The sequence below is a fragment of the Streptomyces sp. NPDC056231 genome (assembly GCF_048270745.1).
Lineage (GTDB): Bacteria > Actinomycetota > Actinomycetes > Streptomycetales > Streptomycetaceae > Streptomyces.
The window spans coordinates 1-52,862 of record NZ_JBLVKW010000059.1 but is presented as its reverse complement, the minus strand read 5'-3'; the positions used below and the strand labels follow the sequence as shown (position 1 = coordinate 52,862).

The 52,862-nt window shown below is 70.4% G+C and carries 54 protein-coding genes and 2 pseudogenes; 26 read left to right on the top strand and 30 right to left on the bottom strand.

Annotation, left to right across the window (positions count from 1 at the left end):
• Window positions 1-32: 32 nt before the first annotated feature.
• From ACNPQM_RS32265 to hsaA (ACNPQM_RS32240), 6 genes are all read right to left on the bottom strand, one after another.
• Window positions 33-902, bottom strand: a complete 870-nt coding sequence (locus tag ACNPQM_RS32265) for a MaoC/PaaZ C-terminal domain-containing protein (RefSeq protein WP_418086733.1) — start codon at window positions 900-902, stop codon at window positions 33-35.
• Window positions 902-1,390, bottom strand: coding sequence for a flavin reductase family protein (locus ACNPQM_RS32260; RefSeq protein ID WP_418086732.1), 489 nt, complete (start codon window positions 1,388-1,390; stop codon window positions 902-904). The genes ACNPQM_RS32265 and ACNPQM_RS32260 overlap by 1 nt, the downstream gene beginning before the upstream one ends.
• The gene (locus ACNPQM_RS32255) at window positions 1,378-2,271 is read right to left on the bottom strand and encodes a VOC family protein (RefSeq protein ID WP_418086731.1); all 894 of its coding nucleotides are present in this window, start codon (window positions 2,269-2,271) and stop codon (window positions 1,378-1,380) included. Before ACNPQM_RS32255 ends, ACNPQM_RS32260 begins: the two co-directional genes overlap by 13 nt.
• Before the next feature lie 51 nt (window positions 2,272-2,322).
• Window positions 2,323-3,216 carry a 4,5:9,10-diseco-3-hydroxy-5,9,17-trioxoandrosta-1(10),2-diene-4-oate hydrolase gene (gene hsaD / locus ACNPQM_RS32250; RefSeq protein WP_418086730.1) on the bottom strand — a complete coding sequence of 298 codons (894 nt, stop codon included), beginning with the start codon at window positions 3,214-3,216 and terminating at the stop codon, window positions 2,323-2,325.
• 12 nt (window positions 3,217-3,228) lie between these two features.
• Window positions 3,229-4,395, bottom strand: coding sequence for a 3-hydroxy-9,10-secoandrosta-1,3,5(10)-triene-9,17-dione monooxygenase oxygenase subunit (gene hsaA, locus ACNPQM_RS32245; protein ID WP_418086729.1), 1,167 nt, complete (start codon window positions 4,393-4,395; stop codon window positions 3,229-3,231).
• Window positions 4,396-4,511: 116 nt separating this feature from the next.
• Window positions 4,512-5,681, bottom strand: coding sequence for a 3-hydroxy-9,10-secoandrosta-1,3,5(10)-triene-9,17-dione monooxygenase oxygenase subunit (hsaA, locus tag ACNPQM_RS32240; RefSeq protein ID WP_418086728.1), 1,170 nt, complete (start codon window positions 5,679-5,681; stop codon window positions 4,512-4,514).
• 182 nt (window positions 5,682-5,863) lie between these two features.
• Here hsaA (ACNPQM_RS32240) and ACNPQM_RS32235 point away from each other — a divergent pair, with 182 nt between their 5' ends.
• Entirely contained in the window at window positions 5,864-6,745 is an 882-nt protein-coding gene (locus ACNPQM_RS32235) for an IclR family transcriptional regulator (protein WP_358860456.1), read from the top strand.
• A 60-nt stretch (window positions 6,746-6,805) separates the two neighbouring features.
• Here ACNPQM_RS32235 and ACNPQM_RS32230 read toward each other — a convergent pair whose 3' ends face one another.
• The 10 genes from ACNPQM_RS32230 to ACNPQM_RS32185 all read right to left on the bottom strand — a co-directional run bounded on the left by ACNPQM_RS32230 (window position 6,806) and on the right by ACNPQM_RS32185 (window position 14,587).
• The gene (locus tag ACNPQM_RS32230; protein ID WP_418086727.1) at window positions 6,806-7,000 is read right to left on the bottom strand and encodes a hypothetical protein; all 195 of its coding nucleotides are present in this window, start codon (window positions 6,998-7,000) and stop codon (window positions 6,806-6,808) included.
• A gap of 8 nt (window positions 7,001-7,008) precedes the next feature.
• The gene (locus ACNPQM_RS32225) at window positions 7,009-7,245 is read right to left on the bottom strand and encodes an SDR family NAD(P)-dependent oxidoreductase (protein ID WP_418086726.1); all 237 of its coding nucleotides are present in this window, start codon (window positions 7,243-7,245) and stop codon (window positions 7,009-7,011) included.
• Window positions 7,246-7,255: 10 nt separating this feature from the next.
• Entirely contained in the window at window positions 7,256-8,302 is a 1,047-nt protein-coding gene (locus ACNPQM_RS32220) for a 2Fe-2S iron-sulfur cluster-binding protein (protein ID WP_418086725.1), read from the bottom strand.
• Window positions 8,295-8,642 carry a hypothetical protein gene (locus tag ACNPQM_RS32215; RefSeq protein WP_418086724.1) on the bottom strand — a complete coding sequence of 116 codons (348 nt, stop codon included), beginning with the start codon at window positions 8,640-8,642 and terminating at the stop codon, window positions 8,295-8,297. Before ACNPQM_RS32215 ends, ACNPQM_RS32220 begins: the two co-directional genes overlap by 8 nt.
• A 1-nt stretch (window position 8,643) precedes the next feature.
• A complete protein-coding gene (locus ACNPQM_RS32210) occupies window positions 8,644-9,798 on the bottom strand; it encodes a Rieske 2Fe-2S domain-containing protein (protein ID WP_418086723.1) in 1,155 nt (384 codons plus the stop codon).
• A 25-nt stretch (window positions 9,799-9,823) separates the two neighbouring features.
• Complete coding sequence (gene dmpG, locus ACNPQM_RS32205) at window positions 9,824-10,846, bottom strand: 4-hydroxy-2-oxovalerate aldolase (protein ID WP_418086722.1); 1,023 nt, start codon at window positions 10,844-10,846, stop codon at window positions 9,824-9,826.
• A 12-nt stretch (window positions 10,847-10,858) separates the two neighbouring features.
• Window positions 10,859-11,770 (bottom strand): acetaldehyde dehydrogenase (acetylating), encoded by a 912-nt coding sequence (locus ACNPQM_RS32200; RefSeq protein WP_418086721.1) that lies wholly within the window; start codon window positions 11,768-11,770, stop codon window positions 10,859-10,861.
• 7 nt (window positions 11,771-11,777) lie between these two features.
• Window positions 11,778-12,560: a 2-keto-4-pentenoate hydratase gene (locus ACNPQM_RS32195; RefSeq protein WP_418086720.1), complete on the bottom strand. Its 783-nt coding sequence runs from the start codon at window positions 12,558-12,560 to the stop codon at window positions 11,778-11,780.
• Between the two features lie 304 nt (window positions 12,561-12,864).
• Window positions 12,865-13,776, bottom strand: coding sequence for an SDR family oxidoreductase (locus ACNPQM_RS32190; protein ID WP_358860447.1), 912 nt, complete (start codon window positions 13,774-13,776; stop codon window positions 12,865-12,867).
• 34 nt (window positions 13,777-13,810) lie between these two features.
• Window positions 13,811-14,587, bottom strand: a complete 777-nt coding sequence (locus ACNPQM_RS32185) for an SDR family oxidoreductase (protein WP_358860446.1) — start codon at window positions 14,585-14,587, stop codon at window positions 13,811-13,813.
• A 78-nt stretch (window positions 14,588-14,665) separates the two neighbouring features.
• Here ACNPQM_RS32185 and ACNPQM_RS32180 point away from each other — a divergent pair, with 78 nt between their 5' ends.
• The 5 genes from ACNPQM_RS32180 to ACNPQM_RS32160 all read left to right on the top strand — a co-directional run bounded on the left by ACNPQM_RS32180 (window position 14,666) and on the right by ACNPQM_RS32160 (window position 18,875).
• Window positions 14,666-15,457, top strand: a complete 792-nt coding sequence (locus ACNPQM_RS32180; RefSeq protein WP_418086719.1) for an enoyl-CoA hydratase family protein — start codon at window positions 14,666-14,668, stop codon at window positions 15,455-15,457.
• 14 nt (window positions 15,458-15,471) lie between these two features.
• Window positions 15,472-16,320, top strand: coding sequence for a CoA transferase subunit A (locus ACNPQM_RS32175; RefSeq protein WP_418086734.1), 849 nt, complete (start codon window positions 15,472-15,474; stop codon window positions 16,318-16,320).
• Window positions 16,317-17,090 (top strand): CoA-transferase subunit beta, encoded by a 774-nt coding sequence (locus tag ACNPQM_RS32170; protein ID WP_418086718.1) that lies wholly within the window; start codon window positions 16,317-16,319, stop codon window positions 17,088-17,090. Before ACNPQM_RS32175 ends, ACNPQM_RS32170 begins: the two co-directional genes overlap by 4 nt.
• The gene (locus tag ACNPQM_RS32165) at window positions 17,087-18,151 is read left to right on the top strand and encodes an NAD(P)H-dependent flavin oxidoreductase (protein ID WP_418086717.1); all 1,065 of its coding nucleotides are present in this window, start codon (window positions 17,087-17,089) and stop codon (window positions 18,149-18,151) included. Before ACNPQM_RS32170 ends, ACNPQM_RS32165 begins: the two co-directional genes overlap by 4 nt.
• A 166-nt stretch (window positions 18,152-18,317) precedes the next feature.
• Window positions 18,318-18,875: a VOC family protein gene (locus tag ACNPQM_RS32160; protein ID WP_418086716.1), complete on the top strand. Its 558-nt coding sequence runs from the start codon at window positions 18,318-18,320 to the stop codon at window positions 18,873-18,875.
• On the opposite strand, the gene ACNPQM_RS32155 is transcribed toward ACNPQM_RS32160, so the two are convergent.
• The 4 genes from ACNPQM_RS32155 to ACNPQM_RS32140 are packed head-to-tail and all read right to left on the bottom strand — an operon-like array spanning window position 18,859 to window position 22,585.
• Complete coding sequence (locus ACNPQM_RS32155) at window positions 18,859-20,016, bottom strand: acetyl-CoA C-acetyltransferase (protein ID WP_358860441.1); 1,158 nt, start codon at window positions 20,014-20,016, stop codon at window positions 18,859-18,861. The genes ACNPQM_RS32160 and ACNPQM_RS32155 overlap by 17 nt on opposite strands.
• A gap of 33 nt (window positions 20,017-20,049) precedes the next feature.
• Window positions 20,050-20,637, bottom strand: a complete 588-nt coding sequence (locus tag ACNPQM_RS32150; protein WP_418086715.1) for a TetR/AcrR family transcriptional regulator — start codon at window positions 20,635-20,637, stop codon at window positions 20,050-20,052.
• Window positions 20,634-21,422 carry an SDR family oxidoreductase gene (locus ACNPQM_RS32145; RefSeq protein ID WP_358860439.1) on the bottom strand — a complete coding sequence of 263 codons (789 nt, stop codon included), beginning with the start codon at window positions 21,420-21,422 and terminating at the stop codon, window positions 20,634-20,636. The genes ACNPQM_RS32150 and ACNPQM_RS32145 overlap by 4 nt, the downstream gene beginning before the upstream one ends.
• Window positions 21,419-22,585, bottom strand: coding sequence for an acyl-CoA dehydrogenase family protein (locus ACNPQM_RS32140; RefSeq protein ID WP_418086714.1), 1,167 nt, complete (start codon window positions 22,583-22,585; stop codon window positions 21,419-21,421). Before ACNPQM_RS32140 ends, ACNPQM_RS32145 begins: the two co-directional genes overlap by 4 nt.
• Window positions 22,586-22,630: 45 nt before the next feature.
• On the opposite strand from ACNPQM_RS32140, the gene ACNPQM_RS32135 reads away from it, so the two are divergent.
• The 8 genes from ACNPQM_RS32135 (at window position 22,631) to ACNPQM_RS32100 (ending at window position 29,800) form a co-directional block, all read left to right on the top strand.
• Window positions 22,631-23,488, top strand: coding sequence for an enoyl-CoA hydratase (locus ACNPQM_RS32135; protein ID WP_358860437.1), 858 nt, complete (start codon window positions 22,631-22,633; stop codon window positions 23,486-23,488).
• Window positions 23,488-24,657, top strand: a complete 1,170-nt coding sequence (locus ACNPQM_RS32130) for an acyl-CoA dehydrogenase family protein (RefSeq protein WP_358860436.1) — start codon at window positions 23,488-23,490, stop codon at window positions 24,655-24,657. The genes ACNPQM_RS32135 and ACNPQM_RS32130 overlap by 1 nt, the downstream gene beginning before the upstream one ends.
• Window positions 24,657-25,643 (top strand): acyl-CoA dehydrogenase family protein, encoded by a 987-nt coding sequence (locus ACNPQM_RS32125; RefSeq protein ID WP_418086713.1) that lies wholly within the window; start codon window positions 24,657-24,659, stop codon window positions 25,641-25,643. The genes ACNPQM_RS32130 and ACNPQM_RS32125 overlap by 1 nt, the downstream gene beginning before the upstream one ends.
• Before the next feature lie 124 nt (window positions 25,644-25,767).
• A complete protein-coding gene (locus ACNPQM_RS32120) occupies window positions 25,768-27,147 on the top strand; it encodes an MFS transporter (RefSeq protein ID WP_418086712.1) in 1,380 nt (459 codons plus the stop codon).
• Window positions 27,144-28,217: an acyl-CoA dehydrogenase family protein gene (locus ACNPQM_RS32115; protein WP_418086711.1), complete on the top strand. Its 1,074-nt coding sequence runs from the start codon at window positions 27,144-27,146 to the stop codon at window positions 28,215-28,217. The genes ACNPQM_RS32120 and ACNPQM_RS32115 overlap by 4 nt, the downstream gene beginning before the upstream one ends.
• A gap of 33 nt (window positions 28,218-28,250) precedes the next feature.
• Window positions 28,251-28,526, top strand: a complete 276-nt coding sequence (locus ACNPQM_RS32110) for a hypothetical protein (protein WP_418086710.1) — start codon at window positions 28,251-28,253, stop codon at window positions 28,524-28,526.
• Window positions 28,527-28,607: 81 nt separating this feature from the next.
• Window positions 28,608-28,985: a hypothetical protein gene (locus tag ACNPQM_RS32105; RefSeq protein WP_418086709.1), complete on the top strand. Its 378-nt coding sequence runs from the start codon at window positions 28,608-28,610 to the stop codon at window positions 28,983-28,985.
• 398 nt (window positions 28,986-29,383) lie between these two features.
• Window positions 29,384-29,800 carry a hypothetical protein gene (locus ACNPQM_RS32100; RefSeq protein WP_418086708.1) on the top strand — a complete coding sequence of 139 codons (417 nt, stop codon included), beginning with the start codon at window positions 29,384-29,386 and terminating at the stop codon, window positions 29,798-29,800.
• 208 nt (window positions 29,801-30,008) lie between these two features.
• On the opposite strand, the gene ACNPQM_RS32095 is transcribed toward ACNPQM_RS32100, so the two are convergent.
• Window positions 30,009-31,148 carry a winged helix DNA-binding domain-containing protein gene (locus ACNPQM_RS32095; protein WP_418086707.1) on the bottom strand — a complete coding sequence of 380 codons (1,140 nt, stop codon included), beginning with the start codon at window positions 31,146-31,148 and terminating at the stop codon, window positions 30,009-30,011.
• 217 nt (window positions 31,149-31,365) lie between these two features.
• Window positions 31,366-31,842: pseudogene (locus ACNPQM_RS32090) on the bottom strand (protein kinase family protein); the annotation flags it as partial.
• A gap of 278 nt (window positions 31,843-32,120) precedes the next feature.
• Between ACNPQM_RS32090 and ACNPQM_RS32085 the strand changes: the two are divergent.
• Window positions 32,121-32,606: a hypothetical protein gene (locus tag ACNPQM_RS32085; RefSeq protein ID WP_418086706.1), complete on the top strand. Its 486-nt coding sequence runs from the start codon at window positions 32,121-32,123 to the stop codon at window positions 32,604-32,606.
• A 150-nt stretch (window positions 32,607-32,756) separates the two neighbouring features.
• Here the strand turns inward: ACNPQM_RS32085 and ACNPQM_RS32080 are convergent, their stop codons facing one another.
• The 3 genes from ACNPQM_RS32080 to ACNPQM_RS32070 form a co-directional block, all read right to left on the bottom strand.
• The gene (locus ACNPQM_RS32080; RefSeq protein ID WP_418086705.1) at window positions 32,757-33,497 is read right to left on the bottom strand and encodes a TniQ family protein; all 741 of its coding nucleotides are present in this window, start codon (window positions 33,495-33,497) and stop codon (window positions 32,757-32,759) included.
• A 168-nt stretch (window positions 33,498-33,665) separates the two neighbouring features.
• Window positions 33,666-34,079 carry a DUF4267 domain-containing protein gene (locus tag ACNPQM_RS32075; protein ID WP_418086704.1) on the bottom strand — a complete coding sequence of 138 codons (414 nt, stop codon included), beginning with the start codon at window positions 34,077-34,079 and terminating at the stop codon, window positions 33,666-33,668.
• Between the two features lie 326 nt (window positions 34,080-34,405).
• On the bottom strand, window positions 34,406-34,852 hold the full coding sequence (locus ACNPQM_RS32070; protein ID WP_418086703.1) for an anthrone oxygenase family protein: 447 nt from the start codon (window positions 34,850-34,852) through the stop codon (window positions 34,406-34,408).
• A 92-nt stretch (window positions 34,853-34,944) separates the two neighbouring features.
• On the opposite strand from ACNPQM_RS32070, the gene ACNPQM_RS32065 reads away from it, so the two are divergent.
• The 7 genes from ACNPQM_RS32065 to ACNPQM_RS32035 all read left to right on the top strand — a co-directional run bounded on the left by ACNPQM_RS32065 (window position 34,945) and on the right by ACNPQM_RS32035 (window position 41,020).
• The gene (locus tag ACNPQM_RS32065) at window positions 34,945-35,523 is read left to right on the top strand and encodes a TetR/AcrR family transcriptional regulator (RefSeq protein WP_418086702.1); all 579 of its coding nucleotides are present in this window, start codon (window positions 34,945-34,947) and stop codon (window positions 35,521-35,523) included.
• A gap of 472 nt (window positions 35,524-35,995) precedes the next feature.
• Window positions 35,996-36,151 carry a hypothetical protein gene (locus ACNPQM_RS32060; RefSeq protein WP_418086701.1) on the top strand — a complete coding sequence of 52 codons (156 nt, stop codon included), beginning with the start codon at window positions 35,996-35,998 and terminating at the stop codon, window positions 36,149-36,151.
• Window positions 36,152-36,221: 70 nt separating this feature from the next.
• Window positions 36,222-36,479, top strand: coding sequence for a transposase (locus ACNPQM_RS32055; protein ID WP_418086700.1), 258 nt, complete (start codon window positions 36,222-36,224; stop codon window positions 36,477-36,479).
• A gap of 37 nt (window positions 36,480-36,516) precedes the next feature.
• A complete protein-coding gene (locus ACNPQM_RS32050; protein ID WP_418086699.1) occupies window positions 36,517-37,269 on the top strand; it encodes an IS3 family transposase in 753 nt (250 codons plus the stop codon).
• A 126-nt stretch (window positions 37,270-37,395) separates the two neighbouring features.
• Window positions 37,396-38,265 (top strand): alpha/beta fold hydrolase, encoded by an 870-nt coding sequence (locus ACNPQM_RS32045; RefSeq protein ID WP_418086698.1) that lies wholly within the window; start codon window positions 37,396-37,398, stop codon window positions 38,263-38,265.
• 127 nt (window positions 38,266-38,392) lie between these two features.
• Entirely contained in the window at window positions 38,393-40,261 is a 1,869-nt protein-coding gene (locus ACNPQM_RS32040) for a hypothetical protein (RefSeq protein ID WP_418086697.1), read from the top strand.
• Between the two features lie 99 nt (window positions 40,262-40,360).
• On the top strand, window positions 40,361-41,020 hold the full coding sequence (locus tag ACNPQM_RS32035; protein ID WP_418086696.1) for a helix-turn-helix domain-containing protein: 660 nt from the start codon (window positions 40,361-40,363) through the stop codon (window positions 41,018-41,020).
• 47 nt (window positions 41,021-41,067) lie between these two features.
• Here ACNPQM_RS32035 and ACNPQM_RS32030 read toward each other — a convergent pair whose 3' ends face one another.
• Window positions 41,068-42,564 (bottom strand): amino acid permease, encoded by a 1,497-nt coding sequence (locus ACNPQM_RS32030; protein ID WP_418086695.1) that lies wholly within the window; start codon window positions 42,562-42,564, stop codon window positions 41,068-41,070.
• 143 nt (window positions 42,565-42,707) lie between these two features.
• On the opposite strand from ACNPQM_RS32030, the gene ACNPQM_RS32025 reads away from it, so the two are divergent.
• The gene (locus ACNPQM_RS32025; protein WP_418086694.1) at window positions 42,708-43,565 is read left to right on the top strand and encodes an IclR family transcriptional regulator; all 858 of its coding nucleotides are present in this window, start codon (window positions 42,708-42,710) and stop codon (window positions 43,563-43,565) included.
• Window positions 43,566-43,568: 3 nt separating this feature from the next.
• Here ACNPQM_RS32025 and hutC read toward each other — a convergent pair whose 3' ends face one another.
• Window positions 43,569-44,318 carry a histidine utilization repressor gene (hutC, locus tag ACNPQM_RS32020; protein ID WP_418086693.1) on the bottom strand — a complete coding sequence of 250 codons (750 nt, stop codon included), beginning with the start codon at window positions 44,316-44,318 and terminating at the stop codon, window positions 43,569-43,571.
• Between the two features lie 216 nt (window positions 44,319-44,534).
• Here hutC and hutU point away from each other — a divergent pair, with 216 nt between their 5' ends.
• The 3 genes from hutU (at window position 44,535) to ACNPQM_RS32005 (ending at window position 49,169) form a co-directional block, all read left to right on the top strand.
• Window positions 44,535-46,220 (top strand): urocanate hydratase, encoded by a 1,686-nt coding sequence (hutU, locus tag ACNPQM_RS32015; RefSeq protein ID WP_418086692.1) that lies wholly within the window; start codon window positions 44,535-44,537, stop codon window positions 46,218-46,220.
• Window positions 46,217-47,206 (top strand): formimidoylglutamase, encoded by a 990-nt coding sequence (hutG, locus tag ACNPQM_RS32010; protein WP_418086691.1) that lies wholly within the window; start codon window positions 46,217-46,219, stop codon window positions 47,204-47,206. The genes hutU and hutG overlap by 4 nt, the downstream gene beginning before the upstream one ends.
• Before the next feature lie 334 nt (window positions 47,207-47,540).
• Window positions 47,541-49,169: an IS200/IS605 family accessory protein TnpB-related protein gene (locus ACNPQM_RS32005; protein ID WP_418086690.1), complete on the top strand. Its 1,629-nt coding sequence runs from the start codon at window positions 47,541-47,543 to the stop codon at window positions 49,167-49,169.
• Here the strand turns inward: ACNPQM_RS32005 and ACNPQM_RS32000 are convergent.
• From ACNPQM_RS32000 to ACNPQM_RS31990, 3 genes and pseudogenes are all read right to left on the bottom strand, one after another.
• Entirely contained in the window at window positions 49,153-49,383 is a 231-nt protein-coding gene (locus ACNPQM_RS32000) for a HutD family protein (RefSeq protein ID WP_418086689.1), read from the bottom strand. The two genes, ACNPQM_RS32005 and ACNPQM_RS32000, sit on opposite strands and share 17 nt — an antisense overlap.
• Window positions 49,384-49,529: 146 nt before the next feature.
• Window positions 49,530-52,289: an aminotransferase class I/II-fold pyridoxal phosphate-dependent enzyme gene (locus ACNPQM_RS31995; RefSeq protein ID WP_418086688.1), complete on the bottom strand. Its 2,760-nt coding sequence runs from the start codon at window positions 52,287-52,289 to the stop codon at window positions 49,530-49,532.
• A gap of 67 nt (window positions 52,290-52,356) precedes the next feature.
• Window positions 52,357-52,728: pseudogene (locus tag ACNPQM_RS31990) on the bottom strand (amidohydrolase family protein); the annotation flags it as partial.
• Window positions 52,729-52,862: the final 134 nt, after the last annotated feature.

The window sequence follows — 52,862 nt, the reverse complement described above, 5'->3', positions numbered from 1 at the left end:
GGGGCGGGCCGTCCTCCGCCCCGGCCGCCGGGTCATCGCGCGGTGATCCGCGCGTCGGTGAGGACCGGCGCGTCCTCGCGGTCCGCGGCCGTGGCCGTCAGCCGGTAGCCGTCGGAGGCCTCCCAGACGCGCAGCCGCAGGGTCTCGCCGGGGAAGAAGACCCCGGCGAAGCGGGTACGGCAGCCGGCGATCGCGCTTGCGTCGCCTCCGAGCAGCCGGTCGGTGACCGCCTTGACCGCCATTCCGAAGGAGCAGAGCCCGTGCAGGATGGGGCGGTCGTGGCCCGCGCGGCGGGCGGTGACGGGGTCGGCGTGCAGCGGGTTCCAGTCCCCGGTGAGCCGGTAGAGCAGGGCCTGCTGACGGAGCGTCGGGATCTCGGTCACCAGATCGGGCTCCCGGTCGGGCGCGGGGAGGCGCTCGGAGGGGCCGCGGTCGCCGCCGAAGCCGCCCTCCCCGTGGACGAAGATCTGGTTGCGCTGGGTGATCAGCGATTCGCCTTCCTCGCCGAGGAGGGTGGACTCCTGGACGATGACGGCGGCCTTGCCCTTGTCGTACACGGCCGTGGACCGGGTGACCGCGGTCGCGCGGGCGGCGGCGGGCAGCGGGCGGTGCACCGTGATCTCCTGGCCGCCGTGCAGCACCTTCGCCAGGTCGATGTCGACGCCCGGCAGGTCGAAGACCTGGAAGCCGACACCGCCACTACCGCCCGCGACCACCCCGAAGGTGGGCAGGACCTGGAGGCCCCGCTCGTGCCCCTCGTAGACGTACCGCAGTTCGCGCGGGTCGGTCTCGGGGACGCCCGCGCCGAGCGCCAGGTGGTAGAGCCGTACATCGCGCTCGTCCCACCTGACCTCGGTGCGTACCGGCGGCGCGGAGACCGCCTTCTCGACGTCGAGGGGCATCAGAACGCGCCCACGGCGTAACGGCTGCGGAAGAACAGCAGCGGCCGGCCGTCCTCCCCCGCGTCGAGCGCCACCACCTGCGCGGTGACCAGATGGTGGTCCCCGGTCTCGTACACGGCGTGCAGCTCGCACTCCACATGGGCCAGGGCTCCGTCGATGCGCACGGTGCCCTGTTCGCCGACGCTCCAGGGCACCCCGGCGAACTTGTCGGGGCCGCTGCGGCCCAGCGCGGCGCAGGTGGCCTGCTGATCCTCGGCGAGGATGTTGACGCAGAAGCGGCCCGACCGCTCAATCCTCGGCCAGCTGGTGGAGTTCTTGCCCACGGCCAGCATGACCAGCGGAGGGTCGAGGGAGAGCGAGGCGAAGGACTGGCAGGCGAACCCGACGGGCTCCAGGGCGTCGGTGTCGAGCGTCGCCACCACCGTGATGCCGCTGGCGAAGCGGCCGAGCACGTCCCGGAACTCGGAGGGGGCGATCAGCCGTTCCACCGGTGGCCCCAGAAGCTGTCGGCGGTGATCTCCTTCGCGACCCAGCTGGCGGGGTCGACGACGAGGCCGTCCCAGCCGTACTCGACCTGGAAGCCGCCGGGGGCCTGGGCGTAGAAGGACACCATGCGGTCGTTGGTGTGGCGGCCGAGGCTGGACGCGATGGGGATGCCGGCAGCCTGCATGCGGTCGAGGCCGCGGCCCACGTCGTCGAGGGTCTCCAGCTCCACCATGAAGTGCACGATGCCGGGGGGCAGGGCGCCGGGGTAGAGGCCGAGGCTGTGATGGCGGCGGTTGGGGCTCAGGAAGTGCATCCAGTGGAAGTCCCGCTGCTCGGTGGCGGTCGGGACGGCCTGCGGTGGCAGCTTCATCGAGTCGCGCAGCTGGAAGCCGAGCAGGTTCTCGTAGAAGTCGAGCGCGGCCTCGATGTCCGGCACCGGGAGCACGACGTGGCCGAGGCCCAGGTCTCCGGTGACGAAGCGGTTGCCGTACGGGGTGCCGAGCGCGGTGTGGTCCTGGGCCTGGCCCCAGTAGATCTCCAGCGGGTTGCCGCACGGATCCGTGACGTGGATCAGGCCCTGGACGCGGCGCTCGGCGAGTTCGGCGGGGTCGGCTGCCTTGACGGCGATGCCGGCCGCCTCCAGCTCCTCGGCGGCGCGGGCGAGTGAGGCGGCGTTCGCCACCTCCCAGCCGGCCGCGAGGAGCCGGTCGCTCTCGCCGGCCTGGATGACGATGCGGTACGCGCGGTCGTCCAGGCGGAGGCAGAGGGTGTCCTCGGTGGTGCCGGTTGCCTCCACCATGCCGAGGACGTCGAGCGCGTAGCGGCGCCACTCGTCCAGCGTGGTGGTCTCCAGGCGCAGGTAGCCGAGAGCACGGATGTCCATGGTGTGCACCTCTTGTGTCGTGACGAAGGGTGAGAAACCGCCGGGGCGGGTTCAGTGGGAGAAGAAGTCGACCGCGAGGCGGTTGAACTCGTCGGCCTGCTCGGTCTGGGCCCAGTGGCCGCAGTGCGGGAAGACGTGCAGACGCGCGTCGGGGATGGTCTTGAGGGCGACCAGCGCACCGTCGAGGGGGTTGACGCGGTCCTCGCGGCCCCAGGTCAGCAGCACCGGCTGGGTGATCCGGTGGGCCTCGCGCCAGAGCATCACGTCCTCGGCCCAGGCGGGGTTGGCGAACGAGGCGCCCATCCGGGCGCTGCCGAGCCGGGTGTCGGGGTCGGTGGCCGAGGCCCAGCGTTCCTCGACGAGTTCGTCGGTGACGATCGACTGGTCGTAGGCCATGACACCGAGGAAGGCGCGCAGTTGCTCCTTGGTGGGCTCGGGTGAGGCGTTGAACTCGAAGAGCCGCTTGATGCCCTCGGTCGGGTCGGGGGCGAAGAGGTTGACGGAGACCCCGCCGGGACCCATCAGAAGGAGCTTGCCGACCTTGCCCGGGTGGTTGAGGGCCATCCGGACAGCGGTGCCGCCCCCGAGGGAGTTGCCGATGAAGTGCGCCCGGTCGATGCCCAGTTCGTCCATGAGGGCCGCGACGGCGTCCGCGCTGAAGCTGAAGTAGTCCTTGTCGAGTTCCGGCTTGTCCGAGCGGCCGAAGCAGGGCTGGTCGACGAGGAGCGTACGGAAGTGCTCGGCGAGGACGGGGAGGTTGCGGCCGAAGTTGCTCCAGCCGGAGGCTCCGGGGCCGCCGCCGTGGAGCATGATCACGACGGGGCCCGCGGCGCCAGCCGCTGATGTCTCCGTGGCCGGCCCGGCGGGTGCGGCCTCGTGGTAGTGGAGGGTGAGCGCGGCCGCCTTGGCGGTGCGGGAGGTCGACTCGTACGTGAGCTCTGCCATCGTCTCCGCCTCTCAGGCCATGGTGTCTTGGATGTCGATGCCGAGCGCGCTCTGCCCGTACATGACCAGGGCCCGCTCGGGGTCGTTGGCGGCGTGGCCGCGCCCGGTGTGGGCGTCGCGCCAGGCGCGCTGGACGAGGCCGGGACCGGTGCGCATGGCGCTGCCGCCGGAGCTCTCCATCAGCAGGTCGACGGCCGCGACCGAGCGTTCGGTGGCGAGCACCTGGTCGCGGCGGGTGCGGGTGCGCAGCTCCATCGGGATCTCCTCGCCGCGCTCGGCGAGGGCGTACATCTCGCCCATGTTGCGGGTCAGTTGCAGCCAGCTCGCGTCGATGTCGCTGGCGGCGCGGGCGATGCGGACCTGCGCGAAGGGGTCCTCGGCGACCTTCTGCCCGTACGAGACGCGGAACCGCTGCCGGGTGGCCTCGGCGTAGGACTCGAAGGCGCCCTCGGCGATGCCGACGATCGGGGTGGAGATGGTGGTGGTGAACACCCCGGCGTACGGCAGCCGGTACAGCGGCTCGGGGTTGACCTCGTGGCCGGGCACGTTCAGGGCGGTGACCGGGCCGAAGCTCAGGGCGCGGTGCTCGGGGACGAAGACGTCCTCGACGACGACGTCGTTGCTGCCGGTGCCGCGCAGGCCGACGGTGTCCCAGACGTCGTCGACGCGGTAGTCGGACTTGGGGATCAGGAAGGTGCGCATGTCGACCGGGTTGCCCTCGCCGTCGGTGACGAGACAGCCGAGGAGCGCCCACCGGGCGTGGTCGCAGCCGGAGGAGAAGTGCCACCGGCCGGAGAGCCGGAAGCCGCCGACGGCGGCGGTGGCCTTGCCGGTGGGGGCGTACGAGGAGGCGATACGGGTCTTGGGGTCCTGGCCCCACACCTCCTGCTGGGCGCGGGGGTCGAAGAGGGCGACGTGCCAGGGGTGGACGCCGACCACGGAGGCGACCCAGCCGGTCGATCCGCACGCCTTGGCGATCTCCTTGACCGCCGAGTAGAAGACCACCGGGTCGGCCGCATGGCCGCCGAAGGCCTTGGGCTGGAGCAGCTGGAAGAAGCCGGTGTCCTCCAGTTCCTTGACGGAGGTGTCGGGCACCCGGCGCAGCGTCTCGGCCTCGGCCGCGCGGTCGCGCAGGGCGGGGGCGAGGTCACGGATCGCTGCCAGGACGTCATCGGCCATGGGGCATCCCCTTTCGGGTCGTGGTGGGGGAATGCCAGGACCGTACGGCGTGCCATGCGGCAGCGAAATGCGCTGCTCCCACTGAGCGGGAACCCCCGCCCGGGAAGGGCCCCGGGTCAGAGCATGGGGTCGTGGACGTCCATGCCGAGGGCGTCCTGGGCGTAGAGGAGCAGCGCCCGCTCCACGTCGTTGGCGGCCTGGCCGCGGCCGGTGTGCAGGTCGCGCCAGGCCCGCTGGAGGACGTCGTCGCCCACGTGGAGCGGCCCGCGGCCGGCGTTCTCCATGAGCAGGTCCACGGCGGTGATGGCGCGTTCGGTGGCGAGCGCCTGGTCCCGGCGGGTGCGGGCGCGCAGCTCCATCGGGATCTGGGCGCCGCCGCGTGCGAGCGTGTACAGGTCGGCCATGTTGCGGGCGAGCTGGAGCCGGGCGGCGTCGATCTCGCCGGCGGCGCGGGCGATGCGTACCTGGGAGAAGGGGTCCTCGGCGGCCCGCCGGCCGTCCGAGGCCTTCAGGCGCCCGCGGGCCGCGCCGACCTGGTCCTCGTGGGCGCCTTCGGCGATGCCGACCATCGAGGTGGAGATGGCGGTGGTGAAGACGGCCGCGTACGGCAGCCGGTACAGCGGTTCGGGGTGGACGTCGTGCCCGGGGCAGCGCAGCACGGTCACCGGGCCGTAGCCGAGCGTCCGGTGGGCGGGGACGAAGGCGTCCTCGACGACGATGTCGTTGCTGCCGCTGCCGCGCAGGCCGACCGTGTCCCACACGTCGTCGACGCGGTAGTCGGCGCGCGGCACCAGGAAGGTCAGCATGTCGACCGGGCGGCCCTCGCGGTCGTTGACGACGCCGCCGAGGAGCGCCCAGCGGGCGTGGTCGCTGCCGGCGGAGAAGTGCCACCGGCCGGAGAGCCGGTATCCGCCGTCGACGGAGGCGACCTCCCCGGTGGGGGCGTGGGAGGAGCAGATCTGGGTGGATCCGTCCGCGCCCCAGACCTCATCCTGGGCGCGTGGGTCGAACTGGGCCACGTACCAGGGGTGGACGCCGAGGACCGACGCCGCCCAGCCGGTCGAGCCGCACGCCTTGGCGATCTCGTGCACGGCGGCGTAGAAGACAGCCGGGTCGGTGGCGAGTCCGCCGTACGCCCGGGGCCGGAGCAGTCGGAAGAAGCCGGCGTCCTCCAGCTCCTCGACGGACGCGTCGGGCACCCGGCGCAGCGCCTCCGCCTCGGCCGCGCGCTCGCGCAGGGCGGGGGCGAGGGCGCGGACCGCCGTGAGAACGTCGTCGTCGCGCATGGGGTCCCTCTCGGATTTCCGGTCTCGTCGTGCCGTGACGACAGGGAACCTACGCGTTACTGTTCCGAGACGGAACTCCCTCTTCCCAGTGCCCGTCATCCTCTGGCAATCTCCACGCAATACCGGAGATTGCGGACCCAGCCAGGGGTCGATTGGCTGTGCTGTCCGTGTGGGAGGTGCCGATGACGACCAGTGCTGTCGAGGCTGTCGAGGCCGGGATGACGCCGCTGTCCCTGCTGGAGAAGGCGGCGAAGGTGCTGAGCGCCTTCGAGAGCGCGGGGCCCCGGCTCACACTCACCGAGGTCGTGCAGCGCTCGGGAATCCGCCGGTCCTCCGCGCACCGCATTCTCGATCAGCTGGTTCAGCTGCGCTGGCTGGAGCGCGAGGGCCGCGACTACCGGCTGGGCATGGGCATGCTGGAGCTCGGCGCCATGGCCTCGCACCACAACCGGCTCCGCCGAGCGGCGCTGCCCCATCTGCACGCGCTGCACGAGTCCACCGGCCATCTGGTGCACCTCACCGTGCTGGACGGCTCCGAGGTGGTCTATCTGGAGCGAATCGGTGGCTCGGACGACTCCGTCGTGCCCTCACGCATGGGCGGGCGGCAGCCGGCGTACTGCACGGCCTCGGGCAAGGCGATCCTCGCCTTCGGCGACAGCGCGCCGGTGGACCAGGTGATACGGGACGGGCTGCGGCCGCGTACCCCGCGCACGATCACCCGCCCCGAGTCCCTCCGCCGTGAGCTGGCGATGACGCGCGAGCGCGGCGTGGCCTTCGACCACGAGGAGGGATACCGGGGGGTGTTCTGCGTGGCCGCACCGCTGCGCGGCGCGGGCCGGGCCATCGCCGCGATCTCGGTGAGCGGCCACGGCGTCCACCGGGAGATGGAACGGCTCGCCCCGGCCGTGCGCGGCTGCGCGCGGTCGGTGTGGCAGTCGATGTTCGGGCCGGGCCGTCAATCGGAGAAGCGGACTCAACCGGCCGGTGCAGGGCCGGCCGCGGGGATCGCGCAGCCCTCGATGGACAACATGATGGCCTGGCTGCGCTTCAGCGACTGGATGTGACGCCTCCGTCCCCGGCAGACCCGTGAGGGTGCCGGTGACGGAGGTACGTCCTTCGGGTGGTCACCAGGTGCGGTCGCCGCGCAGGACCGCGTCGGCGCCGCCGTCGGCGAAGACGACCTGTCCGGTCACGAGGACGTTCTCGGGCGAGGCCAGCCACGCGATCAGCGGGGCATGCTGCTCGGGACGGGCGTGGCCGTGCAGCGGCATCGGCACGCTCCGCTCGACGAGCCCCCGCATCTCCGGGTCGTCGAGCAACGGCCGGGTCAGGGGTCGAAGTGGGCGATGCCCGCGCGGGAGACGACAGCGTCGAGACGTCCGCCGGTCAGCTCGCCGGCCCGGGTTACGAGTGCGGCCCGGCCTTCGGCCGTGGACAGGTCGGCGCGGATGTCGCCGTCGGCGAGGTCGGCAGCGATCACGGTGTGGCCCTGCGCCCGCAGCCGGGCCACGGTGGCCTTGCCGATGCCGGAGGCCGCTCCGGTGACCAGGCAGGTTCGGGACATGGCGGTCTTCTCAGGAGTAGGTGATCTCGACCCGGTCGGTGAGGGGCAGGGCCTGGCAGGCAAGGACGTACCCCTCGGCGATGTCCTGGTCGTCCAGCGCGTCGTTGCGGAGCATCTTGACCTCGCCCGCCACGACACGGCAGGTGCAGGCGCTGCAGGCGCCCTCCCGGCAGGAGTACGGGGCGTCCACGCCCGCGGCCAGGAGCACGTCGAGCAGCGGTGCCGTCGACGGCCAGGCGACCGTGTGGGTCTCGCCGTCGAGCTCGACCTCGGCCGTGCCGCCGCCCCCGCCCGACGTGTCTTGCGGCACCGTTGGAGCGTCGAAGACGTCTGCGCCGAGGGAGAAGAACCGTTCCCGGTGGATGCGGTCGCCGGGCGCGCCGAGCGCCCGCAGGGTCTGCTCGACGGCGTCCATGAGCGGCTGCGGGCCGCAGACGAAGGCCTCGCGGTCGGCGTACGGCGCGAGCGCGGCGGCCAGCCGGTCCACGGAGGGCAGGCCCTGGAGCGACTCCAGCCAGTGGACTACCAGCAGCCGATGCGGGTGGTCCTGGGTCAGCGCCCGCAGTTCGTCGCGGAAGACGACCGAGGACTCGTCGCGGTTGGCGTACAGCAGCACCACCCGGCCCCGGCCCTCGGCCAGGGCCGATTTGGCGATCGACAGGACCGGGGTGATGCCACTCCCTCCGGCAACCAGCAGCAGGTCGCCGTCGAGGGAGTCCGGGGTGAAGGTGCCGGCCGGGGGCAGCACCTCAAGGTCGTCCCCCGCCGCGAGCCGGTCGCAGACCCAGTTGGAGCCGTACCCGCCGGCGACCCGCTTGACGGTGATCTTCAGGGGCTCGCCGGTGTGGGGCGAGCTGGCGAGGGAGTAGCAGCGGGCGGCCGGCCTCCCGTCCGCTCCGGGCAGCTTCAGGGTGAGGAACTGCCCGGGGCGGTACGTGAAGCGGTCCGCGCTCTCCGGTGGTGCCTGGAGCACCAGGGAGTGCGCGTCGGCCGTCTCGGCGATGACCTCGACGACACGCAGCCGGTGGGTGCGGGCCCCGGTCGTGGGCTCAGACATCGACGGCCTCCGGGGTTCCGGTGCTGGGGCGGCCGCTGCTCCGGGATCCGGTGCTCTGGTAGCCGGTGCTGTGGGTACCGGACCCCCAGGAGCCGGACTCCAAGGCGCCGGACTCCAAGGTGCTGACCGTCAACGTCCCGTTCTCGACCGCGCGGTCGATGCTCGCCCGCAGGGCCCGGCAGGTCTGCATCCGGGCGGTGGTCCCGCCCGGGCTCACCCGGTCGCGGAACTCCGCGCAGGCGACGGCCGCGTCGGCCGTCCACTGCACGGAGGTGTGGGCGACGCTGAACTTCTCGCACAGGACCTGGTTGCCGCAGGCCACGCACTCCACGGCTCGCATGTCAGGCTCCGGTTTCCGTCTCCGCAGCGCGGCGCGCGAGGTTCTCCTCGACCTCGGCGCGCCATGCCGTGTTGGCGCGCTGGGTGTCGATCTCGAACTCGAAGCGGCGGGTCATCTCGTCCTTGACGTCGGCGACGTCGACGTAGAACTGCTCGTACCACCGGCGCAGTTGGTAGACGGGACCGTCCTCCTCGGTGAGCAGGGGGTTGTCGATCCGGGTCTTGTTCTGCCAGATCTCCACGTCCTGCTCGAAGCCGACGGTGGCTCCCTCGGCGGTGAGTCGTGCGGCCTCGGCGGCCTGCTCGTCCGTCATCCCGGGCAGCCGCCGCACGATCGCCCCGTACTGGAGCAGGAAGCTGTCGGCGTCGATCGGGTAGTGACAGTTGATCAGGACGATCTCCATCTCCGCGCCGCCGCCGACGTCGCTGTAGAGGTGGTCGATCATGTAGGAGGGGCCGAAGTAGGAGGCGTCGGAGCGCAGGCGGCCGGAGCTGAGGGTGCCCAGTTCCATGTCCCCGCGGGGGCTGCTCTCCATGTACTGCGTGGCGACGTGGCCGTCGAAGACGTTCTTGAAGTACTCGGGGAAGGCGTAATGGACGTAGTAGAAGTGCGCCATGTCCACGACGTTGTCGACGATCTCGCGGCAGTTGGCGCCCTCGACGCGGAGGGTCTTCCAGGTCCAGTCGCTCCACTGGTCGGCGTCCGGGCCGTGGATGCCCGCTATCTCGGGGACCGTCACCTCGGGGGACGGCGGGTTGCCCTCGGGGTCGTTCCAGACGAAGAGCTGCTTGTTCCGCTCCAGGGCGATCCAGGCGCGGGTCCTGGCGCGGGGCGGGACCCGGCGGGCGTACGGGATGCCGGCGCAGCGGCCGTCGCCCGACCAGCGCCAGTCGTGGAAGGGGCAGGCGACGGCGTCGCCCTTGACGCTGCCCTGGGAGAGGTTGCCGCCCATGTGCGGACAGTAGGCGTTCAGGACGTGCAGCTGCCCGTCGTCCTGTCCCTGGAAGACCACCAGCTTGGTGCCGAAGGCCTCGATCTCGTGCGGCTTTCCGTCCTTGAAGCCGTCGGCGAGGCCGAGGCAGTGCCAGCCGCGGGCGAAGCGCGTGGGCGGCCTGCCCGTCTCGATGACCCTGACCTCGTCGTTGAGAGCAGTCATCTCGTCCCTCCTGGTTTCTGTGGGTTCAGTTCTGTGCGGCGAGTTCGACGGCGATGTCGATGAGTTGGTCCTCCTGGCCGCCGACCAGCCGGCGTTCGCCCGCGCGCAGGAGGATCTCGGCGCCGGAGACGCCGTAGCGCTCGGCCTGGCGGTAGGCGTGCTTGAGGAAGCTGGAGTAGACGCCGGCGTGGCCCATGAGCAGGGCGAGCCGGTCGAGCCGGCACTCCTCGTCCATGACCGGTCGGACGACGTCCTCGGCCGCGTCGATGATCTTCAGGACGTCGATGCCGGTACGGATGCCCATCTTGGCGCAGACGGCGACGAGGGCCTCGACGGCGGTGTTGCCCGCGCCGGCGCCGAGCCGGCGGGTGGAGCCGTCGATCTGGAGGGCTCCGGCCTTGATGGCGGCGATGGAGTTGCCGGTGCCGAGGGCCAGGTTCTCGTGCCCGTGGAAGCCGACCTGGGCGTCGTCGCCGAGCTCGGCCACCAGGGCCTCGACCCTCGCGGTGACGTCGTCCATGACCATGGCGCCGGCCGAGTCGACCACGTACACGCACTGGCAGCCGGCGTCGGCCATGATGCGGCCCTGCCGGACCAACTTCTCGGGCGTCGTGGAGTGGGCCATCATCAGGAAGCCGACGGTCTCCAGGCCCATCTCGCGGGCGAGTCCGAAGTGCTGGTCCGCGATGTCGGCCTCGGTGCAGTGGGTGGCGATGCGGCAGATGCTCGCGCCGTTGCCATGGGCGGCCCGGATGTCGTCCTTGACGCCGAGTCCGGGAAGCATCAGGAAGGCGATCCTCGCCCGCCGCGCGGTGTCCACGGCGGCCTTGATCAGTTCCTGCTCGGGGGTCTTGGAGAACCCGTAGTTGAACGAGGATCCGCCGAGGCCATCGCCATGCGTCACCTCGATCACCGGGACGCCGGCGTCGTCGAGGGCGGCGACGACGGACCGTACGTCGTCGGCGGTAAACTGGTGGCGCTTGGCATGCGAGCCGTCGCGCAGCGAGGAGTCCGTGATCCGGATGTCGAGGGTGTCCGAGTAGGGCATGCGAAGTGCTCCTTACGCGCCCGGGGCGAGGATCGCCTTGGCGAACTCCTCGCCGACCTTGGTGGCGGCGGCGGTCATGATGTCGAGGTTTCCGGCGTAGGGCGGCAGGTAGTCGCCCGCGCCCTCCACTTCCAGGAAGATCGCGACGCGCGCCATCCCCCCGTTCTCGGTGCTCGGGTCGTCGAACTGCGGTTCGGCGCGCAGCCGGTAGCCGGGGACGTACGCGGCGACCTGGTCCGCGATCTCCTTGACGGAGACGGCGATGGCGGACCGGTCGGCGTCCTGGGGGATGGCGCAGAAGACGGTGTCGCGCATGATGACGGGCGGCTCGGCCGGGTTGAGGATGATGATGGCCTTGCCGTGCGCGGCACCGCCGATGGTCTCGATGCCGCGCGAGGTGGTGCGGGTGAACTCGTCGATGTTCGCCCGGGTTCCGGGGCCGGCCGAGACGGAGGCCACGGAGGCCACGATCTCCGCATACGAGACGGGGACGACGCGCGAGACCGCGTACACCATGGGAATGGTGGCCTGTCCGCCGCAGGTGATCATGTTGACGTTGGGCTGGTCGAGGTGCTCGTGGAGATTCGCGGGCGGGACGACGGCGGGGCCGACGGCGGCCGGCGTCAGGTCGACCGCCTTGATGCCGAGTTCGGCGTAGCGGGAGGCGTTGGCCCGGTGGACGTAGGCACTGGTGGCCTCGAAGACGATGTCGGGCTTCTCGTCCTGGGCGAGCAGCCAGTCGACGCCTTCGTGGCTGGCCTCCAGGCCGGCGCGGGCGGCGCGGGCGAGGCCCTCGCTGTCGGGGTCGACACCGATCATCCAGCGGGGTTCGACGTGCTCGGAGCGCAGCAGCTTGTACAGCAGGTCGGTGCCGATGTTGCCGGATCCAACGATGGCGGCGGTCGCCTTGGTCTTGATGGTCATGATCACCTCAGATGAACGAGAGGGAGACCGAGCCCAGCCCGGTGAACTCGGCGGTGAAGGTCGCCCCGGCCGCCACGTCGACGGCCCGGGTGCACGAGCCGGGCAGCACCACGTGCCCCTTCTTCAGGGGCACGCCGAAGCGGGCGACGGTACGGGCCAGCCAGGCGACGGAGACCGTCGGGTCGCCGAGCACGGCGTCGCTGCGGCCCTCGGCGAGGAGTTCGCCGCTGCTGGTCAGCCGGGCGTCGATCCCCTTGAGGTCGAGCTCACGGGGGTCCCTGCCCTCGCCGATGACGTATCCGGCGGAGGAGGCGTTGTCCGCGATGGTGTCGGCGATGGTGATCCGCCAGTCGCGGATCCTGCTGTCGATCAGCTCCACGGCGGGCACGACGCGTTCGGTGGCGGCGAGGACGTCCGCCGGGGTGCAGGTCTCGCCCGGCAGGTCGTCGCCGAGGACGAAGCCGACCTCGACCTCGACGCGCGGGTGGCAGTACCGGGCGGCGGTGACGGGAACCTCGGGCCGCAGCTCCATGTCGTGGAGCAGATGGCCGTAGTCCGGTTCGTCGACGCCCATCATCCGCTGCATGACCGGGGAGGACAGGCCGACCTTGTGACCGCGCACCTCCGCCCCCGCCGCGAGGCGGTGCCGGATGTTGACGAGCTGGATCTCGTACGCGTCTTCGGTACCGATGCCGGGGAACGCCTCGGTCAGCGGGGCGATCGGCGTGACACGGTGTTCGGCGGAGCGGAGCAGCTCGGCCGCCTCGTGTCTCTGGCGGTCCGTGAGCATGGCGGGTTCCTCCTGCGGGCGGTTGGGGCTGTCCGGCGAGGCTAGGCCGGTGCCGCCGACGCCGGGGAGCGCCCGTTCCCGGTGAGCGGGAAAGGGGGGCGGGGCACCTGCGCCGGGCTGCCGGAGGGAGCGGGTCCGGACGTGCGGCGTGCCCGGCAGGACCAGTCAGACCGGACCTGCCGCGGGTCCGGCGCCACAAGCAGGTCCGGACGTGTGCCGGCCCCGGCACGACGAGGCGGACCGGACATGCCGTGGGCCCGGCACGACGTTGCGTGCCGGGCCCAGGGGAGGGACGGTCGGGTAATCAGCGGCTTCCGTACACCGGCTGCGGCGGCTCGGACTCCGCGAGGAGCTTCAGGGCCGTCTCGCCGGCCTCCGCCGGGGTCCAGCGGGCGCCCTTGTCGGCCGTCGGGCCGGGGCGCCAGCCCTCCATGACGGTGATCCGGCCGGCCTCGGCCTCGAAGACGCGGCCGGTGACCCCGGCCGAGGCGGCGGAGCCGAGCCAGACGACGAGCGGGGAGACGTTCTCCGGGGCCATGGCGTCGAAGGCGGCTCCCTCAGGGGCGGCCATCGTCTCGGCGAAGGTCTGCTCGGTCATCCGGGTGCGGGCAGCGGGGGCGATCGCGTTGACCTGGACGCCGTAATGGGCGGACTCGGCGGCGGCGACGAGCGTGAGGCCGACGATCCCGGCCTTGGCGGCCGCGTAGTTGCCTTGACCGACGCTGCCGCGCAGACCCGCGCCGGAGCTGGTGTTGACCACCCGCGCGACGGGATCGCGTCCGGCCTTGGCCTCCGCCCGCCAGTGCGCGGTGGCGTGCTTGAGCGGCAGGAAATGGCCCTTGAGGTGGACGCGCATGACGGCGTCCCAGTCATCCTCGTCGAGGTTGACGAGCATGCGGTCGCGCAGGAAGCCGGCGTTGTTGACGAGGGTGTCGAGGCGGCCGAACGTGTCCAGGGCGGTGGCGACGAGCGAGGCCGCGCCGTCGGCGGTGGCGATGTCGCCGCCGTGGGCGACCGCTTCGCCACCCGACGCCGTGATCTCGTCGACGACCTCCTGGGCGGGCCCGGCGCCGCCGCCGGTGCCGTCGAGGCCGACGCCGAGGTCGTTGACGACGACCTTGGCGCCCTCGGCGGCGAAGGCGAGCGCGTGCGCACGGCCGAGCCCGCGGCCGGCCCCGGTGACGATGACGACGCGTCCGTTGCACAGTCCTGTCATGGCGAGTGCCTTTCGATGAGTGGTGAAGGGGGCTTCAGTGGTTGACGGTTGCCGCGTCCAGGAAGGCCGGGCGTTCCCCGCCCCCGTGGACGAGCAGGCTGGCGCCGGTGATGTACGCGGCCCGGTCGGAGGCGAGGAAGACGCAGGCGTCGCCGATGTCGGCGGGCTCGGCGAGCCGGCCGAGCGGCACGGTGCGGCCGACGGAGGCGATGCCGTCCTCGTCCCCGTAGTGCAGGTGGGACAGTTCGGTGCGCACCATGCCGGGGACGAGTGTGTTGACCCGCACCAGCGGTGCCCATTCGACCGCCATGGACCGGGCGAGGTTGTCCAGGCCCGCCTTGGCGGCTCCGTAGGCCGCGCTGCCCGGTGAGGGGCGGGTGCCGCTGACGCTGCCGATCATGATGATGGACCCTCCCCCGCGCTGCCGGCGCATGACCTCGTACGCGGCGAGGGAGGCGGTCAGGGGAGCGACCAGGTTCAGCTCGACGACCCGGGCCTGTTGCTCGGCTCCCCCGTCGCCGAGCATCCGGAACGGTGTTCCCCCGGCGTTGTTGACCAGGACGTCCAGCCTTCCGTGCTCGCCGCGCACCCAGTCGAAGAAATCCGCGACGGCGGCCGGGTCGCGCAGGTCGACGGGGAGGAAGCGGGCCGTGCGCCCTGCCGCCTCGACGGGCTTGTCGGGGGCCCGTCGCGCGCAGGTCACGACCTCCGCGCCGGCTTCGAGCAGGGCTCTGGCGATCCCGGCGCCGACGCCCCGTGTGCCGCCGGTGACGACGGCGACGGATCCCGACAGATCGACGGTAACTGCCAATGGACACCTCCCGCAGCGGGCGAACCGCTGCTATCTTCTGCCTAACAAACGTTTGGTGGAAAGGTAGCTGATCTGCCCATGGGTGTCTCCACCTCCGCCCCGGACAAGGGCATCGCCGTCGTCACCGTCGACTTCCCCCCGGTCAACGCCCTCCCCGTACAGGGCTGGTACGACCTCGCCGCCGCGGTCCGCGCCGCCGGAGCCGATCCCGAGGTGCGCTGCGTCGTGCTCACGGCGGACGGCCGCGGCTTCAACGCCGGCGTCGACATCAAGGAGATCCAGCGCACGGCCGGGCACGGCGCCCTCCTGGGCGCCAACCGCGGCTGTTACGAGGCCTTCGCCGCCATCTACGACTGCGAGGTGCCGGTGGTCGCCGCCGTGCACGGTTTCTGCCTCGGCGGCGGCATCGGCCTGGTCGGCAACGCCGACGCGATCGTCGCCTCCGAGGACGCGACCTTCGGCCTTCCCGAGCTGGACCGGGGCGCGCTCGGCGCGGCCACCCACCTGGCCCGGCTCGTCCCGCAGCAGCTGATGCGGGCCCTCTACTACACCTCGCGCACGGTCACCGCCGAGGAGCTGCACCGGCACGGCTCGGTCTGGCGGGTCGTCCCGCGCGATCGGCTGCTCGACGCGGCGCTCGAACTCGCGCGGGAGATCGCCGCCAAGGACGGACAGCTGATCCGGCTCGCCAAAGCCGCGATCAACGGCATCGACCCGGTGGACGTCCACCGCAGCTACCGCTTCGAGCAGGGCTTCACCTTCGAGGCCAACCTCAGCGGCGTCGCCGACCGGGTCCGCGACACGTTCGGCAAGGCAGACACAGTCGGCAAGGACGACGCCATCGACACGGACAAGGAGCAGCAGTCGTGAGCAGGGACAAGACGATGACCGCCGAGGAGGTCGTGAGCCGGCTCCGGAGCGGAATGACGATCGGCATCGGCGGCTGGGGCTCCCGGCGCAAGCCGATGGCGCTGGTACGGGCGCTGCTGCGGTCCGACCTCACCGACCTGACCCTGGTCTCGTACGGCGGCCCGGACGTCGGCCTCCTCGCCGCGGCCGGGAAGATCCGCAAGCTGGTCGCGGCCTTCGCCACGCTCGACTCCATACCGCTGGAACCGCACTTCGGCGCGGCCCGGCAGCGCGGTGACTTCGAACTGGTGGAGCTGGACGAGGCCATGGTCATGTGGGGCCTGACCGCCGCCGTGCACCGGCTGCCGTTCATGCCCATCCGGGCCGGGCTCGCCTCGGACGTGATGACCGTCAACCCGTCGCTGCGGACCGTCACGTCCCCGTACGGCGACCGCGAGGAGCTCGTCGCCGTGCCCGCGCTGCGCCTGGACGCCGCGCTCGTCCACCTCAACCGCGCCGACGCGCACGGCAGCGGCCAGTACCTGGGACCCGACCCGTACTTCGACGACCTGTTCTGCGAGGCCGCGGACGCCGCATACGTCTCCTGCGAGCGGATCGTGGACACCTCGGAGCTCCTCAAGGACGCGGGACCGCAGTCGCTGCTGCTCAAGCGGGCGTTCGTCGACGGTGTCGTCGAGACCCCGAACGGCGCGCACTTCACCTCCTGCGCCCCCGACTACGACCGGGACGATGCCTTCCAGCGCGCCTACGTCAAGGCGGCCCGGGACCCGGAGGCCTGGCGGGAGTTCACCGCCCGGTTCCTGTCCGGCGACGAGGACGCCTACCAGGCCGCGGTCGCGGCATTCCACGAGGAGGAAGCATGAGCGGCACCAGCCCGAGCACGACGGCCACGCGGGCCGAGTACTGCGTCGTCGCCTGCGCCGAGGCGTGGCGCGACGCGGGCGAGGTCCTGGCCAGCCCGATGGGCACCGTGCCGATGATCGGCGCCCGCCTCGCGAAGCTCACCTTCTCCCCCGACCTGCTGCTGACCGACGGGGAGGCGCTGCTCATCGCAGACGTGCCGGCGGTCGGCGCCGCGCCCCGGGTGGTGGAGGGCTGGCTGCCGTACCGTCAGCACCTGGCCATGGTCACCACCGGGCGGCGGCACGTAATGATGGGCGCGAGCCAGCTCGACCGCTACGGCAACCAGAACATCAGCTGCATCGGCGACTGGGCGCAGCCGAAGCGCCAGCTCCTCGGCGTGCGCGGCGCACCGGTCAACACCCTGAACAACCCGACCAGTTACTGGGTCCCCAAGCACTCGACACGCGTCTTCGTCGAGCGAGTCGACATGGTCTCCGGCGTCGGCTACGACCGGGCCGCCGCGGCCGGCCCCTCCGCGACCCGCTACCACCGCCTCCCGGACGTCATCAGCGACCTGGGCGTCTTCGACTTCGAGACCCCGGACCGCACCATGCGGCTGCGTTCGCTGCACCCCGGCGTCACGGTCGAGGAGGTCGTGGCGGCCACCGGCTTCGCGCTGACGATCCCCGACGAGGTGCCGTACACTCGCGAGCCGACCGCTGAGGAACTGCGGGTGATCCGCGACGAGATCGACCCGAAGGAGCTGCGCGACCGGGAGGTCCCCTCATGAGCGACGTCACCATCGCGACGCCGCTCACCGAACTCGTCGGGGTGCGGCACCCCGTCGTGCAGACCGGCATGGGGTGGGTGGCCGGTCCCCGCCTGGTCTCGGCCACCGCCAACGCCGGGGCGCTCGGCATCCTGGCCTCGGCGACGATGACCGTCGACCAGCTCCGCTCCGCGGTGCGCGAGGTGAAGTCCCGTACGGACGCGCCGTTCGGCGTGAATCTGCGCGCGGACGCCGGGGACGCGGCCGAGCGCGTACGGATCATCATCGACGAGGGCGTGAAGGTCGCCTCCTTCGCGCTCGCTCCGTCCCGCGAGCTGATCGCGCGGCTCAACGACGCTGGGGTCGTCGTCATCCCCTCCATCGGGGCCAGGCGGCACGCCGAGAAGGTCGCGGCGTGGGGCGCCGACGCGGTGATCGTGCAGGGCGGGGAGGGCGGCGGCCACACCGGCAGCGTCGCCACCACCGTCCTGCTCCCCCAGGTCGTGGACGCCGTGAACATCCCGGTCGTCGCGGCCGGCGGCTTCCACGACGGGCGCGGCCTGGTCGCGGCCCTGGCCTACGGCGCCGCCGGGATCGCCATGGGCACGCGCTTCCTGCTCACCTCCGACAGCACCGTCCCCGACGCGGTGAAGGCCCGCTACCTCGCCGCGGCGGTCTCGGACGTCACCGTCACCACGAAGGTGGACGGCCTGCCGCACCGGATGCTGCGCACGGAGCTGGTCGACGCGCTGGAGCGCTCGGGCCGGGCCGACTCGCTGCTGCGGGCGGTCCGGCACGCCGCGGCCTTCCGGCGCGAGTCCGGCATGAGCTGGCCGCAGATGGTCCGGGACGGCCTGGCGATGAAGCACGGCAAGGACCTGACGTGGAGCCAGATCCTGCTGGCCGCCAACACCCCGATGCTGCTCAAGGCGTCCATGGTCGACGGCCGTACCGATCTGGGCGTGATGGCCTCCGGTCAGGTCGCGGGGCTGATCGACGACCTGCCGTCCTGCGCCGAGCTCCTCGACCGCCTCATGGCCGAGGCGCGGGCCGCACTCAGCGCCCTGCCCGCCACGGGCTGACCCACCCTCGGCCGGCCCCCACGGGCCGGCCACCTCAGGGCAGCCCGCCACAGGGCCGGCCAGCACAGGGCAGCCCGTCACGCACATGGTCCGCCGGGTACCTTCACCCCGGCGGACCATGTGGCTCCACCCGATCTCCACTGCACCTACCCCGAACGGAACCGACATGCCCATCCAGCGGCTGAACCACGCCGTCCTCTTCGTCTCCGACCTGGAGCGCAGCATCGCCTTCTACCGCGATGTCCTCGAATTCCGGCCGCTGCCGCAGGCGTTCCCCGGAGCGGCCTTCCTCCAGGCGGCGGGCTCCGCCAACGACCACGACCTGGGCTTGTTCCAGTCTCCCGAGCGCGGCTCCGGGCACGCCACCGGGCGGATCGGCCTGTACCACCTGGCCTGGGAGGTGGACACGCTGACCGAGCTGGGCCGGATGCGGACCCGGCTGGCCGAGGCGGGGGCCCTGACCGGGGCGAGCAACCATGCCTCCACCAAGGCCCTCTACGCCCGGGACCCGGACGGCATCGAGTTCGAGGTGTGCTGGCTGGTCCCCGACCACGCGGTGGCCAAGGAGCTGACGGCGATGACCTCCCCCACCCTCCCCCTGGACATCGAGGCGGAGATCGAGGAGTACGGTGCGGAGACCCCGGGAGGCCCCCGCACCGATCACGCGGTCTGGCAGCAACTCTTCGGCCCCCGGGACGGGAGCGGCGTCACAGACGCTCGATGATCGTCACGTTCGCCTGACCGCCGCCCTCGCACATGGTCTGGAGGCCGTAGCGGCCCCCGGTGCGCTCCAGTTCGTGCAGCAGGGTGGTGGTCAGCTTGGTGCCGGTCGCGCCGAGCGGGTGGCCGAGGGCGATGGCGCCGCCGTTGACGTTGACCTTCTCCGGGTCGGCGCCGGTCTCCTTCAGCCAGGCGAGGACGACCGAGGCGAAGGCCTCGTTGATCTCCACCAGGGCGATGTCGTCGAGCGTCATCCCGGCCTTCTTCAGCGCGTACGCCGTCGCCGGGATCGGGGCGGACAGCATACGGATCGGGTCCTCGCCCCGCACGGACAGGTGGTGGACCCGGGCGCGCGGCGTCAGTCCGTGTTCCCGTACGGCGCGTTCCGAGGCGATCAGCATCGCCGAGGCCCCGTCGGAGACCTGCGAGGAGACCGCGGCGGTCAGCCGGCCGCCCTCGACCAGCGGCTTCAGTCCGGCCATCTTCTCCAGGGTCGTGTCGCGGCGCGGGCCCTCGTCGGTGGTGACGTCCCCGAAGGCGACGATCTCGCGGTCGAAGCGGCCCTCGTCGATGGCGCGAGCGGCCCGCTGGTGCGAGCGCAGGGCGAACTCCTCCATGTCCTGGCGGGAGATGTCCCACTTGGCGGCGATGAGCTCGGCGCCGTGGAACTGGTTGACCGGCTGGTCGCCGTAGCGGGCGCGCCAGCCCACGGAGCCGGCGTACGGACCCTCGGTCAGGCCGAGCGGGTCGGCGGCCTGGCGGCTGGCGAAGGCGATGGGGATCATCGACATGTTCTGCACGCCGCCGGCGACCACCAGGTCCTGGGTGCCGGACAGGACGCCCTGTGCGGCGAAGTGCAGGGCCTGCTGCGAGGAGCCGCACTGCCGGTCCACGGTCGTGCCGGGCACCTCCTCGGGGAGTCCGGCGGCCAGCCAGCAGGTACGGGCTATGTCGCCGGCCTGCGGGCCCACGGTGTCCAGGCAGCCGAAGACGACGTCCTCGACGGCGGCCGGGTCGGCACCCGAGCGCTCCATCAGCGCCTTCAGCACGTGCGCTCCGAGGTCGGCCGGGTGGACGGCGGAGAGTCCGCCGTTCCGCCGGCCGACCGGGGTGCGTACCGCTTCGACGATGTATGCCTCGGCCATTGCCACTCCTTCTTCGATGTCCACGACGTCATGTCATATACGGGAGGCGATGCCCTCAAGGACCATGGACAGGTACTGGCGGGCGATCTCCTCCGGGCTGTGCTGTCCGCCCGGCCGGTACCAGGACGCGGCGACCCAGACGGTGTCGCGCACGAAGCGGTAGGTGAGGCGGACGTCGAGGTCGGCGCGGAAGACCCCGGCAGCGACGCCGCGCTCCAGGGTCCCGAGCCAGGCCTTCTCGAATCGGTGCTGCGCGTCGGCGAGGTAGCCGAAGCGCGGCTGGTTCTGGAGGTGTCGGGACTCCTTCTGGAAGATGGCGACGGCGGCGCGGTGCCGGTCGATCTCCCGGAAGGACTCGGTGACGAGGCCCTCGATGGTCTCCCTGGGGCCGAGGCCGGTGGCGAGCACGGTGTCGTATCTGCCCCACAGCTCGCGCAGGAAGGACGAGAGGATCTCGTCGAGCATCGACTCCTTGGAGTCGAAGTGGTAGTAGAGGCTGCCGGCGAGCAGGCCGGCCGCGTCGGCGATGCGGCGGACGGTGGTGGCGTCGTACCCCTGGGCGGCGAACACCTCGGCCGCCGTGCCGAGGATCTCGCGGCGCCGCTCCGGTGACGGTCTCACGGGTGCTGGCTGCTGACGGAGAGGACCTCCCCCGTCAGGTACGAGGAGTAGCCGCTGGTCAGGAAGACGATCACGTTGGCCACCTCCCACGGCTCCGCGTAGCGGCCGAAGGCCTCACGGGAGGTCAGTTCCTGGAGGAGTTCGGGGGTGGTGACCTTCACCAGGTGCGGGTGCATGGCCAGGCTCGGGGAGACGGCGTTGACCCTTACCCCGTACTCGGCGGCCTCCAGGGCGGCGCAGCGGGTGAGCGCCATCACGCCGGCCTTGGCGGCGGCGTAGTGGGCCTGTCCTTTCTGGGCGCGCCAGCCGATCACCGAGGCGTTGTTGACGACGACGCCGCCGGCGCCCGCGGCCTTCATCCGGCGCAGTGCGGCGCGGGTGCAGCGGAAGGTGCCGTTCAGGGTGACGTCGAGGACCTTGTCCCACTGTTCGTCGGCCATGTCGACGAGGTCGGCGGTGCCGCCGAGGCCTGCGTTGTTGACGACGATGTCGAGGCGTCCGTGGCGCTCCACGGCGAAGTCGAACAGCGCGGCGACCTGGGTCTCGTCGGTGACGTCACAGGGCAGAGCGGCGACGCGGTCCGCGCCGAACTCGGCGGCCAGTTCGGCCTCGGACTCCTTCAGTCTGCGGGCGTGGGCGTCCGAGAGGACGACCCGCGCGCCTTCCTCCAGGAGCCGCCTGGCGGTGGCGCCGCCGATGCCGGCGCCCGCGGCGGCAGTGACGACGGCGCCGCGGCCGGCGAGCAGACCGTGGCCCGGCACGTAGGGGGGTGGGGTGCCGGTCATGGGCGGACCTCCTTGGGCAGGCCGAGGACGCGCTCGGCAATGATGTTTCGCTGGATCTCGTTGGAGCCGGCGTAGATGGTGTCGGAGCGGGAGAAGAGGTACAGCCGCTGCCAGTCGGTGAGGTCGTACGGCTCGCCGTCGGCCAGCATCCCCTCGGCGCCGCAGACGTCCATGGCGAGTTCGCCGAGCTCCCGGTGCCAGGTGGCCCAGAAGATCTTCCCGATGGAGGACTCGGGGCCCGGGGCTCCGGCCGCGGCGCCGTCGAGCATGCGCAGGGCGTTGAACCGGATGGTCTCCAGGCCGATCCAGGCGCGGGCGATGCGGTCGCGGATCAGCGGGTCGGCGGCGGCGCCGTTGCGCTTGGCCAGTTCGATGACGGCTTCCAGCTCGCGGCGGAAGCCGACCTGCTGGCCGAGGGTGGACACGCCCCGCTCGAAGCCGAGGGTGGCCATGGCCACCTTCCAGCCGTCGCCGGGGGCGCCGACGACATGGGAGGCGTCGGTGCGGGCCCCGTCGAAGAAGACCTCGTTGAATTCCGAGGTCCCGGTCAGCTGGATGATCGGCCTGATCTCGACTCCGGGCTGGTCCAGGGGGACGAGCAGGTAGGACAGGCCGTGGTGGCGGGTCGATCCGGGCTCGGTGCGGGCGACGACGAAGCACCAGTCGGCCTCGTGGGCGAGTGACGTCCACACCTTCTGCCCGGTGACGACCCACTGGTCGCCATCGCGCTCCGCGCGGGTCCGTACGTTCGCCAGGTCCGAGCCGGCGTCCGGCTCGGAGTAGCCCTGGCACCACTGCTCCTCGACGGTGACGATCCTCGGGAGGAACCGCTCGCGCTGTACGGGTGTGCCGAAGGCGATGAGGGTGGGCCCCAGGAGCTGTTCGCCGATGTGGCTGACACGGGCGGGGGCGTCGGCGAGGGCGTACTCCTCGTGGAAGGCGACCTGCTGTTCGAGCGTCGCGCCCCGTCCGCCGTACTCCTTGGGCCAGCCGACGCAGGTCCATCCCGCGGCGGCCATGTGCCGCTCCCAGGCGAGGCGTTCGGCGTGCGCCTCGTGTTCCCGTCCGGGGCCGCCGCGCCCGCGCAGGGCGGCGAACTCGCCCGTGAGGTTGGCGCGCAGCCAGCCGCGGACCTCTCTGCGGAACTCCTCGACGTTGCTCATGGCCGTACGTTAACCTACCAAACACTTGTTAGGGAAGGAGGGCGGATGTCCGCTGCCCGCACCGCATCCACAGCACCGGTCCGCTACGAACGCCTCGGCCCGGTGGCCGTGGTCACGATGGACAGGCCCGATTACCGCAACGCCCAGAACTCCGCGATGACGTACGCCCTCGACCGCGCCTTCTACCGCGCGGCCGAAGACGACGAGGTCAAGGTCGTCGTGCTCGCCGGAGCGGGGAAGCACTTCTCCGCCGGCCACGACATCGGCACCCCCGAGCGGGACGCCCACCTGCCGTTCGACCGGCGCGCCGGACTCTGGTGGGACCACTCGGACAAGCGGGGCGCGGAGAGCCGCTTCGCCCGCGAGTCCGAGGTCTACCTGGGCATGTGCCGACGCTGGCGCGAACTGCCCAAGCCCATGATCGCGTCGGTGCAGGGCGCCTGCGTCGCGGGCGGCCTGATGCTCGCCTGGGTGTGCGACCTCATCGTCGCCTCCGAGGACGCGTTCTTCGCCGACCCCGTGGTCCGCATGGGCATCCCCGGCGTCGAGTACTTCGCCCACCCGTGGGTGATGCCGCCGCGCATCGCCAAGGAGTTCCTCTACACCGGCGACCGGATGGACGCCCGGCGCGCCTACGAGGTCGGCATGGTCAACCGGGTCGTCCCACCGGGGGAACTCACCGAGCGGACCATGGAACTGGCCTCCAGGATCGCCGAGATGCCCCGCATGGGCCTGGCCCTCACCAAGCGCGCCGTCAACCAGGCCGAGGACCTCCAGGGCCTACACACCGGCATGGACTCGGTCTTCGGGCTGCACCACCTCGCGCACGCGCACAACGCCGAGACCGCCCCCGACGCGCTGGGCGGCATGGACATACGCTCGATGAAGGCGGCGGGAGCCTGATGGACCTCGACTTCACCACGGCGGAGGACGCCTTCCGGGCCGAGGCCCGCGCCTGGCTCACCGCCCATGTGCCCGACACCCCCCTGCCCTCCCTGGAGACGGAGGAGGGCTTCGCCGCCCACCGGACGTGGGAGCGGACCCTGTTCGCGGACCGCTGGTCGGTGGTCTCCTGGCCCAAGGAGTACGGCGGCCGGGGCGCCTCGATCCTCAAGTGGCTGATCTTCGAGGAGGAGTACTTCGCGGCCGGCGCCCCCGGCCGGGTCAGCCAGAACGGCATCAACCTCCTCGCCCCCACCCTCTTCGAGCACGGCACCGACGAGCAGCGCGCCCGCATCATGCCCTCCATGGCGAGCGGCGAGGTCATCTGGGCGCAGGCCTGGTCCGAGCCCGAGTCCGGCTCCGACCTCGCCTCGCTGCGCTCCACGGCCGAACGGACCGACGGCGGCTGGCTCTTGCGCGGCCAGAAGACCTGGTCGTCCCGGGCGGCCTTCGCCGACCGCGCCTTCGGCCTGTTCCGCAGCGACCCCGACGCCGGAAAGCCGCACCAGGGCCTGACGTACCTGATGTTCCCGCTGGACGCCGACGGGGTGACCGTACGGCCCATCGGGCGTCTCGACGGCAAGCCCGCCTTCGCCGAGCTCTTCCTCGACGACGTGTTCGTGCCCGACGAGGACGTGATCGGCGCACCGGGGCAGGGATGGCGGGTCGCGATGAGCACCGCGGGCAACGAGCGGGGTCTCACCCTGCGCAGTCCGGGCCGGTTCACGGCCGCCGCCGAACGCCTTACGGGGCTGTGGCGAGAAACCGCCGACCTCTCCGACACCGCCCTGCGCGACCGGGTCGCCGACGCGGTCATCGGCGCCCGTGCCTACCGGCTGTTCGCCTACGCGGGCGCCTCGCGCATCGCCGCTGGAGGCTCGATCGGGGTCGAGTCCAGCCTCAACAAGGTCTTCTGGTCCGAGCTCGACATCGCGCTCCACGAGACCGCCCTCGATCTGCTCGGACCGTACGGCGAACTGGCCGACGGGGCCGCGGACGCGCCCGCGCACGGCGGCTGGGCCGAGGGCCACACCTTCTCCCTCGCCGGACCCATCTACGCCGGCACCAACGAGATCCAGCGCGACATCATCGCCGAGCGGCTGCTCGGCCTCCCGAAGGGACGCCGGTGATGCGGTTCCTCCTCGACGACGAGCAGCGGGAGTTCGCCCGCTCCCTCGACGGCATGCTCACGGCCGCCGACACTCCTGGGGCCGTACGTGCCTGGGCGGCCGGGGACACTGCGCCCGGCCGGGCGCTCTGGTCCCGGCTCGCGGAGGCGGGTGTCTTCGCCCTCGCCGTACCGGAGAGCCACGACGGGCTCGGCCCGCTGCCCGTCGAACTGACCGTCGCCTTCACCGAACTGGGCCGCCACGCCGTGCCCGGCCCGCTGGTGGAGACGGTCGCCGCGGCGGCGCTCCTCGACCGGCTCGGAGACGCCGCGGCCGCCGCCTGGCTACCGCAGATCGCGTCGGGGAAGGCGGTCGTCTCCCTGTGCATGCCGGGAGCCGGCAGCCCCTACGCCCTGGACCCCGACGCCGCCGACGCCGTGCTCGTCGTCGAGGGCGACACCGTACGCCTGACGGAGACGGCCGGCCCGGTCCAGCCCTCGGCCGACCCCGCGCGCCGGCTCGCCTGCCCGCTCGGCGGAACCGTCCTGGCGCAGGGACCGGCGGTGGTTGCCGCCGCCGCGCACGCCGCCGAGGTCGCCGCCCTGGCCACCGCCGCCCAGTCGCTCGGCCTCGGCCGCGCCCTCCTCGACCGGACCGTCGCATACGTGAAGCAGCGCACCCAGTTCGAGGTCGCCATCGGCTCCTTCCAGGCGGTGAAGCACCGCCTCGCCGACACGCTCATCGCCCTGGAGTTCGCCCAGCCCCTGCTTCACTCGGCCGCCCTGGCCCTGACGGAAGGGGCGGACCACGCCTCGGCCGACGTCGCCGCGGCGAAGATCACGGCGGGCGACGCCGCGTACGCCGCCGCCCGCACCGCCCTCCAGCTCCACGGGGCCGTCGGCTACACGGAGGAGCTGGATCTCGCCCTGTGGATCCGCAAGGCCCGTCCGCTCCGCGACGCCTGGGGCACCCCCGCGGCCTGCCGCGCCCGGGTCCTCGCCCCCTGAACGGCGCCCGCCGGTCGGGCCGGTAGCAGGCCCCCACCCCGCGATCCGGTCCGGCAGCAGGCTCCCCATCAGGCCCACCACCGCTCATCAGTCCCCAGCATCCCTACCGCACCTGGGAGTCAGCGTGTCCCCCGCACCGTCCCCGCACGTCCCCGAGAGACCCTCGAACCCCGCCCTGCTGCGCAGGGTGGCGCTGTCGAGTCTGCTCGGCACCGTCATCGAGTACTACGACTTCCTGCTCTACGGCACGATGGCCGCGCTCGTCTTCGGCGAGCTGTTCTTCCCCGAGTCCGATCCCACGGTCGGCACGATCGCCGCCTTCGGGACCCTCGCCGCCGGCTATGTGGCGCGCCCACTCGGCGGCGCCGTCTTCGGCCACTTCGGCGACCGGCTCGGCCGCAAGTCCATGCTCGTCCTCACCATGGCCCTCATGGGCGTGGCGAGCTTCCTGATCGGCGTCCTCCCCACGTACGGGACGATCGGCGTCGCCGCTCCCGTCCTCCTGGTGCTGTTCCGTGTCGTCCAGGGCGTCGCGATCGGCGGGGAATGGGCCGGTGCGACGCTCATGGTCGTCGAGCACGCCGACCCCCGGCGCCGCGGCCTGTGGAGCGGCGTGATGCAGATGGGGTCGCCGATCGGATTCCTGCTCTCCACGGTCGCCGTCACGCTCGCCTCGCTGCTTCCCCGCGAGTCCTTCCTGGCCTGGGGCTGGCGCGTCCCGTTCCTGTTCAGCGCGGTACTCCTCGGCATCGGGCTGTACGTGCGCATGACCATCACTGAGAGCCCGCTGTTCCGGCAGGCGGTGCAGACGCGGGGCGCCGGTGAGGCTCCCGGCGTACCGCTGGCGCAGGTGCTGCGCAGGCCCCGCAACCTCGTCCTCGCGTGTGCCGTGGGCATCGGCCCGTTCGCCCTGACGGCGCTGATCAGCACGTTCATGCTCACCTACGCCACGGCGATCGGGTACGCCACCTCCGAGGTGATGACCGGGCTGCTCCTCACCTCGGTCACGGGCCTCGTGTCCATCCCGCTCTTCTCCGCGCTCTCCGACCGCGTCGGCCGCCGGGCCGTCGTGATGGGCGGCGCGTTCGGCGTCGTGCTGCTCGCCTTCCCGGTGTACGCCCTGGTCGACGCGCGCTCCCCCGCGCTGCTGATCCTCGGCATGGTCCTCGGCCAGGTGGTGCAGTCCGCGATGTACGCGCCGCTGGGGCCGCTGCTTTCGGAGATGTTCGGCACCCGGGTCCGCTACACGGGCGCCTCGCTCGGCTATCAGCTGGCCGCACTGATCGGCGGCGGCTTCACCCCGATGTTCGCCGGCAGCCTGCTCTCCGCCGGGGACGCCCGGAGCGCGCCCCTCGCTGTGCTCGCCGTCGTCTGCGGGCTCGTGACCGCGCTCGCCGTCTGGCGGACGGCCGAGACGCGGGGCCGGGACCTGTCGGCGGAGGACCCCGAGGCGCCGGCCAAGCAGCCCCGTACCCGTCCGACATCGACAGGAGCAGAGGCGTGAGGCTGACGGAGGAACAGGAAGAACTGAGGTCCGCTGTACGGGCCGTGCTCGGGCGCCATGCTGGGGACGCGGCCTGGCGGCCGCTGACCGAGCAGATCGGCGTCGCGGGGCTCGCCGTTCCGGAGGAGTACGGCGGCGCCGGGTACGGGGCCGGGGAGTTCCACGTGGTGATGGAGGAGCTGGGACGGGAGCTGAGCCCCGTCCCGTACCTCGGCTCCGCGGTGCTCGCGGTGCAGGCACTGCTCGCCTCGGGCGACGAGGAGGCGTGCGCGCGGCTGCTGCCGGGGCTGGCCTCGGGCGCCGTGCTGGGGGCCCTGGCGTGGGCCGAGCACGGCTCCTGGGACCCCTCGGCGGTACGGGCCGAGGCCGCCCCCGGGCCCGGCGGCAAGTGGCGGATCACCGGGACCAAGGAGCACGTCCTCGACGGTGCGGGAGCCGAGGTCCTGCTCGTGGCGGCCCGTTCCGGAGTGGGGGTCTCGCTCTTCGAGGTGCCCGCAGACGGCGCGGGCGTGGACCGTGAGGCAACCGTGACGATGGACTCCACCAGGACGCAGGCACGGGTGGTGCTCACGGAGGCAGAGGGCCGGCTCGTCGGAGCGGAGGGTGCCGGCGACCGGGTCCTTGCGCACGTACTGGACCTGGCCTGCACGGCGCTCGCCGCCGAACAGGTCGGCGCCGCCTCGCGCTGCCTCGAACTCACGCTGGCCTACGCCCAGGAGCGGGTCCAGTTCGGCCGGCCCATCGGCTCCTTCCAGGCGGTCAAGCACCGCCTCGCGGACGCGTACGTCCTGGTGGAGTCGGCGCGTTCGGCCGCGCTCGGCGCCTCCTTCGCCGCCGCCGCGGGCGACCCGGAGCTGACCCGCCACGCGGCCGCCGCCAAGTCCGCCTGCTCGGAGGCGTTCTCGGCGGTGGCGGGCGAGATGATCCAACTGCACGGCGGCATCGGCATCACCTGGGAGCACGACGCCCACCGCTACTTCAAGCGGGCCCACGGCTCGGCCCAGCTCTTCGGCCCACCGTCCTGGCACCGCGCCCGCCTGGCAGCCGACTTGGGCCTGCCCGCGGCGTGACCGACCGGGGGCTTCGCTTTCTCGCCGCTCTCCGTGAGCGGGCGGAATCCGTTCACCGGCTTTCGTCTCGTCGGAGGCGAATTCCGTGATCAGCTGTACACGCTGGAGCGGAACTCAGAAACGGCGATCGAGAGTTCTGGAACGTCCGAATTCCTCGCGGAGCGCGCGGCGGAGTGGTTCACCCGCATGCTCGAACTTCCCGTCCTGCGAAACGAGTTCGAGGTCGGTGGCCGGGTCGTGAACCGGCAGTGGGTGCTGGCCGGCACTGGTCGGGAACTGACCCCCCAGTTCCCGCGTGCAGCCGGGTGACCCGCTGGCCCGTACGGTCCCGGTCCGGGGCGGCCGTCTCGGGGCTATACGACCACCTTGGGCCAGAGTTAGCCTCTGTGTATGTCCGGGAGTCGGCTCGGTCTGTTGAGCCTCCGCGTTGATGCACTCTATTGCCTGCTCGTCGGGCTACTGATCGCTTCGACTGCGCCCCTGACGGCGACTACGGTCCAGTTGTCGGCACTCGTCGTCGTCAGTATCGGTGGGGCTGTCGTGCTGTGGGCCGGCGTCGTGTGGTGGCTCAGTCTTCGCCCTCTGGCGGGGAGCTTGCGTCTCGTACTTGTAGCGAATGCACTCGCGGCATGTGTGCTGGCGGCGGTGTCTGTGGCTGCAGCAAGTATGCTCGTCCTGCTCACCTTTGTGGCGGTCGCGATTGATGTCGCTGCTTTCGCGGGCAGTCAGATCCTTGCGCTCAGACGACTGGCCCTCGAACTGATTTGACGAGTCGACAAGAAAGCCACAGTCACGACCTGGCCGATCGGCCCCCTTTGCTCTCCCTGCTACTCCAGGCGCCGACGCAACCCAGAGCCCTGCTCCCTCAGCGGCGTCACCCGCGTACTGGTCGGCCGCAGCTGATGACGCTTCCTGAAATTGGCCGCCTGCTGCTTTTGGGTTGGCCAAACTTGCTCTGTTGATCTCCCCACCCGTTGATCTTGGTCGGCGTGTCGTGGTGGGTGGAGTCTGATCGCCAACCGTTGAGGGGAAACACGGCCGCGACCCGGCACACCGCGGCAAGACTTCAGCCGTTCGCAATCCCACCGCTCGCTGTCCGCCATCCAGGCAGCGGGCCGAGCTCGTACCCTTCCACAGTTCGAATCGACCAACATCCTGGAGGGGACATGCGAGACCGCGTACGGATCGTCTGCCGCGCGGCGGCGGTGGCCATCGCGCTGGCGGCGGCAGGGGGAGCGACCACCGTCCCGGCGGTGGCAGCGCCCACCGGTATCACCCAAACCGCGCCGGCACCGGCGCCGACCGGCCTGACGTACAGCTATGACGCGGCCACCGAGCAGGTGACGGTCAGCTGGTACCCGAAGGACCCGGCCGACACAGTGACGACCGGCTATCGCGAGGGGTCCTGCAGCGCGCCCTCGACCGCCGACGGGCCGTGCTTCGCCCGGGTGTCGGGGCCGCTGCTGACCGGCAGCTCGTTCACGTTCCACCAGGCTGCGGGCCGGACGCGGTACTTCCGCCTGTACGCCGAAAACGCGGCGCACCAGCTCACCGGCTCGGCGATCCTCACCATCACCACCTGAGACAGCCAGGCCTACGACTGGCCCCGAAGTCGACCCGTGACGACGTAGTCGACGCGCTGCATTGGCCAGACTCGGGGCCTTGTCGCCGGACCAGCTGCACGGCGGCAGCCAGCATTTTCTGCAGCCCACCCACATCGCCGTTCTTCAGCTGGGCCGGCTACCTGGCGGCTCTCAAAGCCACCGAATAGGCCGTGCTCGCCGGGCGCGGTCAGCCCTTGACGATCATCCTCTCGACGTCGGGAAACCCCTTGTCCCACCAGTGTCCGTAGCGCCGGTAGACAGCTGGATCGCGGTCGGCGAGCAGCACTGACAGTTTTTCCGCCTCCTCGGTCAGACCTTGCCAAGCAATCTTGCCGAGCTTACGGAAGGCGGTCAGTTCCAGCCCGCTGTCGGCTGCGCGCCATACTCCGACGACCTGCCCGTCGACGAGCAGGCAGGGCAGCACGTCGCCGTTACGCCGGACGACCAGGGGCCGGTACTCCGGGGGCATGACCCGCCCGGGTACGGTGTGAGCCAGCAGCGTGCTGTCCCACATCGGCAGCAGTCTCGGTGGCGCCGGGGTGTCATCGGCGGGCACGGTAGCGCCGGCCAGGTCGAATAGGGCGGCGCGGCCGGGGCCTGCCACCCGTACCACTTGGTCGCCGAGCTCATGCAGCGCTTTGGTTATGGCGGTGCGAGTCAGCAGGGTGAACCGGGCGAAGTCCTGGGCCGACGCGGGCCCGAACGCGCGAAGGTAGGCGAGCAGCAGGCGCTGGACCCCAGCGTCGGCTTCCTGTGGCGCGGCCGCAGGGGCCGCCGGGGAGGCGCGGTAGGTGTTCGGCTGCGTGAACGACCACTGGCCGCCGGTCGGCGCATGATGCACTGGCGCGAACGTGCGTAGCGCCCACCACACGCGGTGCGCGTGCTCACCGTGCCTTCCTGTGACCTCATCCTCTACCTGGGCGCCGGTGCGGGGCCGCTTCAGGAACCCGGCGAGCTCTGGGAGCAGCGCGTCGGCGTCGTCGGGGGTCAGCCCGGTTGCGGTGAAACGGCGGTCGTACAGCCGTGACGCCCGCAGAGTGCTCAGCATGGCAGCGCGGTAGGGCTCGTAGTCCTCGGCATGGACGACGTGCAGCGTGATCCGCATGAGGGTTGCCTTCACGATCCGACCCTGCGCGAACGCTGCGTCGAGATTCTCGGGCGCGAAGTCCTGCACACGGTTCCATAGCGCCAGGTACGGCGACGCTGGTGCCTGCGCCTGCAGAGCGCAGACCCGACGAACCGCCTCTGCCACATCGACGCGCTGGCGCTCGAGCAAGAGCTGACGGTCCAAGGTGGCCAGAGCGAGCTGTCGCGCGGTGAGGTTCATGACCGGATCATGCCACCTCAGCTCCCGCGCGAAGCAATCGCCGATACAGGGCTGTCAGTTGAGGCACATGCTTGTCGGTTTGAGCGTTCGTCGCCGTGAGGGCGAGTCGGTCAAGTAGCGACGACCTTGGCGCTCGAATTGCCCTCGGTGACCCCCCACTACGACCAGCTGCTGAACCGGCGCGGCCACACGGCCGGAGACAAGGAAGGATCACGATGCGCAAGCAAGGACTGACCGAGGAAGCCGCCACTGCCTCCATCGACCAGGCATAAGCGGCAATACAGCCCTCGGGAGGGGAGTCGGGCAGCACACGCCAGTGGTACATCAGCGGAAAACCCGCGTACTCCCTGCCCAGGACCCAGTCGGTGGTCATGGTGTGTACGGCCAGTTCCCGCCAAGCGCCGAAGCCGGCCGAGCCCACTCCGTACTGGTAGAACATCGGCAGACCGAAGAGGTTCGCCGTTGACCGCAGGTTCTCCGGCCGGGTCTCGGCGTCCGTCAACGGCACCCTCTTGACGAAGACCCGCGTCCCGTCGATGTCCAGCTCCGCGGACCTGCCGCCGATGCCGGCCTCGACCGCAGAAGCGGACTCCACGACCTCGCCGAGCCGCCTGTCGCTCACCAGGGACAGGCGGGTGGCCACGCTCCCGTAGGCGGCAAGCCGCGCGGCGTACGTGGAGTCAGGGTGGCGCATCAACAGCTCCTCCGTGCCCGAACCGGGGCGTCAGTAATCATACTGTCCCGTCTCATTAGATCTTGCTTTCGTGGGGCCTGCTGACCAGCGATGATGCTCTTTGGTCTGAGAGGGGACCACGCCCGTGTCTCATCTCATCGTGCCCGCGCTGAGCAGACGCCGACGGCTGTCTCACTTCATCGTGTCTGCTGGCTTGGGAGGACAGCCGTGGCGGGTCGGCGCTCTGACTGCTGATCGGCGATCTTCCTGGCCGTTGGGCCAGCCGACAGGTTCGTCCCATGAGATCACCACAGGCGGACGTGCATCATTCGGCGTCGTCCTGGCGGCAGCCCTGCCCTCCGGCGGCCTCCGTCGAGCGCAGCATGCTGGTCGAAAAAATCGCCAAGCGCATCCTGGCTCTCGGGCAGGGTCGTCTGCTCGTGGGGATCGACGGTTTCACCGCTGCTGGGAAGACGAGCTTCGGACATGAACTGGCTGAGTGGATCAGTGCTGCGCGGCGGCCAGTGCTCCGGGCGACTCTTGACGATTTCAAGAAGCCGTGGAGGGACCGGCATCTGTACGACCGGGAGTCTGGTGAGGGGTACTACCGCAACGCGTATGACTATGAGGCGGTCAAGCGCCTGCTGCTGGATCCCTGCCGGTCATCGGAAGCGATCTCCTCCGTGCTGTGCAGCATCGACCCGCTGACCCAGCGAGATCACTCATCGGAAGCGAAAAGCGGACGCCGTGCTGATCGTGGATGGTGTCTTCGCGTTCCGGCCTGAGATCAATGAGTACTGGGACTTCCGGATCCGGTTGCAGGTAGATGCGGAGCTGTCCGTTCGGCGAGGTGCCGAGCGTGACCAGAACTGGGGCGGGTCTGAAGCCGAGTCGATCCACCGCAACAGGTATCTGGTGGCCGAGGGCATCTATCTTCAGGAAGTCGACCCGCTGCCGATGGTGGATGTTGTCATCGACAACTCGGCATTCGCGCGTCCGCAGATCGTGACACCGTGACGTCGGCATGGTGCTGGTGGATGGTCGATCGAGCGAAGGCCACGGAGCATGTTGGCTGCCCTGCGGCCGTCAGTTCCCTGCTTGGGTGTGATGTAGCGGTAGATCGTGGCGGGTGCCGCCTGGGCGATCTTCGGGACTGGGGTGCCGGAGTCGTAGAGCTGCTGAGCCTGTTCGGCCTGCTCAGGGGTGAGCCGTGGGCGTCGGATGACCTCTGGGACGGTGTGCAGTTCGAGCTGGTGTCCGTATCGGCCGATCCAGCGGCCGTGACGCAGGCAGATGTTGGTGCTGACCGGGACGTGGTGTGAGGCGTGGGTGGTGACGCCCAGGCCGGCCAGGCAGCGGGTGCAGACAGGCTGGGTCGTCCAGCCTTTGTCGGGCAGCAGCTTGAGGGGCTGTGCGGTGAAGCGGGCATTCAGTTCCGCGGTCCGCAGGTCGGGCAGGGCCTGCGGGAGCCGGTCGACAGGATGTCCGGACAGGCAGTGGATCGCATGCAGGGTAGTGAGCTTGCCGGGGTGGATGCGGTCGGGGTCCTGGATGTGTGCGGAAAGTTCCTGGTGGGAGATGCGGTTGGCGGCGGCGAGGCGTCCCAGGTAGGAGCCAAAGGTCTCGCGGTGGAGCGGTTCGATCGTGCGGGGCAGCTGCCGCAGCCGCGGGCCCAAGGTCGACTCGGCTCTCGTAAACGACCGTTCATGAGAATCGAGGCAGGGGGCCGCGCTGCGCCATCCCGGAGAAACGGGACCAGGCCGCCGCCCACTGGAAGAAAATCGTGCGCCTCGCCTTTCCCGGCGGGCGCTGACAGGCGAATACCGAAACGCGCCAAGGTGGCGTTAGGCGGGCGTTGCCGGAGCGGCCGCGACCTTGCGGGGGTCGCACATTATCAGCAGCCCGTTGACCCCCATCAGTGTTGCGGTCAGGCAGTGGACGCCGAGCGCGGTGGCGACGGAGCCGTGGTGGGCCAGCACGGTGGCCATGTCGCCGTACGCGGCGAGGGCCTCCACCAGCAGCACCCAGCCCAGCGCCCGGCGGTGGCCCGTCACCAGCAGGATGCCCAGGACCAGGGCCAAGACGACGTCGCGGATTCCCTTGATGATCAGGAAGCCGTCGCCGTCGCCGGACGGCCAGCTCGGCAGGCCAAAGCCCGGCGCCGTCGTCTCCGGGCTCAGGATGAACTCCATCCCGAACCAGAGGATGAAGAGGATGAAGGCGGCGGCCACGGCGGTGTTGACCTTCTTCAGCGACATTGTTCTTCTCCTTGCGAGTCTTCGCCAACTTGGTGAGCTTCGTGGAGCTTGCTGAGTCGTGTGTGGCCTGATCAGGCCGCGCGGGCGCGGCCTGATCGAGGGGCGTAGCTTGCCGGGATCGCAGTTGTGGGATCTGAGCGACAGCTGCATTCCCGAATGCCGGGATTTCGGTGGCCACCTGCTGCCCGGGGAGTGGGGATTGTGCGCCACCGGCGCGGCGTCGGCCCACCGGGTCAGAAATTCGAAGCCCTGTCGGGCTCACCCCGACGGAGCGAAGGCTGTCGACATACAGGGGCGAACCAGTGCATGTCGGGGCGGCTTTGGTATCAGGCGAGGGCGGCGACGAGCAGAGTGAAGGCGGCGATGATGACGGCGACGCGGACGTAGTGGTAGCGGTCCCAGCGGTTCATCTGCTCCTTCCAGTCGGCGGGCCGGTTGTCAGGGGTCCACGTCTTGCCCCGGTTGTTGATCGGGACGAGCAGCAGGATCGACATGATCACGCTGACGATCAGCAGTGCGGCGGCGGTGATGACGAGGCCGGTGCCGTGGTGGTGCCATCCCGCGACAGCCCAGACCGCGGCGAGGACGAGTGAGCCGATGTACCAGAACGGCATTACGGCGCCGAGCATTCGGCCCCCGTGGGAGTGGGCCTGCTGGTTACTGTCCTCTGGGAGGGCGTTGAAGATCGGGTTCATGACGAAGGCGACGGAGAACTCCACTCCCACCATCAGGCCGACGACCACGGTGGTGATGACCTCGAGTGCGTTGAGCATGTTGCCCCTCCCGGGATCTAGCGTTGCTAGCTGATGCGAGCAACGCTAGTACTACTGCCGCTTGACTGTCTAGCGGTGCTAGGATTCAAGTTATGTCGGTACAGGAACGCAAGGCACGCGAACGGGCGGGCCGCGAGCGCCTCATCGTGGCGACGGCCCGCGAACTCGCCGAGCAGCAGGGCTGGGACGCGGTCACCACGCGCCGGCTCGCCGAGCGCATCGAGTACAGCCAGCCCGTCCTCTACAGCCACTTCCGCGGCAAGCGGGAGATCATCGGCGCCGTCGCCCTGGAGGGCGCCGCCGAGATGGCCGCGGCGGTGCGGGCCGCGACCTCCGTCGCGGAAGGCCCGCGCGCCCGGGTCGTCGCCCTCGCGCGCGCCTATCTCGACTTCGCCGCGCGCAACTCGGCGGTCTACGACGCCTTGTTCCAGCTTGACGGCGGCCTGGCGTACGCGCAGGAGGACACCCCGGAGCCGCTGAAGGACGCCTTCGCCGCGCTAATGGAGAGCCTCGGCGAGCTCGCCGGGGACGGCATCGACCCGGGGCTGTTCACCGAGGTGTTCTGGGCGTGCTTGCACGGCATCGCGACCCTGACCCGGGCGGGACGGCTGCCGCCGGAGTACGCCGAGCAGAGGGTGGAACTCCTGGTGGACCGACTCGCTGTGCTCTGACACACCTTCCCAGCGGGCACGCGGCCGGGGTCCTCGGACCCCGCCGCTGCTCAACCGAGCTTTGCCGAACCTCGGCAGAGCCGTTGGACGCTGTGCTAGACGGCAAGATCAGCCCTTAGCGCCAACCGCTGTTCCTACCGACGCCAATTGCATCGGATGCGAATAAGCGACACTCGCCCTGGAAGGTAGCCGGAGACTGCACAAAAGCGGTCCCAGCAGGGCCGTTGGCGGGGCAAAGCTTGCCGGGAGGGGCGCTAGCTCAGACACCAGCCGCAAGGTAGGTCGCGGGTAGCCGGACACGCCCCGTTTCCCGTTCCTGGGCACCGTCGTTGATCTGATCGAGTGATCGAGGCCAAAGGGGCGGGCGTGCGACAAGAATGGTCGCCAGAAGAGTTGTTGGCGAACTGGACCCTGGTAGACGGCGAGTGGGACCTGGTGGCGAACAAGAGCGGGGCGACTCGAGATAGGGCTGATGCGGCAGGGGCGCTGGCGGCCCTGGTCGATGGCCGGGTACGGCGCAGCGCAGGCGATCGCCTCGGATCTTCAGGTGGAAGTGCTCACCCCCGAGGTGACGGTGCGGGTGCTGGCCGCCGGGTACGTACCTGTCCTGCACCCGTCCGCTGGATGAACGCGAAGCTTCCCCTTGATCGTGGACACCTGGAGACTGGGACCTGAGGTTCCAGAGGAAGTAGCACCAGGTGGGAAGCAAGTACACGAAGCGGTACACCGAGGAGTTCAAGCGGGACGCGATCGCGCTCGTCGACTCCTCGGGCAAGACGGTCACCGCCGTGGCCCGGGAACTCGGCATCAGCTCCGAGTCCCTGCGCGGCTGGTGCCGCAAGGCCAAGACGGACCGGGGCGAGGGCGAGTCCGGTGAGTTGACCAGTGCCGAGCGCGAGAGCTCAAGCGGCTACGCAAGGAGAACCGTGAACAGCAGCAGACGATCGAGATCCTGAAAAAAGCGACCGCCTTCTTCGTGAAGGAGAACGACCGGTGAGCGAGTTGTACCGGTCTGTCCACGCGGAGAAGGCGAACTATCCGATCGCTCTGCTGTGCCGGGTCCTGCACGTGGCCCGCTCCTCCTACTACGCCTGGCGCGAGAGCGAGGCCGCCCGCCGTGCTCGCCAGGCTGCCGACGACTCGCTCGCGTACGAGATCACCGTGCTGCACCTCGCCTCCCGGAAGACCTATGGTGTTCCGCGCATCCATGCCGAACTGCGGCGTCTGGGAAGACAGGTGAACCGAAAGCGCGTCGCCCACGTCATGCGCGAGCGCGACATCCGGGGCGTCACCCGGCGGAAGCACCGCTTGCTGACCCGGCCGGACAAGAAGGCGAAGCCGGCCCCGGACCTGATGGGCCGCGATTTTCACGCCGAGCGTCCCGGGATCAAGCTGGTCGGGGCTGCGGTTGATCAGCAGGGCCTGGGCCGGCACCCCGGGCAGCCGGCAGCGGCCGTCCTCACGGCTCTGGCTGCGGTAGCCCCAGCGGTCCGAGACCATCGCGACTTCGGCCATCGCCGTCTCCAGCGTCTCCGGCCCGAACAGCAGCCCGGCCAGGTAGAACCGGTTGAAGTAGCCCAGATGGTGGTAATCGGTGAAGCTGGGTGGTTCGGTGATGTTGCCGATGCGCAGGGTAAGTTCGCCGAGGTGGTAGAAGATCATGCGGCCGGTCGGGCGGACCCGACGGTTGCCGGCCCGCCTGCACCCTGGAGCCACCCCGAGCCGACAGCAGGCGTCCTGCCGTGACGCGGCAACGCCCACCAGGAAACCCATTCCGAACCAACCAGCAAGCACCAATTTGGCAGGTGGGACAAAGCAGGGCGTAGTCGACCGGCTGTACAACCACTCAAACTCGACAGAACGGTTAGATATATGACCTCCGCAGTCCATCACCGCACCGCCACCGTCAACGGCCTCGAAGTCTTCTACCGGGAGGCAGGCAACTCCGGTGCGCCCGCCGTGGTACTGCTCCACGGCTTTCCGACCAGCTCGCACATGTTCCGCCACCTGATTCCGGCGCTCGCCGAGCGGTACCACGTAATCGCCCCCGACCACATCGGGTTCGGCCAGTCGGCAATGCCCTCCCTGCAGGAATTCCCCTACACGTTCGAGGCCCTCACCCAGGTCACCTCCGGCCTGCTGCAGCATCTGGGTGTCGACCGGTTCGCGATGTACGTGCAGGACTACGGCGCCCCTATCGGCTGGCGGCTCGCGCTCGCGGCTCCAAACCGCATCACCGCGATCATCACCCAGAACGGCAACGCCTACTCCGAAGGTTTCGTCGAGCCCTTCTGGGACGGCGTGTTCGCCTACGCCCAGGCTCCGGGACCGGACACCGAAGCCCCCGTACGCGGCGCTCTCACTCCCGAGGTGACCCGCTGGCAGTACGTGAACGGAGTCGCCGACCCAAGCCTGGTCAGCCCCGACAACTGGGTCCACGATCAGGCACTGCTGGACCGTCCCGGCAACGACGAGATCCAGCTCAAGCTCTTCCGCGACTACCCCACCAACGTGGATCTCTACCCGCAGGTCCACGGATACTTCCGCAACTCCCAGGTCCCACTGCTGGCGGTCTGGGGCGCCAACGACGAGATCTTCGGCCCGGCGGGTGCGCAGGCCTTCGTCCAGGACCTGCCCCATGCCGAGATCCACCTGCTCGAGTCCGGGCACTTCGCCCTGGAGAGCCATCTCGAGACCATCACCCAGTACATCCACGACTTCCTCGGCCGCGTCCTCGTCTGACGCGGCGCCAAAGGGCTGTCCCGTGATCCCTGATGGATCGGCGCGCGGCGTCAGAGATCAGGGGAGCCCGGTCCTGCTGGTGAGGGCCGGTGGGCACAGGTGCGATGGCCTACCGCATAATCCTCGGGTGTCCGAGAGCCCGGTTCCGATACCGTCGGGGTCCGTCCCCGCAGACATTCCCAACTGGCAGTCCGTCGACGCCGCGGCGTGGCGGAAGGCCGGCCTGGCGCCGTGGACGAGGCCGTTGTGGTCCGTCCTGGCACTGCTCGTCCCACTGGTCGTGGCAATCGGCGCGGATCCGGAACCGGTGTGCAGCGATGCGATTCCGTGCGGTCCCGACTGGGTCGGCATGGTGCAGGCGGGCCTGGCCGTGGGCCTGCTGTACTGGCTCGCCCGACTTCCCGAACTCACCCTCGTCACCGCGCCGGTCCTGGCGGTCCTCGTGGCGTGGGAGCAGTTCCCCGCCCCCGGAGAGGTGTCCCGAGCCGCGAACATGGCGGTGATCGCGGTCCTCGCGCTCGGCTGGGCCGCGGCCTGGGCGCGGTCGGCCGCCCGGCGTGAGCAGCGGCGACTCGTGGAGCGGGCCGCCGCCGGGATACGGCACAGGTTGCCCGAGCCCGCCGGCCCGCTGTGGCGGGGGACGATCCCCCTCGCAGCCGGTGCCATGCTGTGCGTCGTGGCCGCCGGCGCGATCTGCCTGGGCCTGAGCGGTGTGCGCGAGGACGAGCGCCATGCCACTGGGGCGGAGCGCATCGCGGCCGAGGTGATCAGCCGGAACGACGTGTCGGTCCGTGTCCGCACCAACGACGCGCGGCGCATCACTGTCGACGCGGCGTTCCCCGAGGACTACGCCGTCGGGACCAGGGTGACGGTGCTGGAGGACGGACGGTGGCGGCGCCTGGCCGCCGAGCCGTACGACGCTGTCGGCTGGCAACTGCTGGCGCTGGCCGCCGGGCTGCCGGGCATCTCGCTGCTCACGACGGGCGTCCTGGCACGCCGCCGCAGTGCGGCGCTGCGCTGGGGACCGGTGCCGGCTCTGCGGGTGCTGGGGCGCGTCGATCTCAACGGACGGGCTTGGGTCTACGCCGCCGACGACGCCTCTGACAGCACCCCCCTCTTCAGCTGTCTCCTCGTGCAGGTGCTGCCCGACGAGGACCAGCCCGATGAGGGGGAGTACGACGAGGAGGACTGGGAGGGCGAGGACGCCCCGGTCTTCGACACGCGGCTGCACGAGGCGGTCATGTTCGGCGCCCCGTGCGAAGGCGGCGAGCTGGTCTTCCTCACGGCCGACGGAGAGGGGACCCCGGTGGTGACGCGCACCAGGGGGCCGGTCCGGTTGCCCAGGAGGGGCCCTGGCCCCCTGGCACACGCCCCGAACCTCCACGCGATCGAGGAATCCGCCGGCGCCAAGCCGCTGCCGGACAACCGTGTGGCAGAGGTGGCCGCGACCCTGACACCCACCGGCCGGCCGATGCGCTGGGGACCTGGCAAGGCGGCCAGGGCCGGCGGGCTGGCCTTCACGGCTTGCGCAGTGGTGGGGACCGAGTTCGTCACCGACACGCTGCTGGCGGACGGGTTCGGCTGGCACGTCCTCGGCTTCTTCGGACCGTTCATGCTGCTCAACCTGGCGGCCACCCTGCTCAACTGGCGGGTCACCGCGGACAGCGCGGGGCTGTGGCTGACCGGAGTCTGGAAGGTGCGGCATGTACCGTGGGAACGGCTGCGGGGGGCCGCCTACACCCGTGAGGGCACGGTCGAGATCCGAGTGCGCGACCAGGACACCTGGGAGCTGCCCGGCATCGGCTGGCCCTGGGCGGAACGCCGACTGGGACTGCGCCCGCCGTACAACCGGATGACCGACGAGATCAACGCGCTGCACACCCGTCCGGAGCTGCGCCCCATCGAGCAGAGTCCACCGCGCAACCACGGCCTGCCACTGGGTCCCGTCCTCGCTGTGCTGTTGGCTCTGACCGTACTGCTGCCGTTCCTCGGGTGAGTGCCGCCCGGGCGCGGCGGCTGCACCAGGTGGAAGTGGTCCACGACCAGGGTGGCCTGCGGCAGGACCCGGCGGATCGGCGACTTGAAGATCATGCACATGTCGATCGTGCGGCACGTCAGCGCGGCCGGACTGGTCATGGCGTTCAATCCGGACGAGCCGCACGACGGACAGTCGGCCGTGCATCAGGGTTACCGCTACCGGATGCTGCACCTCGGCGAGGATCTCGTCCGGAAAGTTCTCGCCGACGCGGCGCCCGGCACAGCCGGGCTGCCGCTCTTCGGCACCCCTGTCGTGGACAACCCAGCCCTGGCCCGCCTCCACACCGCGGTCGCCAAGAACGCACCCCGCTTGGTCGTCGAGGAACGCCTCACCGCCGCCGTGCTGGCCCTGAGCCGTCACGCCTCGACGAGGCCCGCGCCTCTGCCGGACCGGCAGGGCCGCATGGACCTGGAGGCGATGGCGCGGGCCCGCAACCTGCTGCGGCAGCGGTTCGTCGACAACATCTCCGCCGACGAGCTGACGCGGACGGCCGGCTGCAGCCGCTTCACGCCGTACCGCGGCTTCCGCGCGGCGTACGGCTTCGCGCCCAGCGAGTACCAGCGGGATCTGAGGTTGCGCCGAGCCCGCGCACTCCTGGCCGAGGGCATGGCGCCGTCGCTGGCGGCCGCCGAGGCCGGTTTCGCGAACCAGGCCCATCTCACCCGGTGGTTCACCCGCACCTACGGCGTCACCCCCGCCGCATACCGCACGGCGTGACGCACCTTCAACAGCGACACGGCCCTCTGCGGCCCGGATCCCGGGGCTCAGCGCCGACGGCCTCCGTCCGCGACGTTCGCCGGGGGCTGCCATCGCGGCGCGCCGGCCGGTCCCTCCGGATTCGCCAGGTCTCCTTCCGGCGTCTTGTCCACCATCTTCTCCATGACGGCCGAGGGCTGCGTTACGGGACGCTGCGGACGGACCCACAGGACATGGACGCCCGCGAGGAGGGCCAGCCACGCTGCCCCGACGACCAGGGCGATGCGTGTGCTCTCGTCGAAGGCGAGCAAGACCATGACCGCGGCCATGAAGACGATGGCGGCGATCTGACCATAGGGCCAGAAGGGTGCAGGGAACTTCAGTGACGCCGCCTCGTCGGCGGACATCGCCCGCCGTGCCTTGACCTGGGTGAGCAGGATCATCAGCCACACCCAGACGGTGGCGAATGTGGCGATCGAGGAGATGATCAGGAAGATCTTGCCGGGCATGAGGACGTTCATCAGCACGCCGAACAGCAGGGCCCCGATCATGACGAGGGTGGTTACCCACGGCACGCCGTTGCGGGTGACCCGCAGCATGACCGCGGGTCCCTGCCGACGCTGCGCCAGGCCGTACATTGTGCGGCCCGCGGCGAAGATGTCGCTGTTGATCGCTGACAGGGCAGCGGTGAGGACAACGAGGTTCAGCACGGCGGCTGCGGACTTGAGCCCGACGCCGGCGAAGATCTCGACGAAGGGGCTGCCCGAGGCGTCGATGTTCTGCCAGGGGGTGATCGACATGATCACGGCGAGTGTCAGGACGTAGAAGAGGATGATCCGCAGCGGGATGGAGTTGACCGCACTCGGGATGGTCTTCTCCGGGTGTTCTGCCTCGCCTGCTGTGACGCCGATGATCTCCGTGCCGCCGAAGGCGAACATGACCACGGCGAAGGAGATGATGAACCCGTCGGCGCCGCCTGCGAAGAAGCCCCCGTTGCTCCAGAGGTTTGACAGACCCATGTGGCCGTCGCTGCTGCCGAGACCGAAGGCGATGACGGCGATGCCGACGAGAATCATTGCGACGATCGCGACGATCTTCACCAGGGAGAGCCAGAACTCCAGCTCCCCGAAGACCTTGACGCTGACGAGGTTGAGCGCGCCGATAAGAAGGACGGCGGCAAGCACCCAGATCCACCGTGGCACGTCGGGGAACCAGAAGCCCATGTAGACGCCGACTGCGGTGATGTCCGCTATGCAGACGATGACCATCTCGAAGGCGTAGGTCCAGCCCGTGGTGAAGCCGGCGAGCGGACCGAGGTGCTTGGTCGCGTACTCGCCGAAGGAGCCGGCGCTCGGGGATGCCACGGCCATCTCGCCGAGGGAACGCAGCACAAGGAAGACGGCCGCTCCGCCGATCAGATAAGCCAGAAGAACTGCGGGCCCGCCGGCCTGGATGGACTCGGAGGAGCCGTAGAAGAGGCCCGTGCCGATCGCGGAGCCGAGGGCGATGAAGCGGATGTGCCGGGAACGGAGCCCTCTCCTCAGACCGGCGGTGTCAGTACGCAAAGGAGTGTCTCCCTCTTGGGGTGTGCGCCGGAAGGCATGACGGAGCGACGTATGTCCCGACCGCGCCGGTGTCGTCCGAGCTCCCGGCTACGGATGGCAGCCTGTATATTCCTGCCTATACAGGAACGTCAAGAGGTGGTCCGATGAGTGAACGCGAGTCGACGCCGGGTCCGTCGCCGTCACCGAACGCGTCGTCGAGCGCGTCACCGGCCGTCGGCCGAGCCCTGGACATGCTGGTGTATCTCGCCGGGCGCCCCGGCCTGGTGCCGGCCGCGACGCTCGCCCGTGATCTGGGCATCCCCCGCTCGTCCGCGTACCACATCCTCACCGTTTTGGCCGACCGCGGTTTCGTCACTTACGTGGCGACGGAGCAGGCGTACGGGCTGGGCGTCACCTCGTTCGAGGTGGGCTCCGCCTATCTGCGGCACGAGCCCCTGGAGCGGCTTGCCCGGCCCATTCTGCGTACCCTCGCGAGGCGCCTGGGCCAGACGGCGCACCTGGGGATTCTGCACGGTGCGGAGACGGTCTACCTGCTCAAGGAAAGGCCGCCCGCAGGCCGGTCCGGTGACATCGACATTGCCCTCGTCACCGACATCGGCGTCCGCCTGCCGGCCCACCTCACGGCCAACGGGCGCGCCATCCTCGCCCATACATCCGAGGCACAACTCCGGGCGCTCTTTCCCCGGCCGGGCGACTTGACCACCCGAACAGGCAAAGGCCCCCGGACGCTGCCGGGACTAGCCGGCGAGCTGGCCCGGGAGCGGGAGCGCGGCTGGTCTCAGGAAGTCGAACTGGTCACCCCGGGGTTCTGTTCGATGGGTGTGGCGGCGTTCGACCACAACGGGCGGCCTGTCGCGGCGATCAGCAGCACCTGGCGCCGCCACCACTGCCGGCACGACGTGGACCAGGTGCGGGATGTCCTGCGGCAGGGCGCCGCACGGCTCACCGCGGCTGTCTCGGGTCATGCGCCGACGACAGAGGCGGGGGCGGCCGCCGCGTGAGCGTCAGTGCGGGGCAAATGCGCCCTCGAGGCGGTAGCGAGAGCCGGGGTGCAGCAGCCGCGCGATGCTGACGAGCGCGTCCCGTGACCACGTGCGGCGGTGGATCAGCAGGCACGGCTCGGATGACCCGATGCCGAGGATCGCGCACTCCTCCGGTGACGCCAGCACCGCCTCCACGATGTGCTCGCCCTTGCCCAGTGGCGCGACCTTGGAGAGGAACGTGAACGGCGTCTGCGCGGTGAAGTCCTGCTCCATATAACCGGGTGCGAAGGCCGGATTGACGTAGCGGTCCTCCAGCTGGAGCGCCACCCCGTCCTCGTAGTGCACCACCCGCGAGTGGAAGACCGGCTGTCCCTGGCGGAGGCCGAGGTGCGCGGCGGTCTTCTCGTCGGCCTGCTCCTCGCGTACGGACAGCACCCGGGCCTCGTAACGGTGGCCGCGGTGGTGCACCTCGTCGGCGATGTTGTGCACCTCAAGCAGTGCGGAGCTGGCCTTTTTCGGGGCGACGAAGCTGCCTACTCCCATGACCCGCCGGATGACGCCCTCGGCGGCCAGCTCGCGCAGGGCGCGGTTGATCGTCATACGGGACAGGCCGAGTGCCTCGACGAACTGACTTTCCGACGGCAGGGCGTCGTCCTCACGCCAGTGGCCGTCCGAGATCTGCTGGGCGACGAGGTCCTTGACGCGGTGGTACGCGGGAGCGGAACCGGCCGTGTGCCGCTCGTACAACCGGCCGAGCTCCGCTGGATCCACGACCAAGCCACCCATCGTCCTCGTCATCCGCTCCGTTGCCGCCGTCTCGTACCCGACTCGAATCTTAAGGGACAGGCCCGCCTCACGAAGAGGCTGATGTCACGGGGGCAAGGAAGGGTCTCGGATCCGAGAAACTCTGAGGGCGCCGCTGGGTCCGCGTCCACCGCTCCCGTGTCATGGCAGGGCAACGGCTCGAACCCTCTGTGAGGAGTACACATGACCAGCCCTTCCCCCAAAACCCCGGGCGTCGTCCGCGCCCCGCGCGGCACCGAACTGAACTGCCTCGGCTGGCAGCAGGAAGGCGCCCTGCGAATGCTCATGAACAACCTCGACCCCGAAGTCGCCGAGCACCCGGAGGACCTGGTCGTCTACGGCGGCACCGGAAAGGCTGCCCGCAACCGGGAGGCGTACGACGCCATCGTCCGTACGCTGAAGACGCTCAAGGACGACGAGACGCTCCTGGTGCAGTCCGGCAAGCCCGTCGGCGTGATGCGCACCAGCGAGTGGGCGCCGCGCGTGCTGCTGGCCAACTCCAACCTGGTCGGCGACTGGGCCAACTGGGAGGAGTTCCGGTCGCTGGAGGCCCGCGGGCTCATGATGTACGGCCAGATGACGGCCGGTTCGTGGATCTACATCGGCAGCCAGGGCATCCTGCAGGGCACGTACGAGACCTTCGGCGCGGTCGCCCGCAAGAAGTTCGGCGGCAGCCTGGCGGGCACCATCACACTCACCGCTGGCCTCGGTGGGATGGGCGGCGCCCAGCCACTCGCCGTCACCATGAACGACGGCGTGGCCATCTGCGTCGACTGCGACCCGACCCGCATCGAGCGCCGCATCGCCCACCGCTACCTCGACATCGCTGCCGACGACCTGGACCACGCCCTTCGCCTCGCCGTCGAGGCCCGCGACAACCGCAGGCCGCTCTCCATCGGCCTGGCCGGGAACGCCGCCGAGGTCTTCCCCGAACTGCTTCAGCGGGGCGCGCCCATCGACATCGTCACCGACCAGACCAGCGCCCACGACCCGCTGTCCTACCTCCCCATCGGCGTGAGCGTGGAGGAGTGGCACGAGCAGGCCCGCAAGGACCCCGCCAGCTTCACCGAGCATTCTCGCACGTCGATGGCCAAGCATGTCGAGGCGATGGTCGGCTTCCTCGACGCCGGCGCCGAGGTCTTCGACTACGGCAACTCCATCCGCGACGAGGCCCGCAAGGCCGGCTACCAGCGGGCGTTCGCCTTCCCCGGCTTCGTGCCGGCCTACATCCGGCCGCTGTTCGAGGAGGGCCTCGGCCCGTTCCGCTGGGCCGCGCTGTCCGGCGACCCGAAGGACATCGAGGCCACCGACCGGGCGATCATGGAGCTGTTCCCGGAGAACGAGCACCTGCACCGCTGGCTGAAGATGGCCGGCGAGCGCGTCGCGTTCGAGGGCCTGCCGGCCCGCATCTGCTGGCTCGGCTACGGCGAACGGCACCGCGCCGGGCTCAAGTTCAACGAGATGGTCGCCTCCGGCGAGCTGTCCGCGCCGATCGCCATCGGCCGTGACCACCTGGACTCCGGCTCCGTGGCATCCCCGTACCGCGAGACCGAGGCGATGCTCGACGGCTCCGACGCCATCGCCGACTGGCCGCTGCTCAACGCCCTGGTGAACACCTCCTCCGGCGCCTCCTGGGTCTCCATCCACCACGGCGGAGGCGTCGGCATGGGCCGCTCCATCCACGCCGGCCAGGTCTGCATCGCCGACGGCACCGAGCTCGCCGCCCAGAAGCTCGCCCGTGTGCTCACCAATGACCCGGGCATGGGCGTCATCCGGCACGCCGACGCCGGGTACGAGCACGCCACCTCGGTGGCCAAGGAGCGCGGCGTACGCATCCCGATGACGGAGACCGAGGGCGGCGCAGCGTGAGTGGCAGGCATACGCGTCAGGAAGCCCATCACGTTCACACGGACGTCCCGGCCGCCTCGTGGACCGGACGGGACGACGGCCCCGGCACCGAGAACCTGCGCTGGCACAAGGCCGTGCACCTCGACCCGGAGCAGGCTGCACCGGGGGAGGTCGCTTTCGTCGGCTTCCGCAGCGACGAGGGCATACGCCGCAACAAGGGTCGGCAGGGCGCCGCGAACGGCCCGGACGCCATGCGCCGCGCCCTCGCGTCGATGGCGCTGCCGAAGCCTCTGCGAGCGCTCGACGTCGGCGACATCGAGGTCGCTGGGGACGGTGAGGGCGTCCTGGAAGCAGGACAACAGCGCCTTGGCGATGCCGTCGCCGCGCTCGCCGATCGCGGCCACCTGGTGATGGTGCTGGGCGGCGGCCACGAGGTCGCCTACGGCAGCTACAGCGGGCTGGAACAGACACGGGCGCTGCGCGAGGGCGGCCGGCTGGGGGTGCTGAACCTCGACGCGCACTTCGACCTGCGTGACGACATCCGGCCCAGCTCCGGCACGCCCTTCCTGCAGATGGCGCAGAGCGAGAGGCGGCACGGCCGGGAGCTCAACTACTGGGTGCTGGGCGTCAGCCAGCCGAGCAACACGGAGCGGCTGTTCCACACCGCAGACACGCTCGGCGTGCGCTATCTGCTGGACACCGAGTGCGGTCTGCTCGACCTGGCGCGCACTGAGAGGTTCGTCGAGGAATTCCTCGCGAGCTGCGACGTCGTGCACCTGAGCATCGACCTGGACGTGCTCCCCGCCGCGGTAGCGCCGGGCGTCAGCGCCCCCGCTGCCTACGGGGTGCCGATGGACGTCATCGAGCGCGTCTGCCACCGGATAGCAGTAAGCGGAAAGCTCGCCGTCTGCGACATCGCCGAGCTGAACCCGGACTTCGACGTGGACCAGCGCACGGCCCGCGCCGGCGCCCGCCTGATCCATCGCATAGTGACCGCCCGAACATAACACCCCCGCGGGCGGTCACCCGTCCCGCCTTGAACAGGTCGCCAGGCCGTGAGAAGCGACGAAAGCCGCGGCCTGGCGACCGCGGCTTTCATGACGAGGCTGGGCCCCGGCCCAGCCTGACAAGTCAGCGGCCGGGTAGGTCGGAGCGCCCGGCAAGGGTTGTGAGCTGTTGCCGGTTTGCTGCGCTGAAGTGAGTTGTGGTGAGCGGGAGTGAGTCCTGTTCGCGGGTTCGTGGGGTGGGAACGGGGGTTCTGGGTCCGAAAGGGTGACCTTGACGGCTGCTGCTCGTTGGACTGGATGGCAGGTGCCCGGCCTGGTGGGAGGGGGTGACGCGGTGGGTGGTGTGCGAAAGTTGGCCGGATCCTTCGTGGTGCCCGGGCCTTGCGGGGTGGCGATCCGAGACCGTCTCAAGCACCTCACGCCCCAGGACGAGAAAGTCCTGCGCGCGGTCGGTGAGCATCAGGGTGCGCTCGCTTCCCGCGATCTCAAGGCTCGCTGCGCGGACGGTCTGAAGCACAGCGCGGACACCTGGGCGTCGCGCAAGCGGGACCTGACGAAGGAGTCGTCGTCGCGGATCGCCGGTGCGATCACCAAGGCCACGCACGATCAATGGGCGCTCGCGCGCCGTTGCCAGGCAACGCACATCGAGACACTGGAAACCGGGATCAGAACGCTGCGGCACCGTCTGTCCCTCCCGGTCGGTGAACCCGGAACGAAACGGGCCGCAGGAGGCTACCGCTCCAAGGGCGAGTGGTTTTACAAGTCCCGCCGCCTTGCCGCGCTGGAGGCACGGCACGCCGCCGTTGTCGCCGACCGGCAGGCCGGACGGGTGAGGGTGGTGCGGGGCGGCAAGCGTCTCCTCAACACTCGCCACCACCTCACCCGGGCCCGGCTCACCGAGGACCAGTGGCGGCAACGCTGGGATGCGGAACGCTGGTTCATCGCCGCTGACGGCGAGTCGGGGAAGCGGTTCGGGAACGAGACCATCCGCGTCACCTCGGACGGCGAAGTGTCCATCAAGCTGCCCGTCACGCTCGCCCACCTGGCCAATGCCAGGCACGGCCGGTACATCCTCACCGTCCGTATCGGCTTCGCGCACCGGGGTGCGGAGTGGACCGACCGCATCGGAGCAAACCGGGCCGTCGCCTACCGCATCCACCTCGACGTGGACCGCGGCCGCTGGTACCTCACCGCATCCTGGCAACGCCCCGTCGTCCGGACCATCCCGTTGGAGACCGCCCGCGCCCGGGGCATGATCGGTGTCGACACCAACGCCGATCACTTCGCCGCCTACCGGCTCGACCGGCACGGCAACCCCATCGGAGACCCGCACCGCTTCCCCTACGACCTATCCGGTTCGGCCGGTCACCGCGACGCGCAGCTCCGCCACGCCCTGACCCGCCTGATCAACTGGGCCAAGCAGGCCGGTGTCGCCGCGATCGGCATCGAAGACCTCGACTTCACCACCGAGAAGACCCGCGAGAAACACGGCCGCCGCAAGCGGTTCCGGCAGCTGATCTCCGGCATCCCGACCGGCAGGCTCAAGGCCCGCCTCGTCTCCATGGCCGCCGAACAGGGCCTCGCGATCGTCGCGGTCGACCCCGCCTACACCTCCCAGTGGGGTGCCCAGCACTGGCAGAAACCGCTGGTCACCCCACGCCGAAAGATGTCCCGTCACGATGCCGCCGGCATCGCGATCGGACGACGCGCCCTCGGACACCCGGTCCGGCGACGGACGGCACCGCCCCCACACGACCGGAGCGATCGTGCGGGGCATCGGACCGCCCAGGCCGGACCAGGCACCCGAGGACGTGAGGGAACCCGCCCACCCACAACGGACCGGCCCCCTGGAGAGCCGTCACCGAACGGGACGCGAAAACGGGAACCCAGCGCATCCAACACCGTTCGGGATGCGCCCAGTACACAGCAGTGGGTCCAGGACTCACTCATGCGCACTGGATAGGAACGGTAACGACGGGCTCGTGCGGAGCGTCCATCACGTGTGAGACCTCGTCAACCGTCAGGGCCATACCCGGTTCGCCGACAACGGTGATGATCCGCTCGACGCCCTCGAATGCGGAGAACGGTCCGCCGTGAGCGACATCGGCGACACTGACCCGCCATACGAAATCGTGCAGCCCCGCCCCCTCCGGGCAGGCGTCAACCTCCGAGGTCACACCACCATGTTCTTCCACGGTGCGGGCGTTCTCTCCTCAGCAGGCAGAATCTGCGGAGCCATGCAATTCCTTGCTGGTCTGATGCCACAGCCCCGTCTCCTGGACCGCCAAGGCCCAGGGGACGGACCGCTGCTCCCGTTACACGCCTAACGCGCACCGGCGAGGCGTGCCTCCAGCGCGGCGGGGGTGAAGACCCGGTATCCGTTCTCCGGGGCGTACCCGTGGATCTCGCGGGTGTCCAGAGCCGCCATGTAGGCCAGGATGTCCTTGCTGACCACCTGGCCCGGAACAAGTACCGGAAACCCAGGAGGATAGGGGGTGACGAACGTGGCGGATACGACCGGCCGGCCCCCGGCCGCCGCATCGGTGATCTCCTGAGCGGAGAGGTACTCGCACTCGGTGTCGTCGTAGGCGAGGAAGAACGCTGCGCGCATGTCCCCCTCAGGCGTACGGGCACTCGGGCGAAAGGCCGGATGGAATTCGCTGAAGTCCGGCAAGGCGGCGGATCCGATGCCCAGACCGTTCACCATCCGGTCGTGCGCGGCGCGTTCGCGGGGGCTCATCTCCTCGACGCGCTCCTCCAGATCCTCGGTGATCTTGACGAGCACCTCGATGAGATAGGCAACCGCGCTGCGCGTCGTACCGATATTGGTCATGAACAGCAGCGTGTTGCGGGTGGTCTTGTTGACCTGAACGCCGTACCGGTCCATCAGGAGGTCGTGCTTGAAGGTGTCTCCATCGACACCGGTGAGCCCGATGTGCATCGTCGCGCGGGTGGGGTCGAGGACGAACTCGTCCCTCTCCCATGCCTGAGCCATCCGAGCCAGGCCCGTACGCAGCGGCTGCTCGATCCCGGAGGAGCGGAAGCGCCGCGGGATGAGCTCCGGAGTGGTGAGGAAACGCAGGTACTTGCTGAGCAGCGGGTGCTGCTCGATGGCGTCCCTCAGCACGCCCGCCTGTTCGAGCTGCTTCTGCACCAGCTCGAAGCCCTCAAGCACCGCCTGCCGACGGCCGAGGTCCATGGAGGCGAGGATCTGGTAATTGGGCGACGTCGACGTGTGCGTCATGTACGCCTCGTGGAAGGTTTCCGCCACCTTGCGGCGGAAGTCCTGGTCGAAGACGTGCACCATGGAACCCTGACGCAGGGACGTCAGCGTCTTGTGCGTCGACTGGGTGGCGTACACCCTCACCCGGACCTGCTCCGGGTCGGGCATCAGCTGGCGGGCGAGGAGCGTCTCATCGTCCGGGTCGTCGCCGAGCTGCTCCCGGTGGGCGGCGTATTCCTCGGCGTACCGGGCGTCGCGGTAGCGGTCGGTCAGTTCCCGGGCCGCGGCCATCGCGGTGCGGCGCCGGTAGACGGGGTGGAAGCGGGCGAAGGCGAACCACGCCTCGTCCCACAGGAACGCCAGGTCCGGCTTGAGGGCCAGGCACTCCTCCATCATTCGGGAGGGGTTGTAGACGATCCCGTCGAACGTGCAGTTGGTGAGCATGAGCAGCTTGACGCGGTGGAGGACGCCCTCCTTCTTCAGCATCAGCAGCTTGCGCTTTATCTCCTCTATCGGCACGGCTCCGTACATGCCGTACTCGTCGAGGGGATAGGCGTCGAGGTAGACGACGTGGGCGCCGGCCAGCACCAGTCCGTAGTGGTGGGACTTGTGGCAGTTGCGGTCCACGAGCACGATGTCGCCGGGCCGCACCATGGCCTGCACGACGATCTTGTTGGCGGTGGACGTGCCGTTGGTGACGAAGTACGTCTGCCGGGCGCCGAACGCCTCGGCCGCCAGGTCCTGTGCCTCCCGCAGCGGACCGACGGGCGCGAGCAGGGAGTCCAGGCCGCCGGAGGTGGCGGAGGTCTCGGCGAGGAGGACGTTCATCCCGTAGAAGCGGGCCATCTCCGGTATCCAGCGGGAGTTGACCACCGAGGTGCCCCGGGAGATGGGCAGCGCGTGGAATACGCCGGTCGGCCGCCGGCTGTAGGCGCGCAGTGCGGTGAAGAACGGTGCGCGGAAGCGTTCGGCGATGCCGTGCAGGATGGTCAGGTGCAGTTCGAGGAGCCCTTCACGGGCGTGGAACACTCGCTGGAAGCACCGGCTGAGACGGCCGGCGGTCGTCTCCACGGACGCCTCGGACACCAGGTACAAGTCCAGCTCAGGACGGAGCGCGAGCAGCCGGTCGCCCAGAGCCTGCGCCCGTTCCTCGCTGTGCCACCGGGTCTCCTCGGCGACGTCGGCCGAGGCAGGGTCTGCCGCGGCGCCTTCGAAGAAGCGCCTCACCACCCGCAGGTCGTGCCGGGACCGGTCGCCGAACCGGTGGCGGATCACGACGGCCTGGACACTGGAGTTCACGAGTGACGCGATGACCGCATCGTCAAAGCTTGGGGCCACGACGATCTCGTACGCGAACTCGTCCTCGGCACGACGCAGATGGTGCAGCTCCTTGCGGAGTGCCTCCTCCTCGGCTGCGTCCAGGTCGCCGACGACGAGGACTTCGAAGTATGGCCTCGTCATCTGATGCCGGGTGTTTGGGTCCTGCGCCGTCTCATCGTCGCCGAGCTCCCTGGGCGCCGCTGAGGAGGCCATGGGGGCAGTCGCGGAGGATGTGGTGTTGCGGTGGCTGTCGCTGCCCAGTGCGCGGTTGAGGTCCTCGGTGCGCCTGGCCAAGTGCTGGTGCTCCCCGTTCTCATACAGCCGGCAAAGCTCCTCGAGCCCGGCCGTACCGGGGAAGGCCCAGCAATTTTCGATAGGTGCCAGCAGCCGGAACAGCTCCTCGATCCGCCCGGCTGCTCGCGGATGCGCGTCCGCGCCTTGGTCCGAGAGCTGGTGGGTGAGGTCCGCCAGCGAACTCCAGGCGTCGGCGCGCAACTGGCCGACGCTGTTGTGCACACTGGCGGCCGGCTGGTCATCCACCGTGACGAACCCCTTCGTACCGACGGCCCGCTCGCCAGACCGCCGACACCAGCGGCACCCCCGGGCGGTAGGCCGGATGCGTCGCGTGCAGGTGGTCGTCGGGGGCGGGGCGGGTGGCGTCGACGGTGGTCTGGATGCCGCCGGCCGAGTACGGGCGCCCCGACATGCGGGCGTTGAACTCGGCCCTGCGGTCCCCGGCGAAGAGGAGGTGGGAATGGGAGTCGACGAAGCCGGGAATCACGGCCCGGCCGTCGGCGTCCACCTGCTCGTCGGCCGCCGGAGCATGGGCGGCGGGGCCGACCCAGGCGATGTCGGTCCCGTCGATGAGGAGCGCGGCGTCGGTGAGAAGGCCGAGCGGACCTTCGCCGAGGACGGGGTCGTTGGTGACCAGCGAGCCGACGTTGGTGACGAGGGTGCTTGGCGGATGGTGCGAATCCATGTGGATACTCCTGGGTGATCGTGCAGCCGGCCGTTCGGGGCGGGTTGCGTATGCAGTCCCGCCGCAAGGTGCAGTACCACGCCCGAACGCATCCGACAGGGGCCTGCGCGCCGCCCGGCCCCAGAGGTCCGGGC

Coding starts and splice junctions, on each gene's coding strand:
- ACNPQM_RS32265 (WP_418086733.1), bottom strand. CDS start 902: ATGCCCCTCGACGTCGAGAAGGCGGTCTCCGCGCCGCCGGTACGCACC.
- ACNPQM_RS32255 (WP_418086731.1), bottom strand. CDS start 2,271: ATGGACATCCGTGCTCTCGGCTACCTGCGCCTGGAGACCACCACGCTG.
- hsaD (WP_418086730.1), bottom strand. CDS start 3,216: ATGGCAGAGCTCACGTACGAGTCGACCTCCCGCACCGCCAAGGCGGCC.
- hsaA (WP_418086729.1), bottom strand. CDS start 4,395: ATGGCCGATGACGTCCTGGCAGCGATCCGTGACCTCGCCCCCGCCCTG.
- hsaA (WP_418086728.1), bottom strand. CDS start 5,681: ATGCGCGACGACGACGTTCTCACGGCGGTCCGCGCCCTCGCCCCCGCC.
- ACNPQM_RS32235 (WP_358860456.1), top strand. CDS start 5,864: ATGACGACCAGTGCTGTCGAGGCTGTCGAGGCCGGGATGACGCCGCTG.
- ACNPQM_RS32225 (WP_418086726.1), bottom strand. CDS start 7,245: ATGTCCCGAACCTGCCTGGTCACCGGAGCGGCCTCCGGCATCGGCAAG.
- ACNPQM_RS32220 (WP_418086725.1), bottom strand. CDS start 8,302: ATGTCTGAGCCCACGACCGGGGCCCGCACCCACCGGCTGCGTGTCGTC.
- ACNPQM_RS32215 (WP_418086724.1), bottom strand. CDS start 8,642: ATGCGAGCCGTGGAGTGCGTGGCCTGCGGCAACCAGGTCCTGTGCGAG.
- ACNPQM_RS32210 (WP_418086723.1), bottom strand. CDS start 9,798: ATGACTGCTCTCAACGACGAGGTCAGGGTCATCGAGACGGGCAGGCCG.
- dmpG (WP_418086722.1), bottom strand. CDS start 10,846: ATGCCCTACTCGGACACCCTCGACATCCGGATCACGGACTCCTCGCTG.
- ACNPQM_RS32200 (WP_418086721.1), bottom strand. CDS start 11,770: ATGACCATCAAGACCAAGGCGACCGCCGCCATCGTTGGATCCGGCAAC.
- ACNPQM_RS32195 (WP_418086720.1), bottom strand. CDS start 12,560: ATGCTCACGGACCGCCAGAGACACGAGGCGGCCGAGCTGCTCCGCTCC.
- ACNPQM_RS32190 (WP_358860447.1), bottom strand. CDS start 13,776: ATGACAGGACTGTGCAACGGACGCGTCGTCATCGTCACCGGGGCCGGC.
- ACNPQM_RS32180 (WP_418086719.1), top strand. CDS start 14,666: ATGGGTGTCTCCACCTCCGCCCCGGACAAGGGCATCGCCGTCGTCACC.
- ACNPQM_RS32175 (WP_418086734.1), top strand. CDS start 15,472: ATGACCGCCGAGGAGGTCGTGAGCCGGCTCCGGAGCGGAATGACGATC.
- ACNPQM_RS32170 (WP_418086718.1), top strand. CDS start 16,317: ATGAGCGGCACCAGCCCGAGCACGACGGCCACGCGGGCCGAGTACTGC.
- ACNPQM_RS32165 (WP_418086717.1), top strand. CDS start 17,087: ATGAGCGACGTCACCATCGCGACGCCGCTCACCGAACTCGTCGGGGTG.
- ACNPQM_RS32160 (WP_418086716.1), top strand. CDS start 18,318: ATGCCCATCCAGCGGCTGAACCACGCCGTCCTCTTCGTCTCCGACCTG.
- ACNPQM_RS32155 (WP_358860441.1), bottom strand. CDS start 20,016: ATGGCCGAGGCATACATCGTCGAAGCGGTACGCACCCCGGTCGGCCGG.
- ACNPQM_RS32145 (WP_358860439.1), bottom strand. CDS start 21,422: ATGACCGGCACCCCACCCCCCTACGTGCCGGGCCACGGTCTGCTCGCC.
- ACNPQM_RS32140 (WP_418086714.1), bottom strand. CDS start 22,585: ATGAGCAACGTCGAGGAGTTCCGCAGAGAGGTCCGCGGCTGGCTGCGC.
- ACNPQM_RS32135 (WP_358860437.1), top strand. CDS start 22,631: ATGTCCGCTGCCCGCACCGCATCCACAGCACCGGTCCGCTACGAACGC.
- ACNPQM_RS32130 (WP_358860436.1), top strand. CDS start 23,488: ATGGACCTCGACTTCACCACGGCGGAGGACGCCTTCCGGGCCGAGGCC.
- ACNPQM_RS32125 (WP_418086713.1), top strand. CDS start 24,657: ATGCGGTTCCTCCTCGACGACGAGCAGCGGGAGTTCGCCCGCTCCCTC.
- ACNPQM_RS32105 (WP_418086709.1), top strand. CDS start 28,608: ATGTCCGGGAGTCGGCTCGGTCTGTTGAGCCTCCGCGTTGATGCACTC.
- ACNPQM_RS32100 (WP_418086708.1), top strand. CDS start 29,384: ATGCGAGACCGCGTACGGATCGTCTGCCGCGCGGCGGCGGTGGCCATC.
- ACNPQM_RS32095 (WP_418086707.1), bottom strand. CDS start 31,148: ATGAACCTCACCGCGCGACAGCTCGCTCTGGCCACCTTGGACCGTCAG.
- ACNPQM_RS32085 (WP_418086706.1), top strand. CDS start 32,121: ATGAGATCACCACAGGCGGACGTGCATCATTCGGCGTCGTCCTGGCGG.
- ACNPQM_RS32075 (WP_418086704.1), bottom strand. CDS start 34,079: ATGTCGCTGAAGAAGGTCAACACCGCCGTGGCCGCCGCCTTCATCCTC.
- ACNPQM_RS32070 (WP_418086703.1), bottom strand. CDS start 34,852: ATGCTCAACGCACTCGAGGTCATCACCACCGTGGTCGTCGGCCTGATG.
- ACNPQM_RS32065 (WP_418086702.1), top strand. CDS start 34,945: ATGTCGGTACAGGAACGCAAGGCACGCGAACGGGCGGGCCGCGAGCGC.
- ACNPQM_RS32060 (WP_418086701.1), top strand. CDS start 35,996: ATGCGGCAGGGGCGCTGGCGGCCCTGGTCGATGGCCGGGTACGGCGCA.
- ACNPQM_RS32045 (WP_418086698.1), top strand. CDS start 37,396: ATGACCTCCGCAGTCCATCACCGCACCGCCACCGTCAACGGCCTCGAA.
- ACNPQM_RS32035 (WP_418086696.1), top strand. CDS start 40,361: ATGTCGATCGTGCGGCACGTCAGCGCGGCCGGACTGGTCATGGCGTTC.
- ACNPQM_RS32025 (WP_418086694.1), top strand. CDS start 42,708: ATGAGTGAACGCGAGTCGACGCCGGGTCCGTCGCCGTCACCGAACGCG.
- hutU (WP_418086692.1), top strand. CDS start 44,535: ATGACCAGCCCTTCCCCCAAAACCCCGGGCGTCGTCCGCGCCCCGCGC.